This is a genomic window from Actinomycetota bacterium (assembly GCA_018333515.1).
Taxonomy (GTDB): Bacteria; Actinomycetota; Aquicultoria; order Aquicultorales; family Aquicultoraceae; genus Aquicultor.
The window spans coordinates 1-55,766 of sequence record JAGXSZ010000035.1; the positions used below are offsets into that span (position 1 = coordinate 1).

The following is a 55,766-nucleotide window of genomic DNA, read 5'->3' on the forward strand; positions in this document are numbered from 1 at the left end:
GACAACGTGGGCGTCCTCCTTCGCGGGGTGGCCCGCGACGACATCGAGCGCGGCCAGGTCTTGGCGAAGCCTAAGTCCATCACCCCGCACACGGTCTTTACCGCCAAGGTATACATCCTAACCAAAGAAGAGGGCGGACGCCACACCCCCTTCTTCCAAGGATACCGCCCGCAGTTCTACTTCCGCACGACCGACGTGACCGGAGTCGCGACCCTGCCGGAAGGAACCGAGATGGTAATGCCCGGAGACAACGTCGAACTCTCGATAGAGCTTATCACCCCCATCGCCATGGAAGACGGCTTGCGCTTCGCCATTCGCGAGGGCGGCCGCACCGTCGGCGCCGGCAAGATAACCGCTATTACGAAGTAGGTTGAGCATGTACGCCGCCGCGCGGAACTTTCACAAGTCGATATCTGTGAATGAGCAGGTACCCGCGGCCCAGACGGATTTGTTTGCGCGGCGGTATTGAAAGATTTAAAAGGTCGGAGACGGAGCACCGGGAAGGCCCCGGCTCCCAATCCGGCTCTGGGTCCCGGGATCGGTAAATATGGAGGAAGTATGGCAACACAGAAAATTCGTATCAGGCTGAAAGCTTATGATCACGAGGTTGTCGATCAGTCGGCGAAAAAAATCGTCGACACGGCTCAGAGGACCGGCGCTAGAGTAGCGGGCCCGATTCCTCTGCCGACTGAAAGAAGCTTGTACACGGTGATCAGGTCGCCGCATGTCAACAAGGACTCGCGTGAGCATTTTCAGATGAAGACTCACAAGAGGTTGATTGACATTCTCGACCCGACACCCAAGACCGTGGATTCGTTGATGAGGCTGGATCTTCCGGCCGGTGTCGATATCGAGATTAAGCTCTAGAGCGGTTAGTAGTTAGTTGTTATCGATAGCGAAGGCTTATGTTAACCACTAAGATACTAAAAGCCGTGAGTAATGGATGTTGTATGAGCGGATAAATATTGGTGCGAGGTAGAAGATGAAGGCATTACTTGGAAAAAAACTGGGGATGACGCAGGTGTTTATCGAAGGTGACCGGTTGGTTCCGGTGACGGTAGTAGAATTGGGCCCGTGCGTTGTCACTCAGGTTAAGACAGAACAAAGCGATGGATATTCCGCGATTCAGATAGGATTTGAGGATATTCCGGAACGCAAGGCTAACAAGCCGCAAAAAGGGCACTTTGCCAAGCACAAATTGTCTCTAAAGCGCTACCTGGCGGAGGTCAGGGTCGACGACTCGACAGGATACAAGCCCGGCGCGATGTTGACAGCGGAGATATTCGAGGCCGGCGAGCGCGCCGATGTCGTCGGGGTCTCCAAAGGTAAAGGGTTTCAAGGCGTCATCAAGCGACACGGGTTTAGCGGAGGGCCCGCAAGCCACGGTTCGCACTTCCATAGGTCTGGGGGCTCCATAGGCGCCGCCGCCACACCTTCGCGTGTCACAAAGGGAACGAAGATGGCGGGGCAGATGGGAAACAAGAGGATTACCAGCATGAACCTGGAGATTGTCAGGGTCGACCCGGAGCAGAACATAGTCCTGCTCAAGGGAGCCATTCCGGGCGCGAAAGGCAGCCTGGTCATGCTGAAGGAATCCGGGAAGTCGAAAAAGGAGTAACGGTGAAGATACCAGTCCGTGATAAAGAAGGTAAAACGATAGAGGAACTCGATGCTAGTCCCGAGGTCTTTGAGGTAAAGCTCAACGAGGCTGTTGTCCACCAGGTCATCAGAGGACAGTTGGCGGGGGCTCGTAGTGGAACCGCTAACACTAAGACGAGGGCTGAGGTTCGCGGCGGCGGCCGCAAACCATGGCGACAGAAAGGAACCGGCAGGGCGCGTATCGGAAGCATACGGGCGCCTCATTGGGTAGGCGGCGGAACGGTCTTCGGGCCAAAGCCCCGCGACTATTCGTTTAATGTTCCGAAGAAGATGCGCCGCCTGGCTCTGAAATCGATTCTCTCGATGAAGGCCCGGGACGGCAAGCTCGTCATCGTCGATGATTTTGGCTTGACCGGACCGAAGACCAAGGACGCGATCGAGATTTTAAAGAACCTTGAGATTAATGCGAAGACGACGGTCGTGGTCGGGCTTGACCAGGATAACGAAGTCATGTCAATCCGCAACATCGAGGGCATGCGTGTCATCTACAGTTCGGAGATTAACGCCTACGACCTTCTCGACAACGAGTTTATCGTGATGACGAGGGTCGCATTCAACGCGGTAGAGGAGGGTCTGGCTAGATGAAAGATCCACGAGATGTAATAATTCGCCCGGTAGTCTCCGAGAAGAGCTACGCTCAAATCGAGAAGAACAAGTACACGTTCGAAGTAGCGAAGACGGCGTGTAAAGAGGAGATCAGGCAGGCGATGGAAGAGATATTCAAGGTCCATGTGACCGCGGTCAACACCGTAACGGTGCGGGGTCGCGTACGGCGCCAAGGCAGGACATTCGGCATGACGCGCGCGTGGAAGAAAGCGGTAGTCACCCTGCGCGAGGGTGACGGCATCGAGATTTTCGAAGCACGTTAGCTTCAAACTTCTAAGAAATATGCTATCGGCAAGCGATAAGTGCCGGTGAGAAATGAGGAGAAAAAAGCGATGGGAATCAAGAAATATAAGCCTACCTCGGCGGGGAGACGGTTTCAGACGGTCTCCGATTTCGAGGAGATAACTAAGAGTAAGCCGGAAAAGAGCTTAGTGGTAAAGAACACGAAGAGTTCCGGTCGGAATAACAACGGTCGCATAACGACGCGCCACAAAGGCGGCGGCCATAAGAGGCGTTATCGGATTATCGACTTTAAGCGCAACAAGTTCGGCATACCGGCCAAAGTCGCCGCAATCGAGTACGACCCGAACCGCTCGGCCCGGATAGCCTTGCTATTCTACGCCGACGGCGAGAAGCGCTATATCCTCGCCCCGCTCAAGATAAAGGTCGGCGACGCGATAATGGCGGGTCCTGACGCGGATATCAAAATAGGGAATGCCTTGCCGCTGCGGAAGATACCGCTCGGCACCATCGTCCATAATATCGAACTCAAAGCGGGCAAGGGCGGCCAACTCGCGCGTTCGGCGGGCTCATCGGCCCAGCTGATGGCGAAGGAAGGCGACTATGCCCACTTGAGACTGCCGTCGAGTGAGGTAAGGATGGTCCACCTCGACTGCTATGCATCTATCGGCCAGGTAGGCAATGCCGAGCACGAACTTATTAGCATAGGAAAGGCCGGCCGTAATCGCTGGCTCGGAAAGCGCCCGACAGTTCGAGGGACAGCGATGAACCCGGTCGATCACCCGCATGGCGGCGGCGAGGGTAAGGCGACCTCGGGTCGCCATCCCGTAACTCCGTGGGGTAAGCCTACGCTGGGATATCGGACGAGAAGGAATACTCAGTCCGACAAGTATATCATCAAGGGCCGCAAGAGATAGATCGCTAACTCCGGTGATTCGGCGGATAGCCGGGTGCCGGTAGCTAATTATGGTTGTATGATTGGAGGCTGAACAGTGGGAAGGTCACTTAAGAAGGGACCATATGTCGAGGCAAGGCTCTTCGGCAGGATTCAGGAGATGAACAAGAGGAACGAGAAGCGGGTCGTAAAGACCTGGTCGCGCGCTTCGACCATCTTTCCTGAAATGGTCGGCCACACCATAGCGGTTCATGACGGGCGTCGTCACGTGCCTGTCTATGTAACGGAGAGCATGGTCGGCCATAAGCTTGGAGAGTTTGCGCCGACGAGGACTTTTAGAGGCCATGCCGGCCAGGAGAGGTCGACGAGGTTAAGGTAGGTAAGAGACGTTTGTTCATAGTTCATAGTTTACAGTTCATACTCCGCAATCCGGGGCTAATGAGCTAAGGATGAGGAGCTATGAATCGAGAACTATGAGCTATGAACTTGTGTGGAGGTAATAATGGCGAAAGCGGCAGAAAACCAGGGTAATTCAACGAGAGCCGTCGCTAAATTCGTGAGGGTCTCACCCCTAAAGGCGCAGCAGGTAATCAGCCTTATCAGGGGCAAAGATGTGGAGCAAGCATCCGCGATGTTGAGGTTCTCGCCGAAGGGTGCGGCACGTCTGATAAACAAGGTTTTGGATTCGGCTGTGGCGAACGCGGAGAAAAATTTGCGCATAAGCCGGACGAGGCTATATGTCTCGGAAGCATATGCAAATCAGGGTCCCACCCTAAAGAGAATCAGGCCCAGAGCGATGGGCCGGGCATTTAGGGTCAGGAAAAGAAGCAGTCACATCACGGTAGTCGTGACGGAAAAGGAGGGTTAAATGGGGCAAAAAGTCCATCCTCGCGGGCTCAGAATAGGCATCACGGAGAATTGGCGCTCACGCTGGTTCGCAACGAAGGATTTCAACAAGTACCTCAGCGAGGACTTGAATATTAGAAAGATGTTGGACAAAAAGCTGGCACGCGCGGCGCTTTCAAAGATTGAGATAGAGCGCGCCGGAGACCGCGTAAAGGTCGACATCCATACGGCCAGGCCGGGTATTGTCATCGGCAAGCGCGGCGCGGAAGTCGATGTCCTCAGGGCCGACCTCGAGAAGTTGACCGGCAAGCAGATCCAAATCAACATCGAAGAGGTAAGAAGGCCGGAGCTGGACGCGATACTTATCAGCCAGAGCGTGGCCGAGCAGCTCCAAGCCCGTGTAGGTTTCAGGCGCGCCATGAAAAAGGCGGTCACCCAGGCGATGAAGAGTGGCGCCCAGGGCGTTAAAATCCAGTGCGCCGGGCGGCTAGGCGGTTCCGAGATGGCCCGTACCGAGTGGTACCGCGAAGGCCGGGTGCCGCTGCACACACTGCGCGCGAACATAGATTACGGAGTTTCCGAAGCCAAGACGACATTCGGTCGCATAGGCATCAAGGTGTGGGTATACAAGGGCGATCTTTTGCCGGGACAGTACGCTTCACAGGCGGAGAAGGAAGCGCCGGTCTCTCCGAGGCAGGAAAGGCCGCGCAGACCGAGAAAGCAAAGTCCAGCTAGGTAATCTGTTAAAGAGGGATAGTATTATGCTGTTACCAAAGAGGGTTAAACATAGGAAAGTTCACAGGGGTAGGATGAAAGGTCGCGCCAAAGGCGGCGACAAGATAAATTTCGGCGATTTCGGATTACAGGCACTCGAGCCGGGCTGGGTCACAAATCGCCAGATAGAGGCGGCTCGTATCGCTATGACCCGCTATATCAAGAGGGGCGGTAAGGTCTGGATCAATATCTTTCCGGACAAGCCCGTGACGGAGAAGCCGGCCGAGACCCGCATGGGTAGCGGTAAGGGCTCGCCCGAGCACTGGGTCGCGGTTATCAAACCGGGCCGGGTAATGTTCGAGCTGGCGGGTGTCGCCGAGCCGGTCGCGAAAGAGGCAATCAGGCTGGCGATTCACAAATTGCCGATCAAATGCAAGTTTATCGTAAGAGAAGAGTTAGGTGGTGAATAGAGTGAAGGCTGAGAAGTACAGAGATTTGACCGATGACGAGTTGGTTCAAAAGCTGAAAGACGCGAAGGAGGAGCTTTTCAACCTGCGCTTCCAGTTGGCCACCGGGCAGCTAGATAATCCGATGAAAATCAAAGATGCCAAGAGAGACATCGCGCGTATCCAAACAGTCCGTATGGAGCGCGAGATAGAGGCTAAGATAGCGGCGAGTTAAGCCGTAGCTGTCGGCTTTGAGCGGTCGGCTTGCGGGCACATTGGACCGGCGATACGGTCGAACGACAAAGGAAGAGTTGCCTGGCGGCCGCAGGCTGAAAGTCCGGTAGATAAAGACAGATGTCTTATATGGAGGTTTTGATGGAGGAAAGAGGAAGGCGGAAGGTTAGAATCGGCAAGGTCGTGAGCGATTCTATGGACAAGACCGCGACGGTAGCGGTCGAGGCGACGGTGAGGCATCCGCTGTACAAAAAGACTATTAAACAAACGACCAAGTTTAAAGCGCACGACGAAGCGAATGAAGCAAAAGTCGGCGATACGGTTGAGATAATGGAGACGCGGCCGTTGAGCAAGACCAAGAGATGGCGGGTAGTCAATATTTTAGAGCGAGCGAAGTAGTTGTAAACTTGAGCCGCAGCCCTTGACCCGGACGCAGATACTGCGGAGATAAAGGTGGGCGGCGATTTGGAAGGAAGGAAATCCAAAGATGATCCAACAGGAGTCGAGATTAAAAGTTGCCGACAACACCGGAGCGAGGGAAATCCTCTGCATCAGGGTTCTAGGTGGATCACGGCGTCGCTATGCGTCGGTCGGCGACATCATCATCGGCGCGGTAAAGGTTGCTATCCCCGGCGGTACGGTCAAGAAGGGTGAAGTAATCAGGGCGGTCGTCGTACGGACAAAGAAGCCGATAGGCCGCAAAGACGGCAGTTATGTCAGATTCGACGATAACGCCGCGGTCATCATAAACGAAACGGGAAATCCCAAAGGAACCCGAATATTCGGACCGGTTGCAAGGGAGCTAAGGGACAGCAATTTTATGAAGATCGTCTCATTGGCGCCGGAAGTATTGTAAAAGGAGAGGAAGAAATGCCTAAGCTGCCTATAAGAAAAGGCGATAAAGTTCAAGTTATAACCGGCAAAGACAAGGGCAAAAAAGGCAAAGTTCTCTTCGCTTTGCCCGACGAAAACAGGCTCGTTGTCGAGGGCATCGCGATGATAAAACGCCACACGCGGCCGACGCAAAAGGTGCCGCAAGGCGGGATACAAGAGAGAGAAGCGCCTATTCACGTATCGAACGTGCAGATTATTTGCCCGAGTTGCGCTCAAGCGACCAGGGCTGGGGTGAGAGTCGCGGATTCCGGTAAAAAGGTGAGAACCTGCCGGAAGTGCGAAGGGGACATAGATAAGGCATAACTAGTGATTGGCGACTAGTTTCTCGTGCCTGGTTAGGGCCGGTCGGAATCGGCTTGAACCGTACGAGACAACAGGCTAGGAACCAGGAACCAGTGACTAGAGGAGAGGTATAGATGGCAGAGCCAAAAAGCAAGAAGACAAAAGAAGAAAAGACAAAGGAAGAAAAACCGAAAGCGGCGAAGGCGAAAGCCGGCTCCGAGGTAGCGGCGGGCCCGAAGCCTATCCCGCGGATGAAAACATTCTATAAGAACGAGATACTCGCCGGCCTTCAGGAAGAGTTGGGCCTTAAGAACCCGATGGAGGTTCCGAAACTGGAGAAGATCGTTATCAATATGGGTGTCGGCGAGGCTACGCAAAACGCGAAAGCGATGGACGGCGCGATTGCGGACCTAACGATTATCGGCGGGCAAAAGCCCATAATCAGGAAGGCTAAGAAATCGATTGCCGGGTTTAAGCTCCGCGAGAACATGCCGGTCGGCGTAAAGGTAACACTCAGAGGCGACCGCATGTACGAGATGTTCGATAGGCTGCTTTCGACAGCGCTGCCGAGGATAAGGGATTTCCGCGGTCTTTCGCCAAAGTCGTTCGACGGCAGGGGGAACTACTCGTTCGGCGTAACCGAGCAGCTCATATTTGCGGAGATAGATTACGACCAGATAGATAAAATTCGTGGTATGGATATCACGATTGTGACTACGGCGACAACGGATGCGGAGGGACGAGCGCTCTTGAAGCGTTTCGGATTCCCGTTCCGAGAGAAATAGAGAAACGTAAGGACGGAGGTCTTTCATTGGCTAAGAAATCGATGATAGCGAAACAGCAGCGGAGGCAGAAATACAAAGTACGTGAGTACCATCGCTGTTCGAGATGTGGTAGACCGCGCGGATATTTCCGCAAGTTCGGGCTCTGCCGTATTTGTCTGAGAGAATTGGCCCATCAGGGTGAGATTCCAGGCGTGACAAAAGCAAGTTGGTAGGATAACCGACCACAGTGGTCGGTAGAGAGTATGGTTGAAAGGTTGCAGTCGGCGAAAGCTACAAGGCAACAGTAACCCGATAGGTAGCTGCCGGTTGGATAAGGAGGAAGCAATATGACAATGACGGACCCTATTGCTGATATGCTGACACGCGTACGAAACGCAAACAGGGCCTATCATGAAGCCGTTGAGATTCCAGCTTCTAAGATGAAGAAAGAGATAGCCCGAATTCTCAAAGATGAGGGCTATGTAAAAGATTATGAAGTTGTTAAGAACGACGGTTTCGATTTCATCAAAGTTAAGATGAGCTATGGGCCGGAACGTGAGCGCGTAATAACAGGCATTAAGCGCATTAGTAAGCCGGGTCTCAGGGTTTACTCTAAAAAAGAAGAAGTTCCGAGGGTGTTGGGCGGTCTGGGAATCGCGATTATTTCGACATCGAGAGGGATTATGACCGGGCGCGAGGCGAAAAAAGCGGGCCTGGGCGGAGAAGTCATCTGCTACGTCTGGTAATAGCGGTGGTTGTGCTACTGTCCCGCGTCCCACGTCGCCGGTCGAGGCGTGGGTAAAAAACATAGTCCTTGAGGGACTGGGGACTTGCGACTAGCGACATGGGACTATTTTGTTGGAGGTTAAAAGTGTCAAGGATTGGTAAAATGCCGATAGCCGTGCCGGCTGGGGTCGAGGTAAAGATAGAGCCGACAGAGGTCAAGGCCAAAGGGCCAAAGGGCGAGTTGTCAGAGAAGATCGCTCCCGGTATCAAGGTCGGTTTGGAAGATGGCGTGATAACTGTTACAAGGCTGTCCGATAGCAAGCTGCACCGGGCGCTTCACGGATTGACCAGGACTCTCGTCTCGAATATGGTCGTCGGGGTAAGCGAGGGCTTCTCCAAGACGCTTGAGATAGTCGGTGTCGGATATCGGGCCACAAAAAAAGACGATGATGTAGAGCTTGCCATTGGATATTCGCACCCGGTCTTGATCAAAGCCGTCGATGGAATCGAATTCGAAGTGCCGGTTCCGACCAGGATTATCGTGAAGGGCCCAAACAAGCAGGTCGTGGGCGAGATTGCGGCCAATATTCGAAGCGTCCGTAAACCGGAGCCATATAAAGGCAAAGGAATCAAATACGAAGGCGAGTATATCAGGAGAAAAGTCGGTAAGACCGCTAAGTAGGTAGCGATGTGTCGGCCGCCGGCCGCATAAAACGCCCGGCCCTTTGCGCGCCGGGTTCGCGGAAAAGGCGGCGGCACTGTAAGATAAAAATTCGTGGAGGCAGATAATGGGCAAGACAGCAGAAAAGCTAATTGCGAGGTTGAGAAGACACCAAAGGGTGCGCAAGAACGTATTCGGCATGGAAGACAGGCCTCGTTTGGCGGTTTTCCGCAGCACCAACCATATATACACCCAGATTATCAACGATACGGAGGGTGTAACGTTGGTCGCGGCGTCAACGGCCGATAAGGAGTTGAAGTCGTTGAAGACCGGCGGCAATATAGAGGCCGCGAAGAAGGTCGGCGAACTCATCGCCAAGAGGGCGCTCGAAAAGAAGATCGAGACCGTCGTCTTCGACAGGGGCGGGTTTCTCTATCACGGCCGCGTCAAAGCGTTGGCGGATGCCGCCCGTGAAGCGGGCCTGAAATTTTAAGAGGACTAGTTGGGCTATCTAGCAGTAAACGATTTACAAATGCGACGATAGTGTGATTTCTGATAGGTAAGGGGGAAATGCGTGAAGAAGAAGATTAATCCGGAAGAGCTTGAACTCGAGGAAAAGGTAGTAAATATCAACAGGGTCTCGAAGGTCGTCAAGGGCGGTCGCAGGTTTAGTCTGAGCGCGCTCGTAGTCGTAGGCGACCGCAACGGCCATGTCGGCATAGGTTTCGGCAAAGGCCGCGAAGTGCCGGTCGCAATCACTAAAGGCGTCCAGGATGCCAAAAAGAACCTCTTTCGCGTCCCGTTGCACGGCTCGACAATACCGCATGAGGTTGTCGGTGTCTTTGGGGCCGGGCGAGTCCTTCTCAAACCGGCTTCCGAGGGTACCGGTGTTATCGCGGGCGGCCCGGTAAGAGCCGTTCTCGAACTAGCGGGCATAGACGACATCTTGACCAAATCATTGGGTACGCAAAACCCGATTAACATGTTGCGCGCCACGGTAACGGGCTTGAAGTCTCTGAAGACCCCGAAAGAGGTCGCCGCATTGCGTGGAAAAACTCTCGATGAAATACTCGGAAAATAACGGAAGTAATTGGCGACACGAGGCCGATTGGGAGGAAGTACGTTGGCTAAACTAAAGGTAACTCAGGTCAGAAGCGCGATTGGCCGTAACGTTATGCAAAAAAAGACGATTCGCGCATTGGGCCTAAAGAGGCTCAGGCACACCGTTGAGCACGAGGACAGGCCGGAAATCAGGGGCATGATCAACAAAGTCAGGCATCTCTTGGAAGTAGAAGAGGTCGGCTAATAGCCCTGCGCGAGAATTAGGTTACGCTGCGACCGGTTGACGGCATGGTTTTTGAAGGAGCTTCAAAAACGACAATTAGGCCTGGTAATAGAGTTTTAGTGCAATTATAATTACGTAATGGTGGTTAGCATAAAACCCGGCCGTAGCGTGCCGAGTTAAGTTTTGTGTCAAATTTTTAGGAGGATTACAGCGATGCGGTTACACGAGCTGTCACCCGCTCCGGGTGCTGTGAAGAAGAAAAAAAGGGTTGGACGGGGTCCGGGTTCCGGGCACGGCAAGACCGCTACTCGCGGAACAAAAGGACAGAAGTCCCGTTCCGGCGGCGGCAAAGGCGCAGCCTTTGAAGGTGGTCAAACACCGATATATAGACGATTACCGAAATTACCCGGATTTAAGAACCGTTTTAAGAAGGTATATTCACTCGTCAATATCGAACAATTGAATATATTCGAAAGCGGCGCAATCGTCGATGCGGCGAGTATGCAGCAGGCGGGATTAGTCAAAAAGGCGGATATGCCGGTCAAGGTACTGGGGCGCGGGGAGATCACAAAAGCGCTGACAGTCAAAGCCAATCAATTTAGCGGCACAGCGATTACCAAAATTGAAAGAGCCGGCGGAAAGGCAGAGAGTCTCAAATGATAGAAGCCGTAGCAAACGCTTTTAAAGTACCGGATTTAAAAAGACGCATCTATTTTACTCTGGCGATGATGGCCGTCTATCGTTTCGGCGCGCACATTCCGGTTCCCGGTGTCGATGTGGGCGCACTGAAGGACCTTTTTGCGCAGACGCCTCTCCTCGGGTTCTTGGATTTATTCGCGGGCGGCGCCCTATCGAATTTCGCCATCTTCGCGCTAGGCATCATGCCGTATATCACGGCCTCCATTATCATGCAGCTATTGACCATCGTCATTCCGACGCTTGGCCAATGGGCGAAAGAGGGCGAGGTAGGGCAGCGTAAGATAACCCAGTATACGCGTTATCTTACGCTCGTTCTGGCAACGGTCAACTCCATAGGCTTAACGGTCTTCTTCGAGCGGGCGCTGAGGGATTTCGGCGCGCCGCCGTTTAGCTTCGGCGATAAAGCGCTGATAGTCATAACGTTGGTTGCGGGAACCGCTCTCGTCATGTGGCTCGGCGAGCTTATCACCCAGCGCGGCATCGGAAACGGCATGTCTATATTGATCTTCGCCAGCATCATCGCCCGACTGCCGGAAGGCATAGTCGCGACGAGCCAGACCGGAGGCGCCTTAATGGTAATCGGGCTAGTCGTCATCTTGCTCGGCATCGTCGTCGGAATCATATTTGTCGAGCGCGCCCAGCGGAGAATACCGGTTCAATATGCCAAGCGAGTCGTGGGGAGAAAGGTATACGGCGGGTCGAGCACTTATATACCGCTCAAGGTCAATTCCGCCGGTGTTATTCCTATCATCTTCGCCTCGTCGGTATTGTTGTTCCCGGCGACATTTACACAGTTCTTCCCAGGCGGCTTTGCGCGCACGGTGGACCGGCTGCTCGACCCGAACGGCGGGGTTTATCTGACCGCCTACGCGGTGTTGGTAATATTCTTCACCTATTTCTATACGGCTATCATTTTCAATCCGATAGACATCTCGGACAATATGAAGAAGTACGGCGGCTTCATACCGGGCGTTCGCCCCGGAAAGCCGACCGCCACATACCTCGACCGCGTGTTGACCAGAATCACGCTTCCCGGAGCGTTTTTCCTGGCGATGGTCGCGGTCGTGCCGACAATCATCGGCGGGTTATTTAACATACCGTTCTTCACCGGCCAGAATTTCGGCGGCACCTCGCTTTTGATTATGGTCGGTGTCGCGTTGGAGACGATGCGCCAGATAGAGTCGCAGCTTTTAATGCGGCACTATGACGGCTTCTTGAAGAAATAGCCGCCGCCGGCGGAGAGCGGCTAAAGGATAGCGGCTAGCTATAAAGAGAAAGGAGCAAATGTGAACGTAATATTATTGGGACCTCCCGGAGCGGGAAAAGGAACGCAGGCCGAGGGAATCGTCAAGGAGTATGGTTTGGTCCATATCTCGACCGGCGACATGCTCAGGGCCGCTGTAAAAAACGGCACCGAGATGGGTCTTAAGGCGCAGGAATATATGACTAAAGGCGCGCTAGTACCCGATGAGGTCGTCGTTGGAATAGTCCGGGATCGTATCGTGGAGCCCGATTGCGAGAAAGGCTTCTTACTCGACGGATTCCCGCGGACGGTCGGACAAGCCGACGAACTCGACAAAGCGCTTAAAACGATGGGTAAAAACATCGACGCGGTTGTAAATATAGTCGTTGGGGACGAGGAGCTACTCGGCAGGTTGACCGGCAGGCGTATATGCAAGGCTTGCCAGCGTCCATACCATATGATGTTCAAACCCCCGGCGACCGAGGGCGTATGCGAGTGCGGCGGCGAACTCTATCAGCGCGCGGACGATAACGACGAGACGGTCAAGAATCGCCTCGATGTGTATCACAACCAGACCTCACCGCTTATCGAGTATTATTCAAAACAAGGTATCATCATCGACATCGACGGAGCAAAGTCGGTGAACGAGGTATTCGACCAGATAAACACCGCCCTTAAGGCGAAGGTATGATCATAAAGAAAAGTGCGGATGAAATCGCTACGATGCGGCGTGCCGGCCGTATAGTCGCGAAGACCCTGGAGTTCATTGAAAAAAAGATAGAACCCGGAGTGCTGACGGAACAACTCGACGCGGCGGCGGAAGAGTTCATCCGCGAAAGCGGCGCGAGACCCGCTTTCAAGGGTTACAAGGGATTTCCCGCCTCTATCTGCGCCTCGCTCAATGAAGTCGTAGTCCATGGGATCCCCGGCAAGAGAAGGTTACAGGAAGGGGATATAATCAGCATCGACGTGGGCACGGAAGTCGATGGTTATTATGCCGATGCCGCCGCGACATTTCCGGTCGGCGAGATATCGGTCGAGGCGCGGAGACTGATAGACGTCACGAAGCGCTCGCTCGAAGACGCAATCGCGAAGTGCGTCGAGGGCAACTATCTCTATGATGTCTCGCATGCCATTCAGACGAGGGTCGAGGCGGCAGGGTATTCGGTCGTCCGGGAATTCGTCGGGCACGGGATTGGGCGCGAGATGCACGAAGAGCCGCAAATTCCGAACTTCGGCTCACCGGGCAAGGGTCCGAGATTGCAGGCGGGAATGGTCTTTGCAATCGAGCCGATGGTCAATATCGGCGGTTACAAGGTCGAGATATTGCGGGACGAATGGACGGTCGTCACCGCCGACCGCACGCTCTCGGCGCACTTTGAGCATACGGTGGCGATTACGCGAGAAGAACCGGTCTTATTGACGGTACTGTAGACGGAGTAATTATCTTTTGATATAATGTATTTTTGTGGTTAGACACCAAAGATAAACGATATCTTTCGTCTTATCTTCGTGAGGATATATAGCTATAGCGGCGGCGGCTAATGACTCGCTGCCCCAAGCTAGCGATGTGAGGGCGGGAGCCCGGAGGGTAAACTAACCGGGCGGTCCTGTGAGTTGTAGCAATAGGCCCAGTGGGGGTAAGTAAGCGGTGCCAAGAAAAGAAGACGCGATAGAAGTCGAAGGCAAGGTAATCGAGCCTTTACCAAATGCGATGTTTCGGGTCGAACTCGATAACGGCCATAAAGTGCTCGCGCATATCTCAGGTAAGATGCGAATGCATTATATCCGTATTCTGCCGGGGGACCGGGTGGTAGTCGAGCTGTCGCCCTACGATTTGACCAGGGGGCGTATAGTCTATAGGTTCAAGTAGTCGGTAGAACTCGTGTCGTTTGGAGGAAGAAATGAAAGTAAGACCATCTGTAAAACGCATATGTGAGAAGTGCAAGATAATAAAGAGGCACGGCAGGGTTTTGGTGATTTGTGAGAACCCGCGCCACAAGCAGCGCCAGGGGTAATTAGCTGCCGGGCAAGAGGGCGCCGTTTTCATGGCGGCGCCGGACGCATTTCGATATTTTAGAGTTTGAGCTGTTTGGAGGAGGTTTAAGGATTTGGCACGTATAGCAGGCGTTGATCTGCCAAGAGAGAAGAGAGTCGAGATAGGCTTAACATATATTTATGGTATCGGTCTTTCGAAAGCTCGTGAGATTTTGGCGGGTTCAGCCATTAGCGTCGATACGAGGGTGCGCAATCTGACCGAAGAAGAGGTTATCAGGCTTCGTGAGTACATCGACAAGAACCTCAAGGTCGAGGGTGACCTGCGTCGCGAAGTGTCTCAGAACATCAAACGTCTTATGGAGATAGGATGTTATCGCGGCTTGAGACACCGCCGGGGTCTACCCGTTCGCGGGCAACGGACACATACCAATGCGCGCACTCGAAAAGGTCCGCGCAGAGCCGTCGGCGCAAAGCGTAAGAAATAGATAGTGTAATAAAAGTGAGGGATTCGGATATCGATGGTATTCGTTCCAAAATCGAATTTGTGATTCACACGTAAGGAGGTTAGAGCTTCTTGGCTAAGAAAAAGACGGTCACAAGAGTAAAGCGCAGAGAGCGCAAGAACATCGTACATGGCGCTGCCCATATACAGAGCACGTTTAACAACACGATTGTCACAATCACCGACCAACAGGGCAATACTATAGCTTGGCAGAGCGCGGGCGCCTCGGGTTTCAAGGGGTCTCGTAAGAGTACGCCGTTTGCCGCTCAGGTGGCGGCGGAAGCTGTCGCTAAAAAAGCGCAAGAGCACGGAATGAAGAGGGTGGATGTTTATGTGAAGGGTCCGGGCGCCGGTCGTGAGACCGCAATCAGGACCTTACAGGCGAACGGCTTGGAAGTCGCCGGAATCACCGACGTGACGCCGGTGCCGCATAACGGCTGCCGCCCTAGAAAAAGGAGAAGAGTGTAGGCTATGGCAAGATATACCGGTCCTGTCTGTAAATTATGCAGAAGAGAGATGCAAAAGCTCTTCTTAAAGGGCGATAAGTGTTTGACCGACAAGTGCGCGATCGAGAGACGCCCATATCCGCCGGGCGAGCACGGTCGCGGCAGGCGTAAAGATTCAGAGTACTATCTGCAGTTGCGCGAGAAGCAAAAGACAAAGCGGATATATGGCGTTTTGGAGAAGCAATTCCGCAACTACTATGAACTCGCCGCTAAGACCAAGGGCATCACCGGCGAGAACTTGCTCCAAATCCTTGAGAGCCGTCTCGACAACGTTGTCTATCGCATGGGATTTGCGTTTTCGCGCGCGGTATCACGTCAGGACGTGCGCCATGGTCACATCACAGTCAACGGCCGCAAAGTAGATATCCCTTCGTTCCGCGTAAAACCGGGCGACGTGATAGCCGTGGCCGGGAATATCGCGCGCATGAAAGACGCGGCGGAGTCGGTCAACAAGGCGGCGGTACCGCCGTGGCTCGACGTGGATTATAAGAACCTGACCGCAAAAGTAACCGGGTTGGCGACACGCCAAGATATCGATATTCCGGTTCAAGAGAAGATGATCGTCGAGCTTTACTCGAAGTAATCTTAAACCTACGGGATGCCGGTCTACGGCTATAGGTAGGATCGCATGGTCTTGGGGTAAGAGACTTTTGACGGGACGCTGGTTAAGCAAATCGAAGAGCGCGGCAGCTCATTGCTACGAGTGGATTGCCGGCAGCGAAAAGCAGAATGCTAATAATAAAGTGACGGTTGCTAAGGAGGAATATATTAATGTTAGATATCCGTAAGCCGAGTATCTCCGCGGAAGAGGCGCGAGAAAATGCCGCTCGCTTTAGTGTCGAGCCGCTGGAAAGAGGCTTCGGTTATACCTTAGGCAATTCGCTAAGAAGAGTTTTATTGTCATCTCTACCGGGTGCCGCGATAACATCGGTGAAAATCGAGGGTGTGGCACATGAGTTCGGCACTATCAAAGGGGTAAGGGAAGATGTCTCCGATATCATCCTCAATCTCAAAGAGACGGTGTTAAGGCTCCACGGCGATGGGCCGGCGACCCTGCGGATTAATGCGAAAGGTCCGAAGGAAGTAACCGCCGCGGACATAGAATATCCGGCTGATGTCGAGGTCATAAATCCCGACCTGTATATCGCCACTCTTAACGATGACGGCAAATTAGAGGTAGAGATGGTTGTCGAGCACGGGCGCGGTTACGTATCGGCCGAGCGGAACAAGAGGGCGTCGGACGCGATTGGCGTATTGCCGGTAGACTCGATATTCAGCCCGACCAAAAAGGTGACCTACTCTGTCGAGAACACGCGCGTCGGGCAGCGGACCGATTTCGACAAACTCATCCTCGAAGTCGAGACGAACGGCAGCATATCGCCTTTTGAGGCAGTCAGTGTCGCCGCTAGAATCGTCAACGACCACATGAACCTTTTCATGGAGCAGGCCATCGAGTTCTCGTCCGCGCCGATTTTTGTGACCGATGTCAACGAGCGAGACAGGACGCTCGACTCGCCCATCGAGGACCTCGAGCTGTCGGTGCGTTCATACAATTGCTTAAAGCGGGAGGGCGTCAACACGGTGCAGGGACTCGTCGAGCTGAATGAAGCCGATCTCGTTAAGATAAGAAATTTTGGCGCGAAATCGATCGAAGAAGTCAAAGAAAAGCTGAAAGACCTGGGTCTTGCGCTAAAGTCTAGCTAGTAGGAGATAGGAATGAGACACGCGAAAAAGGGAAGAAAAATCGGAACCAGTGCTCGCCACAGAGAGGCGATATTATCCGGTTTGGTGCGACAAATCATAATCCACGAGCGGATTCAGACGACCGAAGCGAAGGCGAAAGAGGTACGGCCGGCGGTTGAGAAGATGATCACGCTGGGCAAGCGCGGTGACTTGCATGCAAGAAGGCAGGCACTGGCGAAGCTCGGCGACAAAGACACGGTCCACAAACTCTTCGCGGAGGTCGGCCCGCGCTTCGCCGAGCGAAACGGCGGCTATACGCGGATTCTAAAACTCGGCCCGCGCCAGGGCGACGCCGCTCCCATGGCCCTTATCGAATTGGTCTAACAGGGCGCGGATATATGATTTTGGACGTATAGGTTAATTCTAAATATGCTAAGGTAAAGGCAAGAGCGATAATGCTTTTGCCTTTGTTGTTTTGGGAGCGATTCCCGAGGTTAGGTAATGGTCGAGTTCAAAAACGTCTCGTTCGACTACGGCGATGATGAAAACAAAATAAACGCGCTAAAAGATATCAGCCTAACCATCGAAGACGGCGAGTTCGTCGCGATTCTCGGCCATAACGGCTCGGGCAAATCGACCTTGGCGCGCCTGATAAACGGGCTCCTTGCGCCGTCGCGCGGCGAGGTGCTCGTCGACGGCATCTCGACCGTCGACAGGAGCGCCGTCTGGCGTATCCGCCGGCGGGTCGGCATGGTCTTCCAGAACCCGGACAACCAGATTATCGCGTCGCGGGTCGAGGAAGACGTCGCTTTCGGGCCGGAGAACCTGGGGTGCGAACCGGCTGAGATAAGGGCGCGCGTCGATGAGGCGCTCGCGGCCGTCGGCATGCGCGACTTCGCCCACTTCGACCCGCATCTCCTTTCCGGGGGAGAGAAGCAGCGCGTCGCCATCGCCGGAGCGCTGGCGATGAGACCTAAGTATCTCGTCTTCGACGAGGCGACTTCGATGCTCGACCCCAGGGGACGCGAAGAGATAGTGGGGACCACGCGGCGGCTCAATAGCGACTACGGGATAACCGTCATCTTCATAACACATATCCCCGAGGAAGCGGCGCTCGCCGGCAGGGTCGTCGTTTTATCCGGGGGCACTATAGCGATGGACGGAGCGCCGCAAGCGGTCTTCGCCGACGTCGATGCCTTAGCCTCCCTCGGCGTCGGTGTGCCGAAAGCGCGCCTGCTCGCGCGCGGGCTGGAGCAGGCCGGAATCGACATCCCCGACAGTATCCTCACTGTAGACGATTTGGTGGCCGCGTTGTGTTGATAGAGATGGCAAAGGTCACCTTTGAATACCTGCCCGGGACACCGCTGGCCCATACCGCGCTCACCGATATCAGCCTGACGATTGCCGAGGGTGATTTTGTCGCTCTGGTGGGGCCGACCGGCTCGGGAAAATCGACGCTCATCCAGCACCTCAACGGCCTGCTGACCCCCACATCCGGCTCTCTGTCGTTTCGGGGCAGACGCGTCGGTAGCGATGTGAGTCCCCTGGAGCTGCGCCGCGAAATCGGGCTTATCTTTCAGTTTCCCGAGAGCCAGCTCTTCGAGCATACGGTCGCCGATGATATCGGCTTCGGCCCGCGCCGGCAGGGTTTGGCCGGCCCCGAGGTCGCGTCGCGTGTCGAGAATGCGCTAATCCAAGTCGGGCTCGATTACGCGCATTATGCGCAAAGGTCGCCGTTTAGCTTGAGCGGAGGCGAGCAGCGCCTCGTCGCTATCGCGGGAGTGCTCGCGATGCGCCCGCGTTTTCTCGTCCTCGACGAGCCGACCAGCGGCCTCGACGCCTGCGGCAAGGAGGCCGTCTTCGATTGCCTCGACCGTCTCAACAACGAAGGCGTCGCGATTCTCATGGTAACGCACAGCATGGATGAGGTGGCCGAATCCGCCCGCCGCATCATCGTCTTGAACGAAGGCAAGATAGTCCTCGACGATAAACCGGAGAGAATCTTTGCCCGTGCGAGCTTCTTGAGAGAGATCGGTTTAGATATCCCCAAAGCCGCGGAACTCGTCCTTAGGTTGCGCGAAAAAGGCTTCGATATCGAAGCCGACAGTGTCTCGATGCGCTCGGTCGTCGCAAGCGTCGCCGCCGCCGTCAAAGAGAGGTGTGCGAATTGAGGTTCGGCCTGACCATCGGTGAATACTACCCGGTCGACTCGCCGGTCCACGCGCTCGACCCCAGGGTTAAGATATTGTTGGTGCTCGTATTTACGATAGCGGTATTTGCGGTTGTCAATTTTTCGGGTCTCGCCGCCGCCGCCGCTCTCATCGTGGGGGTGGCCTTGGTGAGCAAGGTGCCGATTCGGCTCGCCGTCAAAGGGGTGCGCCCGCTTCTATATCTGCTCGCGTTCACCTTCATCATACATCTGTTCACCGGGGCTAAACCCTGGATAGAGTTGGGCCCGCTCCATATCAGCTTGCCCGGCGCGCGCTCGGGTGCGCTCGTCGGCATCAGGCTGGTAATCCTGGTCGTGGGCGCCGCGTTTCTCACCCTGACCTCGACCCCTATCGAGCTGACCGACGCCATCGAGTCGCTGCTCGCGCCGCTGAAAAAAGTTCGCGTCCCCGCGCATGAGATAGCGATGATGATGACGATTGCGCTTCGCTTCATTCCGACGCTCGCCGCCGAGACCGATAAAATCGTCAAAGCCCAGGCATCCCGAGGCGCGCGCTTCGAATCATCCAACCCGGTCACCAGGGCGAGAAGTTTCATCCCGGTCTTGGTCCCGCTCTTCTTAAGCGTCTTTCGCCGCGCCGACGAACTCGCCGAAGCCATGGAGGCGCGCGCCTATCGCGGCGGTGAAGGTCGCACGAGGATGCGCCGGCTTGAGATGAAGGGGCGAGATGTGCTGACCCTGATATCTGTGACAGCCGTTTTTGTGGGCCTGGCCTGGTTCGGACGGCTTCCGCTGGTGTAGTTGAGACTTGCTATTCTGAGTCGGTCTCCTCCCCGATAGTAGTGGCCCCGGCAGGCATGATATTATTATGACCAAGCGAATCCAAGCGAATCACGTCATAGTCAAACCGATATCAGGGGTCACAATTGCGAAACATCAGGCTCACACTCGAATACGACGGGGGCGGCTTTAGCGGCTGGCAGAAACAAGCCAAGCAAGAAGTACGAACGATCCAGGGCGAACTCGAGCGCGCGATTCAGACCCTTCTCGGTGGGGCGGTCGAGACGAACACCGCCGGGCGCACCGATACCGGTGTCCACGCCTTCGGCCAGGTGGTCAACTTCACCACCGAATCCGATATGTCCATCCGCCGCATCCCATATTCGCTCAACGCCATTCTCCCGGACGACATCGTCATCAAGGACGCGGCTGAAGTCTCCGCTGATTTCGACGCGCGCCGCGACCCCAAATGGCGCGAGTACCACTACTATGTTCTCAACCGGCCCTACCGCTCAGTCTTCTTCGACCGGTTCGTCTGCTATGAGCCGCGCCAACTCGATGTCGCCGCTATGGACGAAGCGGTCGCGCAGCTCAAAGGTCGCCATGATTTTACGAGCTTCTGCAATACCTTGAGCGCGTCCAAGCTCGACAATCCCGTCCGCACCATCCTCGATATCTCGTGCGCGCGCTCCGACAATATCGTCTGGGCGGGGGAGCCGCTCGATGGGCTGGTCATGCTGCGCGTGCGCGCCCACGCGTTCTTGCACAACATGGTGCGAATCATCGCCGGCACCGCCATCGACGCCGGCCTCGGCAATATCTCGCCGCAAGATATTCCCGCGATACTCGAAGCCAAAGAGCGCGCCAGGGCGGGGCAAACCGCCCCCGCGAAAGGTCTCACGTTGGTGAGAGTGGAATACTAAACCCGGGCGACATGGATATCCTGGTTCCCAAGCGCCTTTACAGCTGATGAGGGCGCAACTTAGGGAATACACCTAAACCCCTGCTCTTTAAAGTGGCGGTCAAAGGTAAACGCTACATTGATTCCGAGCTTGCGCATAACAGAAAAGCTTACGCAATCGACAAGACTTAGCCTTTTTCGCCTTGTAGCTAAAACAGCCGCTACCCCGGATAAATGGCTTAATTCATCCACCCACTCTATGGTAAGGATGGGGAACACGTCATTTTGGAAAGTTATTACCGCTTCAATTCCCAGACGATGTTGAACTAAAGCAAAGGTTTCAATTAAAACGTAATTGCTGCATACAAGGGCTTCTTTTCGACCAACAAGATATTTCCAAGCTTCTTTGGACTTTTCGTGGTTTAAATCGTCGGCGCCGAGGATAGCTAGAAATGCCGAGGTATCGATAAAGGTGCTCATGAGTCAAGCGCCTCGGCAAGGTATTCATCATGCTCGGTCGATAAGTCGGGTTTGCCCGATCTGAACTTTCCGGCTGCGGAAATTGCTCGTTGTCTCAATTCTTCGCCCGAGACCTCTGCTTCTGATCGAATTACGATGTCGACACCCCGGCGAACCAGCTCGGCAACGGAGACATGTTTCTTGCCCGCAAGCTTTTTTAGAGCCTCTATTTGTTCTTTCGTTAATTGAACTTGTGTTCTAACCATCGCATATCCTTTCTCATGACAGCACATTATGCATCATGATATCATATATTCAGTTTGGCTTACCAGCTAATCAGCCTTGCTTCTACTTGACGTGCAAAATTGATGCCGCCTCTTCACCTTGACATCCCTCCTCGTCAGGTGGTACGTTCTTTCTAGCACTCTGTGTCTTAGAGTGCTAGGAGTGATTGAAATGCTCGATGCAAGAAAGAAAGCCATCCTCTACGTCGCCGTACAGGAGTACATTCTCACGGCCGAGCCCGTAAGCTCGCAAAAGCTTGTGGAGAAGTACCAGCTCGGGGTCAGCTCCGCCACGGTCCGAAACGAGCTGGCTACGCTCGAGGCTCTCGGGTACCTCCACCAGCCGCATACGTCCGCCGGGCGCATCCCGACCGACATGGGCTACCGGTACTATGTCGACGGCATAACCGATAAGCCGGGTCTGACCCACCAAGAGGAAAACTCTATCGTTAAGCTCTTCTCGTCCATCAATATGGAGATGGAAGAGCTTATGAAAGAGACGACCCATATACTATCCAACGTGACCAGCTATATAGCGGTCACGCTCGCCCCGTCGTTTAAGAAGAGCACGCTCAAGCACATCGATCTCGTCTCGCTTTCGCCGCGGCATGTGCTGCTGGTTCTCATAACCGACAAGGGCCAGGTTTTGAAACGAACGGTGAGCATGGAGCCTTTTGCCGGGGAGATGGGCGAGATAGAGCGTTTCTTAAATGAGAAGCTCCAGGGACTAGACAGTACCGGCATCTCCGCGCTGAAGGATACTTTGACCCTGCCCGACCGGGACGCGTTCCGTACCGCGTCGACCGTGATAAACGCGATACTCGATATCATCGAGAGCGATGAGCGCGAACGCGTCTTTTTGAGCGGGACGGCCGGCATCTACGGGCAACCCGAGTTTGAAGAACTGTCGAAGGTCCACTCGCTGCTCAACGCCATCGAGCAGGGGTATCGTTTGATGCAGTGGCTGGAAGACTCGGTCAGGACGCGCAAGGTGCTCGTTAGAATCGGCTCCGAGAATACCGACGACGATATGCGGGGCTGCAGTATTATCACGAGCGGCTACCAGCTCGACAACGAGACCCAGGGCACGCTCGGCATCATCGGCCCGACCCGGATGAATTACTCGCGGGCCATATCGGTCGTCGAGTTGATATCCGATAAACTCAGCAAGGCTCTCGTCGAGCTGAGGTCGTAAGGGGCGCGCGGCGAAATCCCTCCCGGCTGAAATATCCGCCCGAAAGGGCAAAAGTTCGAGATAGAACGCGCATTTTGCGCTATAATAAGAAGTTGCGAATAGCTTCGATATAGATAACGACGTTAAATTATTAGATTATGACGAGTGATGAGGTAGGTATGTCCCAAAAAGATTTTTACGAGATGTTAGGTGTGTCGCGCAACGCGACGCAGGACGAGATAAAGAAAGCCTATCGCAGGCTGGCCAGGAAGTATCATCCCGACGTAAACAAGGACGAGCCCAATACCGAGGCGATGTTTAAAGAGGTCAATGAAGCCTACGAGGTTTTGAGCGACCCCGATAAGCGTCGTAATTACGATATGTACGGCTCCGCCAAAGGCGGCCCGGCGTTCGGCAACGCCGGTGATTTTAGCGGTTTCGGCGATTTCGAATCGGCTTTCGGCGATGTTTTTGGGATGTTCTTCGGGGATTGGCAGCGCAATACGGGCGGGGCCAAGACCGGCGCCCAGCGCGGGTCTGATTTAAGTCTCGAGATGACCGTCGATTTCGAGGAAGCGGTATTCGGCGCCGACAAAGAGGTCGAAATAGCGCGGCTCGTATCGTGCGATACTTGCGGCGGCAGCGGCGTCAAGGCGGGGACCTCTCCCGAGACGTGCGCGAGCTGCAACGGTTTAGGCGAAATCCGCAGCGAACAGAGGACCGTTTTCGGCACGTTTGTCCGCTCGGCCCCGTGCGCTAAGTGTAAAGGCGCCGGCAAGATAATCACCAACCCCTGCGGCGATTGTAACGGCCAGGGTAGAAAACCGGTCCATGAGAAGTTAAAGGTCGAGGTTCCGGCGGGCATCGACAACGGTATGACGATGAAACTCTCGGGCAAAGGCGAGGCGGGCGTGCGCGGCGGCCGCGCCGGCGACCTCTATGTAATGATAAACGTTAGGCCGCACTCGATATTCGAGCGCCAGGGTAACAACCTCTTCTGCCATTACCCGATTACCTTCCCGCAGGCCGCTCTCGGAACCGATGTTCAAATCCCGACCCTGGAAGGTTTTGAAACACTCAAAATACCGGCGGGCACCCAGACGGGGAGCACCTTTAAGCTCAAGGGCAAGGGTGTGCCGTCCCTAAGGAATCATGTTCGCGGCGATATAATAATCCAGGCCGTCATCGAGACGCCGCACAAGCTCACCGACCGCCAGAAAGAGCTTCTCCACGAGCTTGCCCGCGAACTCGGCCACGATGTCCAGGAGTCGTCGGGCGGCATTCTCGGGCGCATAAAAGACGCGTTCGGCGCAAAGTAGGCGCGCGCGGATGGATTGGCTCAAAGTCGACATAAAGACGACCCCGGAGGCCGTAGAGGCCCTCAATGAGATCCTGCTCGCCCTAAGCCCCTCCGGTTTTGTAATCGGCGACGAGGAAGAAGACGTAACCGCGACCGTCTTTCTCGCGGGCTCCATATCACCGGAGAGCGCACGGGCCGTGCTCGGGCACGCGCTGGATAACGCGCGCGCAGCGGGTTTAAACGTAAGGCCGGCGACTATCGACTTCTCCTTCATCAACGATGAGGATTGGGTCGATAATTACCGGAAATTCTTTCACGTCATCCGAATCGGCAAACTCGCCATCAAGCCCTCGTGGGAGGAGGTCGACCTCAATCCGGGTGAGGTGGCGGTCGAACTCGACCCGGGTCTCGCGTTCGGAACCGGCGCCCATCCGACGACCGCCGGGTGCCTCCGCTTTATCCAGGAGACCATAGCAGGCGGCGAGGTCGTCTTCGACCTAGGAACCGGCTCCGGTATTCTCGCGATTGCCGCCGCCGCGCTCGGCGCGTCCCGCGTCATAGCCATCGACGACGACGCCGAAGCTATCGAGGTGGCCGGGGACAACGCGCGCAAAAACGGCGTAGGCTCGCGCATACGTTTTATCATCTCCGACTTCTCCGATATCGAGCCGACGGAAGTCGATATCCTGGTCGCTAACCTCACCGCGCCGCTTATTATACGGTTGTCGCCGGAGTTCGCGCAAAGGCTGGTCGGCCTCAAAACGGTGATATCCTCGGGTATTACACGCTCGCAGTTGGCCGATGTGGTAGCCGCGCTCGATGACAACGGCTACCGGGTCGAAAAGACCTTCGAGGAAGGCGACTGGGTGAGCGTGGTGAGCCGGCGTGTCTAAGGCGCGTTTCTTTATTACTGAAAAAGCGGGCGAGAGCGTCACTATTACCGGGCCCGACGTAAAACACATCAAGGATGTTTTGCGCCTCGGCGCGGGCGCTGTGATAGAGGTCGTCGATAGCACGCCCTCGCTCTGCGAGGTCGAGGTAGAGCATGTCTCGCGCGACGCGGTCACCGGCAGAGTTCTCGCCCGGCATGAGCCGGTAATGACTGCGCCGCAAGTATATCTCTTTCAAGGGCTGCCGAAAGCGGGAAAAATCGATGTCGTCGTGAGGCAGGCGACCGAGCTAGGCGTGGCGGGCGTGACCCCCGTACTCACCGAGCGCGTAGTCGTTGAATTCGAGTCCGGCAAGGCCGAGAAAAAGAGTATCCGCCGGCAAAAGATAGCCGAAGAGGCCGCCAAACAGTCCCATCGCCTATTAGTGCCAAAGGTCGGCGCACCGCTCGACTGGGAGAGCGCCCTGCGGGAGCTGGCCGGTTTCGACCAGGTCGTGGTCTTCTGGGAAGGGGAGCGCGACAGGCTCTTGTCCGAGGTGCTGAAACCGGAAGCCGCGCGCATCGCGCTCGTCGTCGGCCCGGAGGGGGGCCTATCCGAGCGCGAGATAGTCGACCTGAAAGCGCTCGGCGCCGGCGTCGCGTCGATGGGCGAATATACTTTGCGTACCGAGACCGCGGGGCCCATCGCGGTCGCGTTGACCCTGTATGAGTACGCCCGCACCCGCCGGGATAGGCGAAAACCATGAACGCTCAAAACAAAATCGCGTTTGCAATCCACACGCTGGGATGCAAGGTAAACCAGTATGAAAGCGAGCGGATTGCCGCCGAACTCGGTGCTTTCGGTTGGGAGATGGTCGCTTTTTCGAGCCGCGCGGATGTCTATATCATCAACAGCTGTACCGTCACGGCGGTCGCCGGGCACAAGTCTCGCCAATTAATAAGGCGTGCCGCGCGCAATAATCCCGGCGCGCGCGTCGTCGTGACCGGCTGCTACGCCGATTCCGACCGCGCCGTGATAGAGGCGATCGAGGGCGTAAGCCTTGTCCTTGGAAACGATGACAAAGACCGCCTGCCGCTACTGGTTGCGCGAGAACTCGGCGTCGTCGAGCCGAGTACGCGCGCCACCGGCGAGTCCGCGCCAAGCCCTGTGCCGCACACGCGCGCCCTGGTCAAGATACAAGACGGCTGCGACCAATATTGCAGTTATTGCGTCGTGCCGCACGTGCGCGGCGAACTCTGGAGCAGGCCCGAAGCCGAGATAATCGACGAGGTCGCGCGGCTGGCGCGCGAGGGGGCCCCCGAGATAGTTTTGACCGGCATTCACCTGGGGCTCTATGGGGCGGGCCGCGACACCGGCCTCGCGCAGTTGCTCGCCGCGCTCGTTGAAATCGACGGATTGGGTAGGATTCGCCTAAGCTCGATAGAGCTTCGTGAGGTGACACCCGAGTTGGTCGAGCCAATCGCGACCTCCCCGAAGCTCTGCAAGCACCTCCATATCCCGCTCCAGCACGGCAGCGACGCCGTGCTCGCCGCGATGAACCGGCAATATAGCGCGGAAGAGTTCGCGGAGCGCGCCTATTACCTGACGTCGTCCATCGACGACATCGCGCTCACGACCGACGTTATCGTCGGGTTTCCCGGCGAGACCGACGCCGATTTCGAGCGGACCATGGATATCGTCGGCAGTATCGGTTTCAGCCGGCTCCATGTCTTTAAGTTTTCTCCCAGGAAAGGGACGGCGGCGGCAGGTCTCGGCGGCCGGATACCGAAAGATGTAAAAGAGAAGCGCTCGGCGGCGCTCATCGCGCTCGGCGAGGATTTGGCGGCGCGGTTTGCCTCCCGCTATATAGGGAAAGAACTGATTGTTTCCATAGAGCGCCGGCAAGGTGCGTATCTCTCCGGGATGAGCGACAACTACATCCGTGTGATGTGCGCCGGGCCCGATGAGCTTATGGGAAAACTCGCGCGAGTGCGCGTCGAGCGGCGAGAAGACGCGACTCTTTATGGAAGAGTCGTGGGGCCAAGGTAATAAGTATACCGATAACCGACGACCGACTAAGACAGACCACCTATCGACCGTGAACGATTGAGGAGGTCCATATGGATCAAGATTGCTTGTTCTGCAAGATAATCGCGGGCAAGATTCCGGCGACTGTTGTCTATGAGGACGATGATGTAGTGGCGTTTAAGGATATAAGCCCCCAGGCGCCCGTCCATATCCTGGTCGTGCCAAGGGTTCATATCGAGCGGCTTTCCGACGCGACCGAGGCCGACGTCAACCTGCTCGGCAAAGTAGTTCTCGCCGGAAACCGGGTGGCCTCGCTGGCCGGCGTGGCCGAGAGCGGCTATCGTCTCATCGCAAACACCGGGCCCGATGGCGGCCAGGAGGTATTCCACATCCACTTTCATGTCTTAGGCGGCAAGGCGCTCGGACGAATGGTGCCGTCGAGATAGTTAAGAAAGACAGCCCCGCGGACGATGAAGTCATAATGGGTCGATGAAGTCGTTGCGGAACCTGGGATATGGTATAATTTTCTCACCTAAAGGAGTGAAAGAGCCGAAATTGGCGGATATCGTGGAAATCAAAGTCGTGGTGCCGGGCGACATATCGATGGTCGATTTGTTGGGCCACCATGATCAATTATTAAAAATAATCGAGGGCAAGTTTCAAAGCACCATCCTGGTCAGAGGCAACGAAATAATGATCAAGGGCGACGCTGTGGAAGTAGACGACGTAGCGACTATCTTTAAGGAAATGTTGAACATCGTGTCGCATGGTCAACAATTGACCCCGCAAAAAGTGGAGCACACCATCGACATCACCGTCGACGGCAACCGCATTACACCTTCGAGCATCTATTCCGACGTCATTGTAACGCATCGCAGAAAAGTAATCGGACCGAAGACCGCGGGGCAAAAGGAGTATATCGACGCGATCCGCAACCACACAGCGACCTTTGCGATAGGCCCAGCGGGGACCGGCAAGACCTATCTGGCGATGGCGATGGCGGTGCGCGCGCTCAAGGACAAGACGGTGGGAAGGATTATTTTGACCCGCCCGGCCGTTGAGGCAGGGGAGAAGCTCGGATTTCTCCCCGGCGACTTACAGCAAAAAGTCGACCCGTATCTGCGCCCGCTCTTCGACGCGCTCTACGACATGATCGACGCCGAGCACTTCCGGCACTTACTCGACCAGGGCACGATTGAGATAGCGCCGCTCGCTTACATGAGGGGCCGCACGCTCAACGACTCCTTTATAATATTGGACGAAGCCCAAAATACCTCGCAAGAGCAGATGAAGATGTTTTTGACGAGGCTCGGGTTCGGCTCCCGCATGGTAGTCACCGGTGACAGTACCCAGATAGACCTGCCCAGCGGGCAGCACTCCGGCTTGCTCATCATCGAGAACATATTGAGAGGGCTTGACGATATCGCGTTCGTCCATTTGACCTCGCGCGATGTAGTTCGCCACAAGCTCGTCCAGAAGATAGTCGAAGCCTACAAGCGCCATGATGAGGAGAGAGGTTCGAAGAGACAGCTATGACTCCGAACTTTGGCCTCGATAAAATCAAAGACATGCCTGTAATAGTGGACTGGAAGGGCAAGAGCCTGCGCCGGTCGCTTCTAGCTTTGCTCCTATTTACCGTGATTTTGGCGATTCTAGTCGTCGATTTTATTCCGGATAGGCTGACCGGTCTGCAGGTTGGTAAGCCAAGCCCCGAAACGGTTAAGGCGACGCGCGACATCGAGTTCGTCGATTTCGAGAGGACCGCGGTCTTGCGAAACGAGGCGTCGTCGCATGTCGAAAAGGTCTACAATCGTGATTGGAGCGTCGAGCCGCAGGTAATCGACTCGGTTCATAAATTTTTCGGTCTTGTAAGGCAGGTGCGCTCAAACGAAGTGCTGACCGCCGACGCTAAGCTGGATTTGCTCGTCAAAGAGGTCGACGCAAGCTTTGACAAGAGCGTGCTCAAGGCGGTGCTCCGGATGCCCGACACAGAGCTTAATTCGACCGAAGCGCTCGTGGTAAGCAATATCAATCGTGTCTACAGCTACAAGATAACCTCCGAAAACATCGGCGAGAGAAGGATAGACTTTGCCGAGATGGCGCGGAGCCTGACCAGGGACCCCGGCAAGAACGCGCTCATCGCCGAGATCGGCGCGTATTACTTCAAACCGAACTACTTCTACGACGCGCAGGGAACCGAGAAGCTTAAGAGAGAAGCGGCGTCCGGTATCTCTTCGGTTCTCGTTAACAAACAAAAAGGAGAGACCATCATCCGCGAGGGCGAGATAGTCTCAAGTTTGCAGGTCAAGATATTGAAAGAACTAGGCCTGCTGAAGAGGGGTATCGACCTGGCCCGTATCGGCGGCCTGGCGCTCTTCGCGGTAGTCTCGTTTATCGCGTTCGGCCTCTATCTACTTAACTACCAGCCAAAGATACACCGAAGCAACCGGCTGATAGGAGTGCTCGCGCTTATCTTCATTGCGACGATTCTAATAGCGAAATTCGTCGGTCCTTACTATGCATATTTCCTTATTCCTATCGGCGCGGCGGCGATGCTGACCGCGCTTCTCTTTAATATCGAGACGGCCATCATCATGGTCTTGAGTCTGAGCCTTTATTCCGGTCTTATCGGCGGGCAGAACTACCAATATACGCTATACGGCGTCCTGACCGGGCTTTTCGCGATATATGCCATCTATAATATCCGGCATCGCACGGATTTGGCTATAGCCGGGGCGTGGGTTACGCTCGCCTCGACCATCCTAGCTATAACCACAACGCTTTTGAGCGGGGCCGGGCTGGTCGAGATAATGAAAAACCTCGGCTGGGGATTGCTCGGCGGTATTTCAATGGCGGTGTTGACCATCGGGACTCTGCCGTTCTTGGAGAAGGTCTTTGGAATCACGACCGACATCAAGCTCGTCGAGCTTTCCTACGCCAACCAGCCGCTCTTGCGCGAACTCATGATGAAGGCGCCGGGAACGTATAACCACAGCATCATGGCGGGGAACCTCGCCGAAAACGCCGCCGAGGAAATCGGCGCGAACCCGCTCCTGGCAAGAGTCGGCGCATACTACCACGATATCGGAAAGATAAAACGGCCGCTCTTCTTTGTCGAGAACCAGATAGGGTGCGAAAACCCACACGACCACACCAATCCGAGCCTCAGTTGCCTGATAATCACCTCCCACGTCAAGGAAGGTATCGACCTGGGGAAGAAATATCACCTGCCGCCGGAGATACTCGATATAATAAACGAGCATCACGGGACGAGCATCGTGGCGTATTTCTATCACAAAGCAAAAGAGAGTGTCGTCAAAGAGACCATCAATGAAGAGAATTACCGGTATTCGGGGCAGCGCCCGAAATCGAAAGAGGCGGCGCTCGTCATGCTGGCCGACTCGGTCGAGGCCGCTGCGCGCACTATCGCTAAGCCGACGCCCGGACGTATCGAGCAGCTCATCAAGAGGATAGTCCAGAGCAAGCTCGACGATGGACAGCTAAACGAGAGCAATCTGACTCTTAACGATATCGAAAAGATAATCAGAAGCTTCACCCAGTTGTTGACAAGCCTATATCATACGAGGGTCGAGTACCCGACGGTACCCGTACCGCAAGCTAGGAGCCTCGCGGCGCATGGTGATTCGAATAAGTAATGAGCGGGAATTAGCGGTGGACGAAGAGTCATTGGTCGAGCTTGCCGGTTATGTTCTAGCCGCGGAGCGTGTCGAAGAGGACGCGGAACTGAGCATAGCGCTAGTCGGTGAAGAGACCATGCTCGACTTGAACGCGAATTATCGCGGCAAGGATTACCCCACCGACGTCTTATCCTTCGAAGCGGGCGGCGACATGCCGACCGCCGAGAACCTCCCGCGACTACTGGGCGATGTCGTCATCTGCCCGTCCGTCGCCGAGAAGCAAGCGCTCGAATTCGACCAGACCCTAAACCAAGAACTCTCGCTCCTCTTAGTCCACGGCATTCTCCATCTCCTCGGTTACGACCACGACGATGATGAGGACGCCGAGTGCATGGAGGCTCGCGAGCGCCTGATACTCACCTCTTTCTCAGACGGAGTAAGCCCCGATGAACTAGCGAAGGGGGGTTTTGAGCGTTAAATACGCCGGTAGCAGCTCTTTAGAGAGCCGTCCGCGTGACGGGATTTCGACGTTCATACGCGCCCGATGAAAAGCAAGTCGTTGCTGAAAAGCTTCAATTACGCAATCGATGGCCTGATCTATGTATTGCGCACCCAGCGCAATATGCGCATCCATTTTGCGGCCGCGGCCGCGGCGCTCACACTCGGCCTCTTCTTAAAGATAGAGTCCTGGGCTTTTGTCGCTTTGATCTTTGCGGTATCGCTGGTAGTCGTCGCCGAACTCGTAAACACGGCTATCGAATCGACCATCGACCTCGTCACGACAACCTTCGACCCGGTGGCGCAGATAGCAAAGGATGTAGCAGCCGGCGCCGTCCTTCTGGCGAGCATCAACGCCGTCCTGGTGGCATACTTCATATTCTTTTCGCGGGTCAACCCGCTGGCGCTGGGCTTGCTTGAGCGGATTCGCCAATCGCCGGCGCACCTCACCGTCATTTCGCTCTTAATCGTGGCGATATTGGTCGTTTCGGCCAAAGCATGGGTGGGCGGGGGAAGTTTTTTGCGGGGCGGGTGGCCGAGCGGACACAGCGCCCTGGCGGCCGCGCTCTTTACCGCGATAGCCTTTATAAGCCAATCGCCGCTCGTCGCCACGCTCGGTTTGGGCCTGGCGCTGCTCGTCTTTCACAGCAGGTTCGATGCGGGCGTCCACACTATGCTCGAGATAGTCTCCGGCGCGACACTCGGCATTCTCGTGACCGTTCTTATCTTTCAGGTATTCTATACTTGGTAAACGAACCGGGTCAGGCGTGTTGATTTGTCGATAATTTATAACTTTTGCGCGAAGCGTCCGATATAATGTAGGTAGGAATACAGCTAGGGAGGGATTGTCGCTTGCCGGATTGGTTATACGCGATACTTATCATAATTCTAGTCGGTTTGTCGGCCGGCTTAACGGCGGTCGAGAGCGCGATATCGTCTATGAGCCGGATTCGGCTTAGATATCTTGTCGAGCTGGAGGCCCCGGGCGCCGACGCGCTCGAGTCGCTGATGTCGCACCCCAGCCGTCTGATGACCGCAATAATATTATTGGATAACAGCGCCAACATCGCCGCGGTCTCTATCGCGACGTTGCTGGTGAGCAGATATCTGGATGGTTTTGTCGTGGTCGTCTCGACCGTTTCGATGCTCTTTGTGATTCTGGTCTTCGGCGAGATAATACCGAAGACCTTTGGAGCCCGGCGCACGGAGTATCTCTCGTTGCGCGCGGCAATCGCCCTAAACGTGCTCTCGAAAGCGCTCGGCCCTATTGCCCGGATGTTCACGTCTGTGGCGAATATCTTCATCCGCATCTTCGGCGGTCGGCCAATCAAAGAGCTTCCCGTAGCAAGCGAGGAGGAGATAACAGGCACGGTCGGCGCCGGCGAGGAGGAAGGCGCCATCGAAGAGGAAGAGCTGATTCACAGCATCTTCGAGTTTGGAGACACGATAGTGCGCGAGGTAATGGTGCCTCGGATGGATATGGTGACCGTCGGCGCGGACGCGCCCATCGAGGAGGTCCTCTCGCTGGTCATCAAAGAAGGGCACTCCAGAATACCGGTCTACGAGGAGACGGTCGACAACATAATAGGGATAATCTACGCCAAAGACCTCCTTGTGCTGATGCACAAAGGCAAGATAGACGTCCCTATCAAGCGGCAGATGCGCCCGGCCTACTATGTCCCCGAGCTGAAAAAGGTCGACGACCTCATGCGTGAGCTGCAGAAGAAACGTTTGCATATGGCCATCGTCGTCGATGAGCACGGCGGCACCGCGGGCCTTGTCACCATCGAAGACCTGCTCGAAGAGATTGTCGGCGAGATATTCGACGAGTACGACCTCGAAGAGACGCTCATCGAGTTTGTCGATAATCACTTGGTGCGGATGGATGCCCGCGTTCATATCGACGAGGCGAACGAACTGCTGGGCGCGACTTTCTCGCGCGCCGATATCGACACTATCGGCGGGTTTGTCTACTCGCTTATCGGGCGCACCCCGAACGCGGGAGAAGAGGTACGTTTCGAGGGGTTCGTATTCAAGGTCGAGAAGGTTATCGGTCGCAGGATATCGAAGATTTTAATAAGCCGCGAAGAACCGGAAGAAGAAACGGAGAACCCGGAAGTCGGATAAAAACGTCGGTCGGGTATCTTGGGTTTGGAGGTTGGCGACATGGACGAAGTAGAGCTGATACGAGCGGCGTCCGAGGCCCGGCAAGAGGCCTACGCGCCGTACTCGGGCTTTAGAGTAGGCGCGGCCGTTATCTGCGATGACGGGCGTATTTTCACCGGGGCCAATGTCGAGAACGCCGTCTACGGCCTCTCTATCTGCGCCGAGCGCGTCGCGATCGCTAAAGCGGTCTCCGAGGGCTGCCGACGGTTCGAGGCCCTCGCGGTCATCGCCGACGGCCCGACGCCTTGCCCGCTTTGCGGTACTTGCAGGCAGTTTCTCGCCGAGTTCGGCGCCGAATCGCTGGTCATCATGGCAAACACGAAGGGCGAGACAAAGAAAGCGCTCATTAAAGAGTTGCTACCCTATGCCTTTACCAACGAGCGGTTGTTTGGAGAAAAAGGATAAGTCCCGGCATCACAGGGTGTGACGACGATGGATTATGAATTGGCGCGCTTGACGGAATTCGATACCGATCTGATACGGGAGCTGACCATGATGGAGGCGGAAGCCTTTGGTGACGGCGGCTTGAATCATTGGACCTTTCCGGTCTTTATCAAACACGGCGCGGTATACGTATTAAAAAAGGATGGCGCAATCTGCGGGATTGCGGATATCATAAGGGATTGGCGCGACCCGGGACTCGTTTTCATCGTCGGTTTTCTTGTGAGAAAAGAACTTAGAGGAAGGCGCCTAGGGTCGAGGTTTTTGGGTGGGCTGCTCACGGCGCTCGAGCACGACGGCGCTAGAGTAGTGCGGCTCACCGTTGGAGACAAGAACAGTCGGGCATTGGAACTCTACAAGAGAGCGGGTTTTAAAAACATCGCGGAGTTACCGGACGAGTATGGCCCCGGAACAGACCGGATTCTCCTCGAGCTTGGATTGGAAGGGTGATCATGGACGAAAGCGACAAACGCAAGGAGAGCTTTAAATCGGGATTTGCGGCGATTGTGGGACGACCCAACGCCGGGAAGTCGACGCTATTGAATTATCTGGCAAAGGAGAAGGTCGCGATAATCTCCGATAAACCTCAAACCACGCGTCATACTATCCGTGCGATTTTAAATCTCGAGAATGCGCAGGTAGTCTTGGTGGATACGCCCGGCTTGCACAAGCCGAAGGATTCGCTCGGCGAGCACATGAACAAGAGCGTTCGCAACGCATTGAGCGACGTCGACGCCGTGATATTTATGGTCGATGCCTCGCAGGTAATCGGCTCCGGCGACCTCTATATCGCAAATGAACTCGCGTTGCTAAACACGCCTAAAATAATGGTCTTAAGTAAGATAGATAAGTTGGCGCCGGGCGATATCGAGGTTCAGCTGGAAATCGCCGGGCAGCTCGGAAAGTTCGACGAGATAATCCCGCTATCCGCCGCGAAGGGCCAAAACGTCGAGACCCTCGTCGAAAAGATGGTCGAGCTGTTGCCGGAGGGACCGCAATACTATCCGCCGGATATGACGACCGACCAGCCTGAACGGGTAGTGGTCGCGGAGTTTGTCCGGGAGAAAGCGCTCCTTTTGACCAGGGAAGAGGTTCCTCACAGCATAGCGGTCGAGGTGCAAGAGATGAAACCGCGCAAAGACGGCGAGATAGTCGATATTTTTGCGACCATCTTCGTCGAGCGGGAATCGCAGAAGGGAATCCTTATCGGCAAGGGCGGGCGTGTCCTCAAAGAGATAGGTTCCAAAGCGAGAGTGGATATCGAACATCTCTTGGGCAGTCACATATTTCTCGACTTGAGGGTTGGCGTTAAGAAAGACTGGCGCAAAGAAGAGCGCTATATAAAACAATTCGGTTATACGGAATAGGGTCGGCGGATGCGGGAGCGCAATAAAATACTTCAGGCAGCAGCGGAGAGCCTACTAAAAAAAGAAGAACTCGAAAAAGCGATAGGCCTCTTCGAGAAGGTACATCCCGCCGACGCCGCGGAGATCATCGGGGATCTTTCCGATGAGTTTCAAAAGATGATCTTCGAGACGTGGGACATCCCGAGAGCGGCCGATACCTTCCAGGAGATGGACGAGCAAGAGCAGATGGACATCGTCGAGTTGCTCAGCACGCCGCTCATCTCCGACATCCTCGAAGAGATGGACGCCGACGACGTCGCCGACCTGCTCGGCGCTATCGACAAGAAAGACGCCGAGCGAATTCTCGCCGCCATGGACAGGGAGGACGCGCAAGAGGCGCTCCGTTTGATGGAGCACGGCGAGGACACGGCCGGCGGTATTATGACCCCGGAATTCGTCGCGCTCAGGAAGGATATGACGGCCCAGGAGTCGATCGACCTGCTGCGCGCACAAGCCCCCGGCGCCGAGACGATTTACTACGTCTTTATAGTCAACCGCGACGACCAATTGGTCGGCGTCATCTCGCTTCGGGACCTTATCATCAGTCAGCCGGACCGGCTCGTCGAAGAACTGATGAACCCCGGCGTCATATACGTGGACGTCGATACCGATCAGGAAGAAGTCGCGCGCATCATGTCGCGGTACGACCTTCTGGCCCTGCCGGTCGTCGACCGCGAGCACCGTCTTCTCGGTGTCGTCACCATCGATGACGTCGTCGACGTCATCGAAGAAGAGGCCAGCGAAGACATATATCGCCTCGGTGGTGTCATACGCGAAGAAAGGCTCGACAGTCCGGCGCTGGAATCGATTAAGAACCGTCTTCCCTGGATGGCATTTAATCTCGGGACTGCTTTCTTGGCGGCAGGGGTTGTCTCCTTGTTCCAGAGTTCAATCTCCAAGGTCGTGATTCTCGCCGCGTTCATGCCGATAGTCGCGGGCATGGGCGGCAACATGGGCACTCAGACCCTGACCGTCACGACAAGAGGAATCGCTTTGGGTCAGCTCGAGTTTAGAGAAGGCGTGCGTGTTGTCGCCCGTCAAGTCGGCATAGGCATCACAATCGGCGCGCTCACCGGTCTCCTTGCCGGTCTGGTCGCTTATCTCGCGAGGGGTAATCCTTACTTGGGCTTAGTCTTGTTCTTGGCGATGACGGTCAATATGGGCGTCGCGGGTTTGGCCGGGGCGGGCATCCCGATTGTTTTGAGGCTTCTCCGCCAAGACCCGGCCTTGGGCTCAGGGGTTATAGTCACCACCTTCACCGATATCTTCGGTTTTCTGGCTTTCTTGGGCCTCGCGACTATGATGCTGAGATTCCTGATTTAGACTATCCGCAACGGCGCCTAGAGACTAATATGTAACCAAACCCGGTTAGGCCGCTTACAACTGGGGAATGTTGCTCAAGAACATTTGGTTGCGGATGCCGGTGGCGGTATAATTGATTGACCTTTTCAGCGGCTGTCTAGATGACTGGGGGGAACAATTGTGAAACAAGAAGAGCTGGCGAAAAGCATCGACCACACCAACCTTAACCCGGATGCCACAGTCAAGGATATCGAGCGCTTGTGTGTCGAGGCGCACAAATACAATTTCGCGTCGGTCTGCGTCAATCCCTGCAACGTAAATATCGCGCACCGTCTTTTGCATGATTCAGCTGTAAAGGTATGTACGGTCGCGGGGTTTCCGCTAGGGGCTACGACGAGTGGCGCCAAAGCCCATGAGGCGCGCGAGGTTATCGAACTCGGCGCGGACGAAATCGACATGGTAATGAATATCGGCGCCTTAAAGTCGGGCCTCTACGACGAGGTCTATACCGATATGCGGGCGGTGGTCGAGGCGGCTCGTATCGGCGAGGTGAGAGCCGGCCGCGACATCATAATCAAAGTCATCATCGAGTGCGGGCTCCTCACCGACGAGCAAAAAATCCGCGCTTCGAAAATAGTTCAGGAGGCCGGGGGAGACTTCGTTAAGACCAGCACCGGCTTTGCCGGTAGCGGGGCGACAATCGAAGACGTCGAACTCATCCGGTCGAACGTCCCTTTCGATATGGGCATAAAAGCATCGGCGGGCATCAAGACGGCAGACCAAGCCGTCGCGCTTTTGAACGCGGGCGCCGGCCGCATCGGCACCAGCAGCGGCGTTAAGATAATGGAGGAGGCTCTCGGGGAGCGGGCTTTTAACTCTAAGGGAAGCAATGATTTAATTAGATAATGCTTTAATGAGTTACATTATTGAGGTAAATGCGCTACAATACAGGATGTGCGGGCGTGTGCGGACCGTCTCGTTTCGGGTTAAACCGGCAACCCGGCATCTTGCGCTGCGTTATGTTTGGAGCGTTAGGGGTGTAAGGACGTTTCTCCACTTGTCTCTTTAAAATCGTTGTGTTTGCTTTACAATATTTTTAACGTCATTTTAAACTGATACGGCCAATGAACTTGAAATATCTGTGCTATCGGGGGACGAATGTCTTTATATAAAACGCGCGGCATCGTTTTAAGAACCCATAAACTAGGCGAGGCCGACCGCATCGTTACGATTCTTACAGCAAACCACGGCAAGGTTAGGGCCGTCGCCAAGGGCGTGCGCAAGACCAAGAGCAAGTTCGGCAGCCGGCTCGAGCCGTTCACCAATGTCGACTTGGTTCTTTATAAAGGTCGAAATCTCGACATTGTCACACAGGCCGAAATCATCGACTCACTATCGGAGATTCGCGACAACTTCGATCGTATCACCTACGGTTCGGCCATGCTCGACCTCGCCAATAAAGTCTCGGTCGAAGGGGAGCGCGATGTCTCGCTCTATAACCTATTACTAAGAAGCCTCGATGTTATCTCTAAGACCAGAAAGAATTTCCGGCTGCTCCTCATCGCGTTCGATATCAAACTAATGGCTATCTCGGGGTACATGCCTAAACTAGAGCGCTGCGTGATCTGCGAGAAGAAAACGGGCGTGAAGATGCGTTTCAGTTTTGAATGGGGCGGCGTCATGTGCGAGGAGTGCTCTATCGCCGACAGAAACAGTGCCGCAGTCGGCTCGGCGACGATTGAGACGTTTATAAGATTGATGAGGTTGCCGCTGAGCGACGTCGTCGCCCTCGATGTTATCGCGCGCTTAGAAGACGACCTCTATCTCATGGTTAGGGATTACGTCGACTACTATATCGAGTCGAAGCTCAAGAGCAGGGACTGCTTGGGTCGTTTTACGTACAACTAGTTTTCGGGGATGAGGTGTGAGCAGCGGGCATGAGACGGCGGAGCACACTTGTCGAGGAGTAAAAAGTATAGCGCTTGCATAGTGTTGTTGTTACAATAGGTGGGGGATGTGTCCGGGTGGGGGATGTGCCCGAAAATACTAGTCTTTGTAGGTTATGCGCGTGAGGGATGCTCTGTCCGGCACGCGTATGAGTTTAACTTTTTCAAACACAGATACATTTGCAGTCATTAATCGGACTCTAGTCGTCGACCAATCGTTACCTGATAATTTAATAGCTCGTGCAGCTTACCACAGCGCAAAACCCGCGTGTGAGCCATCAAATATGAGGTAACAGACAAGGAGAGGTTGGGTTAGTGAATTTCCAGAAATTAATGTTGACGCTCCAGTCGTTCTGGGCCGAATACGGCTGCTTGATAGTCCAGCCTTACGATATCGAAGTAGGCGCCGGAACCTTTCATCCGGCGACCTTTTTGCGCTCGCTCGGGCCTGAGCCGTGGAACGTAGCCTACGCGCAGCCCTCGCGGAGGCCGACCGACGGGCGCTACGGGGATAACCCCAACCGGCTCCAGCACTATTACCAATATCAAGTCATCTTAAAACCTTCTCCCGATGATGTGCAGGATGTATACCTTAGGAGTCTCGAGCGCCTCGGCTTCGACCTCTCCAAGCACGATATCCGCTTTGTGGAGGATGATTGGGAGTCGCCGACGCTCGGCGCCTGGGGGCTTGGCTGGGAGGTCTGGCTCGATGGAATGGAAGTCACGCAATTCACCTACTTCCAGCAGGTGGGCGGCGTCGATGTGAAGCCCGTCTGCGCGGAGATAACTTACGGGCTAGAACGTCTCGCCATGTATATCCAAGAAAAAGAAAGCGTCTACGACCTCGAATGGGTCGACGGCATCTCCTACGGTGAAGTCCATCACGAAAACGAGGTCCAGGGCTCTAAATACAACTTTGACGTCGCCAACGTGGCGATGCTCTTTACGCTCTTCGATACCTATGAGGCGGAGGCGAAACATATCCTCGATAACGACCTGGTCTTTCCGGCTTACGAGTATGTGCTGAAGTGCTCGCATGCGTTCAACTTGCTCGACGCGCGCGGCGCGCTCAGTGTTACCGAGCGAACCAGGTTTATAGGAAGGGTTCGCGACCTGGCTCGTCTGGTCGCCCACGCATATTATGAGCAAAGAGAAGCACGGGGCTTTCCGCTCTTGAAAGAGGCGGTGGCGCCGGGTGAGTAAGCACGACCTCCTTCTGGAAATCGGCACCGAAGAGATACCTGCGGCATCTGTCGTTATCGGAAAAGACCAGCTCAAAGAGAAGGCCGAGGCGCTACTCAAACGGCACCGGCTAAATTTCGATGTCATCAATGCCTTTGGCTCGCCGCGCAGGCTCGCCATCATGGCCGTCGGCCTCGACGAAAAACAGGAGACGGTCACTATCGAGGCAAAGGGTCCCGCGAAGAAGGCGGCCTTTACCGACGACGGCCAACCCACCAAAGCCGCCATGGGTTTTGCAAAATCACAAGGGGTCGATGTCGAGTCGCTGACCGTAAAATCGGTCGAGGGCAGGGAGTATGTCTTCGCCGTCAAAGAGGAGGAAGGCCAAGACGCGGTCGAGATATTGCGCGAAATTCTGCCCGAGCTTATCAAGTCGCTATCGTTTCCTAAAGCGATGCGCTGGGGAGATGGCGACATGAAATTTGTCCGGCCTATTCGCTGGATACTGGCGCTCTTCGGCGCGCGGGCCATCGAGTTCGATGTGGCGGGTATCGCGGCCGGCAAACTAAGCATGGGGCATCGTCGGCGTGCCGAGAACCCGGTAAGAGTCGAGGCGCCTTGCGATTACTTCGAGATGCTCTTCAATAACTTTGTCATAGTCGACCAGGATAAGCGCGCGCTCCTCATCCGCGAGGAGATAGAGAGCGCCGTGCGGACTATCGGCGGGCGATCCGTTATTCACCAGCATACATTCGACGAGGTCGTCGAGCTTGTCGAGTTTCCCCACGCTGTCGTGGGAAGCTTTGCGGGCGATTTCGTCAGTCTCCCGCGCGACGTTTTAGTCACGGCGATGGAGTCGCACCAACGGTATTTTCCGGTTGAGGATGCGGATGGAAAATTGCTCCCTAACTTCATAGTGGTACACAACGGTGACCCCAAGTTCACCGACATAATACAAAAGGGCCATGAGCGCGTCATCCGGGCACGCCTCTCCGACGCCAAGTATTTCTTCGAGTCGGATAGCGCCAACCCGCTCGACAGTTATGTCGAGAAGTTAAACGGCGTCGTTTTTCAGGTCAAGCTCGGTACGGTCTATCAGAAGACGCAGCGTGTGGTGCGCCTCGCCGAGGCTATAGCCAAATCGTTGGCCCTGGCCCCGGACGAGATGGGCTATGCGGTGCGCGCGGCGTACCTATGCAAAGCCGACCTCGTAACCGAGATGGTCGGCGAGTTTCCGACGCTCCAGGGGGCGATGGGGCGCGATTACGCCCAAGTTTCCGGCGAGCCGCCGGCGGTGGCGACAGCCATCTTCGAGCACTACCTCCCGCGGTCGGCGGGTGACAGCCTGCCGGAGACGGTCAGCGGGCAGGTAGTAAGTATTTCAGACAAGCTCGACGCGGTCGCCGGCATTTTAGCCGCCGGCCTTATCCCGACCGGCTCCGAAGACCCCTATGCGCTTCGCAGGCAAGCACACGGCATCGTGTCGATAATTCTCGAGAACGACTTGGATATATCGATGGACTCGCTGGTCGAACTCGCGCTCAAACTCTACGCGGACCAGGGTATCGACTTCGATGTCGAGGCGACGAGCGATATCGTCGACGAGTTTTTCCGCGCAAGGGTACGCGCTTATCTGCAAGGCCGCGAGTTTTCGCACGATATAGTCGAGGCGGTCACGAGCGGTTCCATCGACGACATCGTCGATATCATGAGGCGCGCCCAGGCACTCCAAAGCATATATAAATCGGATGACCTCGAAGATGTGCTCGTTGCCTTCATAAGGTGTAAAAACCTGGGCAGGGCCGAACTCGGTACGGTCGTAGATGAGAGCCTTCTGGTGGAAGAAGCTGAGAAAGCGCTCTACGCGAGCGCTGTAAAGATAGATAGAGATGTCGGGCAAGCCGGCCGTGACTATGCCGCCGTAATCGGCCTTCTTGCGGGTTTGCGCCCCGCCGTCGACCGGTTTTTCGATGATGTGCTGGTCATGACCGAAGACGAGAGCGTGAAGGACAACCGGATAAGGCTCTTGAATCTTTGCTACAATGCTTATCGCAGGCTTGCGGATTTCGCATATATCAGCTCCCGATAGGCGCTAAGGCGGCCACCACCCGCACGGGTGATTCCGCCCCGATGCGGCCTGCTATCCGATAAGCACGTGATGGTGCGTTTTACTGGACTATTGTCCGGTTTAAAAATAGAAGATGATTATTTTGGGGGGAATATAATGTCAGGTAGCAAAAAGTATGTCTACGATTTTAACGAAGGCACGGCTGAGATGAAGTACATTCTCGGTGGGAAGGGCGCGAACCTCGCCGAGATGACACGGATTGGCCTGCCGGTTCCGCCGGGCTTCACAATAAGCACCGGAGCATGTAACGAATACTACCGGACCGGAGCATTTCCCGATGGGCTTCCGCAAGAGATCGATATGCACCGTGAAGCACTTGAGCGGAAGATGGGTAAGAAGCTTGGAGACCCGGATGACCCGTTGTTGGTCTCTGTCCGCTCCGGAGCCGCGTTTTCTATGCCCGGCATGATGGATACGGTTCTAAACCTGGGCCTGAACGATGAGGCTATCAAAGGATTGACCAAGCAGACCGGCGACGAGCGCTTCGCTTATGACTCTTACCGTCGTTTCATCCAGATGTTCGGCAAGGTGGTCCTGCGCATCGAGGGCGGGCTCTTCGAGGATGCGATAAATGAACTAAAAGAAAAGAAGGGCGCGAAACTCGATACCGATCTGACCGCGAACGATCTAAAAGCACTCGTCCGAATGTTCAAGGATATCGTCCGCGAACATACGGGCCGCGAATTCCCGACAGACCCAAAAGAGCAATTGATCTTGTCAGTCGAGGCTGTCTTTAAGAGCTGGGGCAATAAGAGAGCCGTTGATTACCGCAAGCTATATAAAATACCGGATGACCTCGGGACCGCGGTCAACATCCAGACGATGGTCTTTGGAAACAAAGGTGATGACTCGGCGACCGGCGTCACTTTTACGCGTGACCCCGCGACCGGCGAGGACGTGCCATACGGCGACTACCTGATCAATGCGCAGGGCGAGGATGTCGTAGCGGGGATAAGGGTCACCGAGCCGCTCCTCAACCTTAAGGCGGAAATGCCGGCGCTCGCCGATGAGCTGCTGAAGAATATGGACATACTCGAGAAGCACTATCGGGATATCTGCGATATAGAGTTCACAATCGAGCAGGGTAAACTCTGGATGCTCCAGACCAGAATCGGTAAGAGAACCGCAGCGGCGGCCTTGAGAATAGCCGCTGAGATGGTCGAAGAGGGCCTTATCACCAAGAGAGAGGCCGTCCAAAGAATCGACCCCGAGCAACTGGACCAGCTGTTGCACCCGCAGTTCGACCCGAAAGCCAAAATCGAGGTTCTAACGAAAGGGCTTAACGCTTCACCGGGCGCCGCGGTCGGCAAGGTCGTCTTCGACGCCGACACCGCGGAGGAGATGGGCCAAAACGGCGAGAAAGTCATCCTCACACGCTGGGAGACGACCCCGGACGACCTTCACGGCATGGTCGCCGCGCAGGGTATTCTCACCAGCCACGGCGGCAAGACCAGCCACGCGGCGGTCGTCGCCCGAGGCATGGGCAAACCATGCGTGTGCGGTGCGGACGCGATTAAGATAGACTCCAAGAACAAAGTATTCACCGTCAACGGTGTTCAGGTAAGAGAGGGTGACATAATATCTATCGACGGCACTACCGGAAGCGTGGTGGTCGGCGCGGTGGGATTAGTGCCTCCGAAACCGACCAAGGAATTCGAGCTCATATTGGGTTGGGCGGACGAGATTAGGACGCTCGGGGTTCGCACTAACGCGGACACGCCGGAGGATAGTGAAAAAGGGCGCCAATTCGGCGCCGAAGGAATCGGCCTGGCCCGCACCGAGCACATGTTTCTCGGGGACCGTTTGCCCATCGTCCAGCGGATGATTTTAGCCAAGAACGAAGATGAGGAAAAAGACGCGCTCGCCAAATTATTAAAAGTGCAGAGAGATGACTTTCTCGGCATCTTCAAGGCAATGGACGGCTTGCCGGTGACCATAAGATTGCTCGACCCGCCGCTCCACGAGTTTTTGCCGCGACAAATCGACCTGAAGGTCGAAATCACCAAGATGGAGATGAGCGGCGCGACAGACGCCGAACTCGCCCCCAAGAACGAGCTTCTCGACGCGGTCGAGCGGATGGCCGAGATGAACCCGATGCTGGGCTTGCGCGGCTGTCGTCTGGGTATCACGCACCCCGAGATATACAAGATGCAGGTACGCGCGATTATGGAGGCCGCTTGCCGGCTGAAAAAAGAGGGCGGCGACCCGAGGGTCGAGATAATGATACCGCTCGTGGCGCACGTCAACGAACTCGACATCTTGCGCAAAGAGAGCGAAGAGGTAATCGCGGAAGTCATCGCCGGCAGCGGTGTCGATGTCGAATACAAGATAGGTACGATGATTGAGATACCGCGCGCCGCTGTTACGGCCGACGAGGTCGCGACTGTCGCGGACTTCTTCTCATTTGGTACGAACGACTTGACGCAGATGGCCTTTGGTTTTAGCCGCGACGATATCGAAGCGAAGTTTCTCCCGCGCTATCTGGAGAGAAAGATATTGCCGAGCAACCCGTTTGAAACAATCGATGACGGTGTCGCCGCGCTGGTCGAGATGGGGTGCCGTAAGGGTCGCGCCACCAAACCCGAGCTTAAGCTCGGCGTCTGTGGCGAGCACGGCGGCGACCCCGAATCGGTCAAGAAGTTCCACGCGATGGGCCTGTCGTATGTGAGCTGTTCTCCATACAGGGTTCCGCTCGCACGCCTCGCGGCCGCCCAGGCGGTTCTGGGCGACAGCTCTTCGAGTTCTAAGTAGTTTACCGTCGGCCTTAAGCCGACAGGTCTATAAAAACAACAAAGGACGAACAAAGGACGAGAGTTATCTCGTCCTTTGTTCTGTGTATAAGTTATTGCCGGCATATGCCGATAGTCTTTTAGAATCGCACTATTATAGGCAGCGGAGAATATGATCAAGAATTCGCGAGACCACCAAACACCCATACCCGTGCGCAAACCGCGGATGACTACGGAACAGATTAGAACGATTATTAAAACGACGAAAGATTTTAAAAATCGTAATCTGAGCAGGTTCAACATGCGCAATTTTAAGCTGCAAGGTTGCAATTTCCACGGCGCCGACCTTTCCGGCGCGAACCTCAGCGGGATGAACTTGAGCGAAATAAATTTTCGCGAGGCCAACCTTTCAGGCGCGGATTTAAGTAAAAGCGAATTTCGTAAAGCTGATTTCAGAAAGGCTAACTTTAGCGAAGCCGAGATGTCGGGCGCGGTCTTAATCAACGCCGACCTGCGTCACGCCAACCTTTGCGGGGCCAACCTGCGGCGGGCTAATCTGAGCGACGCCGACCTGCGTCACGCATCTCTCACCGAATCAGACGTAGTAACCGATGAGGGCAAACAGAAAGTGACCGATTTGAGCTGGGCCAACCTCGAAGATGCCTATATAAGCGGGGCCGACCTGCATAAAGCCGACTTAAGCAACGCGAAATTGAGCGGTGCTCGCCTGTACCGTTCCGTACTTACGGGAGCGAACTTAAGCCAAGCGGATTTACTCGGCGCAAATCTTACCCAAGCCGACTTAGCCCAGGCAAATCTTTCGTTCGCTGACTTATCGCATGCGAAGCTAAACGGGGCGAACCTGCGCTACGCGAACCTGACCGGCGCCAACCTGCGACACACCAAGATGAGCGATACCAAGGTGACGCAGACCGATGTGTGTAATGCTAATTTCGAGGGCACGGTCCTGACCAACGTCAAGATAAGCTACGCAATCAATCTCGACCAGGCGAAAAACCTACATACCGCGCTCGGGCTCTAGGGGACGTTGCTACGGCTGTTACGGATACCCACTCTCTATGCGCGCGGCATTCCCAAACAGGACGGTAGATGATAACGCGTGTCCCACTCTCTATGCGCGCGCGGGCGGCATTACGCTAAAAAATAAAGACCTGACCCCTTTCCCCTGTCTTATAGTCGAATTTAAGGGTCATAAATGCTAGAATCAAAAAAAGTTCCGCGCCTGCAGGAAAAAACTGGTATGTGTCGAATACCGATGTAGAAGTAAACCCTCCCGAAAATTTTGGAAACCAACTTTGAGGTGATTTTATGGAAGATATCCTTGTTGTCGGCATCAACGGAAGCCCGAATGAAGATGGTAACACGGCTTTTCTGATAAGGGAAGTTTTGCGCTCTGCCGCGAAAGCGGGCGCCAAAACCGAGCTGCTCCATTCGATGGAGGTCTTGGAGGACCAGGATAAACCGTATTGCGACGCCTGCAGTTCGCCGTGTGATGAGAGTTGCTATGTCGGCACCAGGCTCGAGTCGGCCCTGGATGCGATGGCTGGGGCCGATGCTATCGTCGTCGGCAGCCCGGTCTATTTCGGCACGGTATCGGCTCAATTAAAGGCGATTTTCGACAAGAGCCGGGCGCTCCGCGCTAAAAAGGCTTTAGTCGCGAAAGTAGGCGCCGGCGTTTCGGTGGGAGCTTCGCGTTTCGGCGGGCAAGAAACGACGATTCGCGCCATACATGATATTATGATGGTCCACGGTATGACGATAGTATCGGACTCTTCCGCCACCGAGACCATCGGCCACCACGGAGTCTGCGCTCAAAGGCCTGCCGAGAGTGACGCCGATGCTCTAAAAAGCGCAAGAGTTACCGGCAAACGATTAGTCGAAGAAATCAAGATAAATAGACGGTGATAATGTGGAACAACAATTTATAGTCCCCCGGGAGATATTCGAAGAACGCGAAGTCCAGACCCTGTCGAAGTTGGCGATGCGAAGCATCGACAGCCAAGGGCGGGCGAAGCCGCTGCAACCGTGTCCGCTGCGCACATGCTACCAGCGTGACCGGGACCGCATCATCCACTCTAAAGCGTTCAGGCGCCTCGTCAACAAGACGCAGGTCTTTCTGAGCCCGGAGGGCGACCACTATCGCAACCGGCTTACGCACACCATCGAGGTCAGCCAGATATCGAGAATCATAGCCCGGGCGCTGGCGCTCAACGAAGACCTGGCCGAGGCGATAGCGCTCGGCCATGACCTGGGCCACACCCCCTTCGGCCATGTCGGCGAAGAAGCGATAAACGAGATTTTTCAAGAGTTGAAGGCCGGAGGCGCGGATAATCTCCCCGACGGGTTCAACCATAACGAGCAGAGCCTGCGCGTAATCGATATCCTCGAGTACGGCGGCAAAGGGCTCAACCTGACATGGGAGGTGCGCGACGGCATTCTGCACCACACGGGCGAGAAAGACCCGCGGACGCTAGAAGGTCGGATAGTCAAGATTTCCGACAGGATAGCCTATATCAACCACGACATCGACGACGCCGTTCGCGCCGGCATTCTTAAGACAGACGACATCGATAAAGAGTCAATCGAGTTGTTCGGCAGGTATTCGGGCGTGCGCATAAACGCTATGGTCTGCAATCTCGTCGAATATAGCCGGGACAAGAATACCATTTCGATGAGCCCGGACCTCATGAAGGCCATGCATGAACTGCGCGAGTTCTTGTTCGCACGCGTCTACCGAGGCTCGGCGGCGAAGTCGGAGAATGAAAAGGCCAAGAACGTCTTGAAGAGCCTCTACTTCCTGTTCCTCGACAAACCGGAGTTGCTGCCCGAGGAGTTCAGAACCGAGGAGTCGGGTACGCGCGTCGTTCGCATCTGTGACTACATAGCGGGCATGACCGACCGTTACGCTATCAAGATGTATGAAGAGCACTTCGTTCCAAAAGTATGGATGGTTTAACAGCAAGCCGGAGAGACGGATTTAGTGACCGAATTTAAAGGCAGGATCAAAGAGAACGATATAGACGCCGTCCGAGAGCGGAATAACCTGGTCGATGTGGTCTCGGAGTACGTGACGCTCAAGAAAAAAGGCAAGCTTTTTTGGGGCCTATGTCCATACCACCAAGAGAAGACCCCCTCATTCAAAGTCGACGCCGCGTCGCAGCTTTTTCATTGCTTCGGCTGCGGCGAGGGCGGCAATGTCTTCAACTTCGTCATGAAAGTCGAACACTTGGAGTTTCCCGAGGCGGTCGAGTTCTTGGCCGCGCGCGTGGGCTACCAGCTGGAGTACGAAGCGGGCAAGAGCCGGGAGCTATCCAAAAGAGAGCGTCTTTATGAGGCGAACAGCCAGGCCATGCTCTTCTACCAGCACATACTTCTCAAAACAGCCGAAGGGGAGCCTGGGCGCGCGTATTTAAAGAAAAGGGGACTGGGCGCCGATATAGTCAAAGGGTACGGTATCGGACTCGCGCCGCAAGGGTGGAACTCACTCGGGAATTACCTCGCCAAGCGTAAGTTCTCAAAAGAGGAGCTGGTCGAGGCGGGACTTATCATAAAAAGCGCCAAGGGCCACTATGACCGGTTCCGTTCCAGGATCATCTTTCCGATTGCCGATATGAGGGGGCGCACTATCGCTTTTGGTGGCAGGGTGCTCGATGGCGGACAGCCGAAATATATGAACTCCCCGGAGACGCCGACATATCATAAGAGTTCAACCTTGTACGGGCTCCATTTGGCCAAGAACGATATAACGAGAGAGGGCTCGGTGGTCGTTGTCGAAGGTTACACAGACGTTCTTGCTCTGGCCCAGGCGGGCGTACCAAACGTTGTCGCAACGCTCGGTACGGCGTTCACCGGCGAGCACGTCGAACTTCTCAAACGATTCGCCAATCGGGCGATCTTAGTCTTTGACGCGGATGCCGCGGGTACGAAAGCAGCGGAGAGTGCCGGCGCATATATGTCCGAATTTCGTCCGCCGAAGATGAAGGCTCTCCGCGACTTCGAGGGACGGAGTGCCGAGTCGGGGATAGATGTGAGGGTGGTCGTGCTTCCAGACAACCTCGATCCCGCGGACTACATCGCAAACCAAAGTATCGACTCTTTTCGAGAGTTGCTCGACGACGCGGAGCCGTTCTATGATTTTTACTTGACGCGCGAGCTGGAAAAATATACTATCAGTGAGACTCAGGAAAAAGAAAAAGCCGCACTAGCAGGTCTAAGGTTCATCGCAACGCTCGATCCCATAACGCACGAAGAATATATAGGAAAAATCGCCCAAAGACTTGGGCTCGATGCGCGGGTTCTTGCTGTCAGATTTAGGTCGTTGCTCGGTAAGAGCGCCCCTAGGCGCGGCGCGGCGCTCAAAACGTCGCTCGACCCGCAAGAGAAGACGGAACGGACTTTTCTTCATCTCGTCATGAAATATCCTCGGCTGCGGGGCAGCCTGTCGGCCGACATGGAGGGTGACTACTTTGTTTCCCCGGCTCACGCTAAGCTTCTCGCAGTTTTAAAGGGAATAGGTGCGGGTAAATTCGACACAAAGACACTGGATGATCTTGACAATAGCTTAAAAGCCAAGGCCACAGAGGTGTATTTGACGGAGGCCGAATACGAAGAGGAAAATTTAGCAAAATATTTTGAGGATATTTCGCTATCTCTCAAGGATTTTTATTATAAGCGTCAAATTAGTAAACTAAAACGGGAACTCGAGTCCCCGAAGGCGCAGCGGGATCAGACGCGTTACGATGCTTTGTTCGGAGAACTAATCGAGCTTGAGGCAAAGCGAAGAGATTTGCGCTAGCATGTGATTTGATTGGAGGAAACACTGGGTGAATACCCGCATTAACGAGTTCGAAATTCCAGAGGTAAAAATGCTGATCGCGAAGGGGCAAGGGAAAGGCGTGCTCAGCTCCGATGAGATTAACGACGCGCTCCAAGCCGTCGATCTTACGAGTGAGCAAATCGATAATATATATTCCTACCTGTTCAATGTCGGGGTCGAGATTGTGGATACGGGCGATGACGGTGCCGCCGATGAGGACGTCGATTTGGGAGTCGACGAGCTTGACGTCGACGAGAAAATCGTTGCTGAAGATGAGGCGGACGTCGACGACGAGGAGGGCGCCAAGGCGAAATTCAGCCGTGAACTCGATCTGTCGGTGAAATCGCCGATAAACGACCCTGTGCGCATGTATCTTAAAGAAATAGGCAAAGTGCCGCTCCTTACCGGCGACGAAGAAGTAAGATTGGCCAAAAATATCGAAGCCGGCGAAGAAGCCGCCGGGCGTCTCGAGCGCGATGAGGACAATCTAACGAAAGAAGAGATTCGCAAGATACGCCGGATAGAGCGCGAAGGGATGACGGCGAAGAAAAAGCTGGTCGAGGCGAATCTGCGTCTCGTGGTAAGCATCGCGAAAAGATATGTCGGGCGGGGCATGCTCTTTCTCGACCTGATTCAGGAAGGCAATCTCGGCTTGATTCGTGCTGTTGAGAAATTCGATTATCGCAAAGGCTATAAATTCAGCACCTACGCGACATGGTGGATTCGCCAAGCCATCACCAGGGCGATTGCCGACCAAGCTCGGACGATACGTATTCCGGTGCACATGGTGGAGACGATAAACAAGCTCATCCGCATTCAGCGCCAGCTTTTACAGGAGCTTGGTCGCGAGCCGTTGCCCGAGGAGATAGGCGAAGAGATGGGCTTGACCCCCGAGCGAGTGCGCGAGATTCTCAAAATATCACAGGAGCCGGTCTCTCTTGAGACACCTATCGGCGAAGAAGAAGACAGCCAGCTTGGCGATTTCATAGAAGACCAGGAAGCCGAGGTGCCATCGGATGCGGCGTCATTCTCACTTCTGCAGGAACAGCTCCAGGAAGTTCTCGACACGTTAAGCGAGCGCGAGCGCAAGGTCATCGAGTTACGCTTCGGCCTTATCGACGGGCATCCCAGAACATTAGAAGAAGTCGGTCGCGTCTTTGGCGTCACCAGGGAGCGCATCCGGCAAATCGAGTCGAAGACGCTGAGCAAACTGCGCCACCCGAATCGCAGCGCGAAGCTCCGGGACTATCTGGAATAGTTGCCGGAACCGCACAAGCGCTGCGCTCAGGGCTTTAGCCCTGACAATGCTCTCTGTGCCTCGACAGAAAAACAATAAGCTGATGACGCGCCGGTTCTTGAGCCGGCGCTTTGTTGCATGTGGGCCCTAACCCATGCCATCTCTATTGTCGAGCGTGTAGAAGAGGTCTTGACCGCCTTCGAATTTCGTCGGGAAGACCTTGATGGCTTTTCGGCGCGGCAGCGGACACTTCTTCTCGCATATGCCGCAGCCGATGCATTTATCTTTGACAACGATAGGCAGAACCGCCATCTTTCCGTAGTTCGTGGGCCGCTCTTCGATGATTATCGCTTTATCCGGCAGCGGGCAAAGCTCCACACAAATCCCGCAGCCGTGACCGGCTATCCAGGGGATACACTTGCCCCGGTCGATTTCGGCCACGCCCAAGACAAACTTCTGCTTAGCCTTGAGTTTTAAGTGCTCGATGGCGCCTGTCGGACAGGCTTTGCCGCAAGCGTTACACGACCAGTCGCAGACACTCAAATTAAAATCGAGGTACGGTGTCCAGACGGCCTCAACGCCATACTGGAGGAGCGCCGGCTGAAGGACATTAGTCGGGCAGGCCTTGAGGCATGCACCGCAGCGCACGCATTTATCGAGAAACGCCGGCTCCTTGAGCGCGCCGGGCGGCCTGATAAGAGTCAACTCGTCCGGCTCGGGCCATTTATTCAACGGCACCGTGTAGGCGGCGACCATCGTCGCGCCGACTGTTGCGATGGCCGTTCTCCTAGAGGGCATCGGGTTAGATAACTCCGGCTTCAAATCGACCGATATGGCTTCTTGCGGGCAGTTGTTCCTGCACTTGAGGCAGAGCACGCAGCTCGCAGCGTTGGTTTTTAAGCCATCGTCGGATATTGCTTCCATGTTGCAGTTATTGGCGCATTTCAGGCAATTCGTGCATGATTCTACCGCGACTTTTCGCCTATAGAGCGGCGCCCGTCCGATAATTCCGAGCAGGCCTCCGAGCGGGCAGACGTAGCGGCACCAGAACCTATTGCCGAGCGCGTTAAGGCTTACGACGAACGCGAAGAGGGCGATCATCCACTGCGCGGAAAGAAACGCCCGTTGGTCGTCGTAGATTAGTATTCCGGAGAGCTTCCAAACCGTCTTATCGACGAGCGGAGCTATGTTTCTGTTGGTATAAAGAGAGTCCGCAATCGTCGAAAGGACATAATCGATTCCGGGGAAGACGGCTACCGTAGTCGTTCGTGTAAGCATGGCGAGGGGGTCGAGAAGCATTAGGATATTGATACCGAAGATACTCATGATCAGGATGATTGTCAATGTTATGACCGGAAGCGTCTTCAGCCGCGCAAAAGACCCCCGCTTTATCTTCAGAACCCTTGAGAGCGGGGCGAAGAGGTCGAGAAGAGCGCCCATCGGACAGGCATATCCACAGAAGACCCTCCCCAACATAAGGGTTACGGCTACCGTTATTAGAGCGAAGAGCATCTCATGTCTGAAAGGCACGCCGGACAGGAGAGAGACGAGTGCTATAAGCGGGTCGGCGACGAGAAAAAGCTCAGTCGGAAACGGCAGGCTAATCTGCTTTGAGGTGATAGCGAGGAGCACCAGGAAGAGTGAGAAGAAAAACGCTTGAATTACCCTTCGATAATTGGACAATCTTACACCCATGTATTACCCTACGTCCTCCTCTATAAAGCGACTCTTATTATATCTGATTTTTCTAAATCGTGCGAGTATCAATAATCGGGCGAGGTTGGGTTTTCGCGGCGCAAGGGATTTGGCCGCAAATCCGCATATCGCATGCGCTGTCGGCGCAGACAATTATCTTGAAAGTTAATGGGATATCTTTTATAATTCAAAAGGTGTGCGAGTTGAACTCGCAAATTGCATAGCGCGAAGGACAACATTCCTCGGTAGCTCAATGGTAGAGCATTCGGCTGTTAACCGAAGGGCTGTAGGTTCGAATCCTACCCGGGGAGCCAAATGTTTTTTCATGTGTCAACCAACCCATAAATTATGCCTTTAAACAGGCATGTATTAATATCTGCCTACAGTTATGGGGTACGGTAACAGCTTGGACGAGGAAACAAAAACCCTTGACCCCGCTTTATGTTCTAATATATTAGACATAAGTCCAATATATTAGAATCCTTTGCTGCCTGAAATAGGGTTTTGAAAATAGTATTGACCAATATCTATAATTCAATATAATGAACATATGCATCAAAATAATGAATTTAAGGTTATTATGCTAAAAGATATTCTTTTAAACACCGCCGCCAATAAAGTCCTTGGCTTCCTAACGTTACACCAAGACGCTTCTTTTTATGATAAAGAAGTTTCCGAGAAAACGGGTGTCAGCCGTGGTATGACCAACATGGTTCTTCGCCAGTTTTTTGATGCCGGTCTGCTTGAGAGAGAGAAGCGGGGCCGGATGTGGTTTTACACTCTATCTACTAATCCACTTTTTAAGTATTACAGGGTCTATGAAAATCTTGTGAATTTAGAGAACCTTGTTAAGGCTCTAAAACCAATCTCCCAAAGAGTAATTCTGTTCGGAAGTACCGCCAAAGGAGAAGATACCGCCGAGAGTGATATTGACCTCTTTATCCTTACAACCCATAAAGACGGAGTGTTAAAAGCAATTCGTGAATATGATATTGAACGAGAAATCAAGCCGGTGCTGCAGACTCCGTCAGAATATGCGGTATCCAGAAAAAAAGACAAAGCTTTCTATGGCGAAGTGGCAAAAGGAATAGTTTTATTTAATAAGGAACCAGATGAACAAAGACTTTGAGAAATGCTTAAAAAAGAAAAGCATCGTTAAACAGCCACACGCCGAAGCTCTAATTGGCGATGAACTTAATGCGGCAATTAGGGATTTAAAAAGAGCCAAAAGAACCTATGACGAGTTTCTGGATGATTTAGATTACAAATGGGCAACAATTCAAGCCTATTATTCCATGTTTCATGCGGCAAGAGCTTTGCTGTTTAAAAAAGGCTACCGCGAGAAAAGCCACTACTGCTTAAAAATAGCTATCCAGGCACTTTATGCTGATGAAAAAATAATCGACCAGAGTTTCGTGGATGATTTTGATACAACCATACTCCTTCGAGAAACAGCAGATTATAAATCCGATTTCTCAAAAGAAGGAGCCGAATCTGCACTCGAAAATGCTGAGGAGTTTTTAAGAATTACTGAAGAACTCTTAAAATAAAGCTTTAAAGTCTTAGTTAAGCAATCAAACGGATAGTCTTACGATGCATATAAGCACAATTGCTCCAAAAGCCTGCGGTATAAATGTCAAGCGCATGTTTTTAGTAAAAATCCTCAAGAAGTGAATGCTCAACTAAGCCCATACAACAAAACATCTGCAAGGGCTATGTGCAAGCATATAACCATCAATTACTATCTAAAGACACCTACCTTAGGCTCGTAGAGCCTCTTAGATTGCAGCAGTGAAAAAACGAGCCGCACGAGTTTTCGTGCGGTCAGTGCGGTCGCTCGGCGATGGTGGTGCGTCTTAGCCTCAGCATACTTTCTCTCATAGTAGGCGCGGTACTCGTCGTTGTGTACGCGAAGCGAGTTGGCCGCCTCATAGAGATAGTAGCGAAGGTACGGGTTGCCGGTTTTGCTCATGTGCGTCTCTTCGGCTTCAAATTGGCCGCTTCTTCGCACATGCCAAGTGAGACCGGCATACTTTGCCAGTGCCGCCTGGTCCTTAAACCGCGTGACATCGCCCACCTCGGCAATAATGCCGGCACACAGTACTGGACCTAAGCCCTTGACGGTGCCCAGGGTATGAGGAATATGAGCGATCTCTTTTGCAATGGCGAGATCGGTGATTTTTACCTGGGCTTGTAGCGCCTGTATGTTTCTCAATGTTGTCGCCAGGATGAAGTTGATCGGCTCAAGGATCTTTTTATCTAGCCGGTAAGCATCCCTGGCAGCCTGCTTAACACTTTCTGCTACCTCTACTGGGTCTGTAATTGTATTGTTACTGCTTTTCTGCACAAAAGCGGCGAGTTCATCGATATCCGTCTCTGCGATCTCATCAACCGAGTAGAACTCAGTAAGAATCGCTGTGCTCGTGGCGCCAAAGGTATTAGTGATGATGCCTCTTGGCTTAAAGGTGTTAAATTTGAGCGACAGATACGAGAGGAAATAGTTCTTCTCATCGGTGATCTGCTTGATGAGCCGATACCGAAATCTGGTTAGTCTTTGCAGTGGCTGATACCTCTCATCGTGGTAGCACTCTGCCGGGAGCCTCCCAAAGCGAAGCCTATCAGCGATAACCCACGCATCGATTCGATCCGTCTTTGGCAAAAACGGGTACGACTTCTTAAAACCTTTAACGATTTTTGGATTGATGCTGTAGACCTTGGGATACAGGTGGGAAAGTTCAGCTTCCGTCGAAAGGTACACTGACAAGTGCCACCAGTAGGTAGCTGTTGCCTCCATGCCGACAAGTAAGCTATCTATACTGTGTTGAGCTGCGAGTGCAAGGCATTTGTCTTTCAGGCCGGTAGCACCGGTGAGATCATTTGAAAATGAAAACGTTGAAAGCTCATCGCCAGTGCTATTCATGAGACAAGCCCAGTTCTCTTTTTGGGCCACATCGATGCCAACGTAGAGCGGATTCATAGCATACACCTCCTTCATTGGGTATAAAGAGCTTAGGGTGCCCGAGCTTTTCGGTGCCAACAGACTCGCCGATAAGAATTTTCCAAGAGGTGGCGTATTCCTTTTACCTGCTGCGACCATAAAAGGGCTACCATCTTGGGTAAAACATCCTGCGGTTAGAAGTATGCAACCGGAAAGCTTCAGGCGGACACGCTTTTGTAGAAGTCCAAACGGCAACAAGTTCGAAAAAGTCCTGTCCCTTAGCGCTTAAGATATATACTTCCCGCACGGGCACCCTAACTATTAATTTACTGGTTGATTATTCACTCTTAAAGAATGGTCCCTTGAGGTATTTATACGAGTTCGAATCCAACCCCCTGGTTTGTGTTAAAAACTCATAACTCAGTCTCATCGTCTAACATAATAGATAGTTGTCTATAATATTAGATTGCAGATTTCTCAAAACCTTTCTACAAATAATGATAATACCAAAGCCCCTCTGTTGCTCAAGGGGTAAGCAATCGTATACCGGTTTTGCGTTAAAAACTCTTGCAATATGTTCCGATTAGTATAAAGTATGTTATGAAAGTGTCTATAAATGGGTCCCTACATGTTATGAAAAAGACAATATTATCGAAAAAAGACTTGGAAATACTGGAAGAGATAATCTCACGGTACGGCTACGTCGTGAGCTTTGATGGTCTGCGGGCGTTACTCAAAGACGTCTCTTATGATGCGCTTAAAAAAAGGATTGGAC

At 54.3% G+C, this 55,766-nt stretch carries 68 protein-coding genes and 1 tRNA gene (1 of these 69 running past the window's edge); 65 read left to right on the forward strand and 4 right to left on the reverse strand.

Going from position 1 to position 55,766, the window contains the following annotated elements; genetic code table 11:
* From KGZ93_09740 to truA, 36 genes are all read left to right on the forward strand, one after another.
* The coding region (locus KGZ93_09740; protein ID MBS3909881.1) for an elongation factor Tu at positions 1-369 on the forward strand (369 nt) is incomplete at its 5' end.
* Between the two features lie 189 nt (positions 370-558).
* On the forward strand, positions 559-867 hold the full coding sequence (gene rpsJ / locus KGZ93_09745) for a 30S ribosomal protein S10 (protein MBS3909882.1): 309 nt from the start codon (positions 559-561) through the stop codon (positions 865-867).
* Positions 868-982: 115 nt separating this feature from the next.
* Positions 983-1,618: a 50S ribosomal protein L3 gene (gene rplC, locus KGZ93_09750; GenBank protein MBS3909883.1), complete on the forward strand. Its 636-nt coding sequence runs from the start codon at positions 983-985 to the stop codon at positions 1,616-1,618.
* 2 nt (positions 1,619-1,620) lie between these two features.
* Entirely contained in the window at positions 1,621-2,244 is a 624-nt protein-coding gene (rplD, locus tag KGZ93_09755; GenBank protein ID MBS3909884.1) for a 50S ribosomal protein L4, read from the forward strand.
* Positions 2,241-2,528, forward strand: coding sequence for a 50S ribosomal protein L23 (rplW, locus tag KGZ93_09760; GenBank protein MBS3909885.1), 288 nt, complete (start codon positions 2,241-2,243; stop codon positions 2,526-2,528). Before rplD ends, rplW begins: the two co-directional genes overlap by 4 nt.
* A 69-nt stretch (positions 2,529-2,597) precedes the next feature.
* Positions 2,598-3,422 (forward strand): 50S ribosomal protein L2, encoded by an 825-nt coding sequence (gene rplB, locus KGZ93_09765; GenBank protein MBS3909886.1) that lies wholly within the window; start codon positions 2,598-2,600, stop codon positions 3,420-3,422.
* A 75-nt stretch (positions 3,423-3,497) separates the two neighbouring features.
* Complete coding sequence (gene rpsS, locus KGZ93_09770; GenBank protein ID MBS3909887.1) at positions 3,498-3,779, forward strand: 30S ribosomal protein S19; 282 nt, start codon at positions 3,498-3,500, stop codon at positions 3,777-3,779.
* 123 nt (positions 3,780-3,902) lie between these two features.
* Complete coding sequence (gene rplV, locus KGZ93_09775; protein ID MBS3909888.1) at positions 3,903-4,268, forward strand: 50S ribosomal protein L22; 366 nt, start codon at positions 3,903-3,905, stop codon at positions 4,266-4,268.
* A complete protein-coding gene (gene rpsC, locus KGZ93_09780) occupies positions 4,269-4,985 on the forward strand; it encodes a 30S ribosomal protein S3 (protein ID MBS3909889.1) in 717 nt (238 codons plus the stop codon).
* Between the two features lie 22 nt (positions 4,986-5,007).
* Positions 5,008-5,430 (forward strand): 50S ribosomal protein L16, encoded by a 423-nt coding sequence (gene rplP / locus KGZ93_09785; GenBank protein MBS3909890.1) that lies wholly within the window; start codon positions 5,008-5,010, stop codon positions 5,428-5,430.
* 1 nt (position 5,431) lies between these two features.
* Entirely contained in the window at positions 5,432-5,641 is a 210-nt protein-coding gene (gene rpmC, locus KGZ93_09790; protein MBS3909891.1) for a 50S ribosomal protein L29, read from the forward strand.
* Between the two features lie 140 nt (positions 5,642-5,781).
* Positions 5,782-6,039, forward strand: coding sequence for a 30S ribosomal protein S17 (gene rpsQ, locus KGZ93_09795; protein ID MBS3909892.1), 258 nt, complete (start codon positions 5,782-5,784; stop codon positions 6,037-6,039).
* 88 nt (positions 6,040-6,127) lie between these two features.
* Positions 6,128-6,496, forward strand: coding sequence for a 50S ribosomal protein L14 (rplN, locus tag KGZ93_09800; protein MBS3909893.1), 369 nt, complete (start codon positions 6,128-6,130; stop codon positions 6,494-6,496).
* A 14-nt stretch (positions 6,497-6,510) separates the two neighbouring features.
* Positions 6,511-6,837, forward strand: a complete 327-nt coding sequence (rplX, locus tag KGZ93_09805) for a 50S ribosomal protein L24 (GenBank protein MBS3909894.1) — start codon at positions 6,511-6,513, stop codon at positions 6,835-6,837.
* Between the two features lie 230 nt (positions 6,838-7,067).
* Positions 7,068-7,601, forward strand: a complete 534-nt coding sequence (gene rplE / locus KGZ93_09810; GenBank protein ID MBS3909895.1) for a 50S ribosomal protein L5 — start codon at positions 7,068-7,070, stop codon at positions 7,599-7,601.
* 26 nt (positions 7,602-7,627) lie between these two features.
* On the forward strand, positions 7,628-7,813 hold the full coding sequence (locus KGZ93_09815; GenBank protein MBS3909896.1) for a type Z 30S ribosomal protein S14: 186 nt from the start codon (positions 7,628-7,630) through the stop codon (positions 7,811-7,813).
* A 114-nt stretch (positions 7,814-7,927) separates the two neighbouring features.
* Positions 7,928-8,326, forward strand: a complete 399-nt coding sequence (rpsH, locus tag KGZ93_09820; protein ID MBS3909897.1) for a 30S ribosomal protein S8 — start codon at positions 7,928-7,930, stop codon at positions 8,324-8,326.
* A 125-nt stretch (positions 8,327-8,451) separates the two neighbouring features.
* Entirely contained in the window at positions 8,452-8,988 is a 537-nt protein-coding gene (rplF, locus tag KGZ93_09825) for a 50S ribosomal protein L6 (protein MBS3909898.1), read from the forward strand.
* A 106-nt stretch (positions 8,989-9,094) separates the two neighbouring features.
* Positions 9,095-9,460: a 50S ribosomal protein L18 gene (rplR, locus tag KGZ93_09830; protein MBS3909899.1), complete on the forward strand. Its 366-nt coding sequence runs from the start codon at positions 9,095-9,097 to the stop codon at positions 9,458-9,460.
* An 81-nt stretch (positions 9,461-9,541) separates the two neighbouring features.
* Positions 9,542-10,048: a 30S ribosomal protein S5 gene (gene rpsE / locus KGZ93_09835; protein MBS3909900.1), complete on the forward strand. Its 507-nt coding sequence runs from the start codon at positions 9,542-9,544 to the stop codon at positions 10,046-10,048.
* 42 nt (positions 10,049-10,090) lie between these two features.
* Entirely contained in the window at positions 10,091-10,273 is a 183-nt protein-coding gene (gene rpmD / locus KGZ93_09840; protein MBS3909901.1) for a 50S ribosomal protein L30, read from the forward strand.
* A 192-nt stretch (positions 10,274-10,465) separates the two neighbouring features.
* The gene (gene rplO / locus KGZ93_09845) at positions 10,466-10,912 is read left to right on the forward strand and encodes a 50S ribosomal protein L15 (protein ID MBS3909902.1); all 447 of its coding nucleotides are present in this window, start codon (positions 10,466-10,468) and stop codon (positions 10,910-10,912) included.
* A complete protein-coding gene (gene secY, locus KGZ93_09850) occupies positions 10,909-12,177 on the forward strand; it encodes a preprotein translocase subunit SecY (protein MBS3909903.1) in 1,269 nt (422 codons plus the stop codon). Before rplO ends, secY begins: the two co-directional genes overlap by 4 nt.
* A 60-nt stretch (positions 12,178-12,237) precedes the next feature.
* Complete coding sequence (locus KGZ93_09855) at positions 12,238-12,885, forward strand: adenylate kinase (protein ID MBS3909904.1); 648 nt, start codon at positions 12,238-12,240, stop codon at positions 12,883-12,885.
* Positions 12,882-13,628: a type I methionyl aminopeptidase gene (gene map, locus KGZ93_09860; protein MBS3909905.1), complete on the forward strand. Its 747-nt coding sequence runs from the start codon at positions 12,882-12,884 to the stop codon at positions 13,626-13,628. The genes KGZ93_09855 and map overlap by 4 nt, the downstream gene beginning before the upstream one ends.
* Positions 13,629-13,845: 217 nt before the next feature.
* Positions 13,846-14,067 (forward strand): translation initiation factor IF-1, encoded by a 222-nt coding sequence (infA, locus tag KGZ93_09865; GenBank protein ID MBS3909906.1) that lies wholly within the window; start codon positions 13,846-13,848, stop codon positions 14,065-14,067.
* A 31-nt stretch (positions 14,068-14,098) separates the two neighbouring features.
* Positions 14,099-14,212: a 50S ribosomal protein L36 gene (rpmJ, locus tag KGZ93_09870; GenBank protein ID MBS3909907.1), complete on the forward strand. Its 114-nt coding sequence runs from the start codon at positions 14,099-14,101 to the stop codon at positions 14,210-14,212.
* Between the two features lie 93 nt (positions 14,213-14,305).
* Positions 14,306-14,677, forward strand: a complete 372-nt coding sequence (gene rpsM, locus KGZ93_09875) for a 30S ribosomal protein S13 (GenBank protein ID MBS3909908.1) — start codon at positions 14,306-14,308, stop codon at positions 14,675-14,677.
* Between the two features lie 89 nt (positions 14,678-14,766).
* Positions 14,767-15,162 (forward strand): 30S ribosomal protein S11, encoded by a 396-nt coding sequence (rpsK, locus tag KGZ93_09880; GenBank protein ID MBS3909909.1) that lies wholly within the window; start codon positions 14,767-14,769, stop codon positions 15,160-15,162.
* A gap of 3 nt (positions 15,163-15,165) precedes the next feature.
* Positions 15,166-15,783 (forward strand): 30S ribosomal protein S4, encoded by a 618-nt coding sequence (gene rpsD, locus KGZ93_09885; protein ID MBS3909910.1) that lies wholly within the window; start codon positions 15,166-15,168, stop codon positions 15,781-15,783.
* Positions 15,784-15,971: 188 nt separating this feature from the next.
* The gene (locus KGZ93_09890; GenBank protein MBS3909911.1) at positions 15,972-16,904 is read left to right on the forward strand and encodes a DNA-directed RNA polymerase subunit alpha; all 933 of its coding nucleotides are present in this window, start codon (positions 15,972-15,974) and stop codon (positions 16,902-16,904) included.
* A gap of 12 nt (positions 16,905-16,916) precedes the next feature.
* Positions 16,917-17,267, forward strand: coding sequence for a 50S ribosomal protein L17 (gene rplQ / locus KGZ93_09895; GenBank protein MBS3909912.1), 351 nt, complete (start codon positions 16,917-16,919; stop codon positions 17,265-17,267).
* A 117-nt stretch (positions 17,268-17,384) separates the two neighbouring features.
* Positions 17,385-18,203 (forward strand): energy-coupling factor transporter ATPase, encoded by an 819-nt coding sequence (locus KGZ93_09900; protein MBS3909913.1) that lies wholly within the window; start codon positions 17,385-17,387, stop codon positions 18,201-18,203.
* The gene (locus tag KGZ93_09905) at positions 18,197-19,054 is read left to right on the forward strand and encodes an energy-coupling factor transporter ATPase (GenBank protein MBS3909914.1); all 858 of its coding nucleotides are present in this window, start codon (positions 18,197-18,199) and stop codon (positions 19,052-19,054) included. Before KGZ93_09900 ends, KGZ93_09905 begins: the two co-directional genes overlap by 7 nt.
* Positions 19,051-19,854, forward strand: a complete 804-nt coding sequence (locus KGZ93_09910) for an energy-coupling factor transporter transmembrane protein EcfT (GenBank protein ID MBS3909915.1) — start codon at positions 19,051-19,053, stop codon at positions 19,852-19,854. Before KGZ93_09905 ends, KGZ93_09910 begins: the two co-directional genes overlap by 4 nt.
* Positions 19,855-19,979: 125 nt before the next feature.
* Positions 19,980-20,756, forward strand: coding sequence for a tRNA pseudouridine(38-40) synthase TruA (gene truA, locus KGZ93_09915; protein ID MBS3909916.1), 777 nt, complete (start codon positions 19,980-19,982; stop codon positions 20,754-20,756).
* 59 nt (positions 20,757-20,815) lie between these two features.
* On the opposite strand, the gene KGZ93_09920 is transcribed toward truA, so the two are convergent.
* Positions 20,816-21,214: a type II toxin-antitoxin system VapC family toxin gene (locus KGZ93_09920; protein ID MBS3909917.1), complete on the reverse strand. Its 399-nt coding sequence runs from the start codon at positions 21,212-21,214 to the stop codon at positions 20,816-20,818.
* Positions 21,211-21,459 (reverse strand): ribbon-helix-helix protein, CopG family, encoded by a 249-nt coding sequence (locus KGZ93_09925; protein ID MBS3909918.1) that lies wholly within the window; start codon positions 21,457-21,459, stop codon positions 21,211-21,213. The genes KGZ93_09920 and KGZ93_09925 overlap by 4 nt, the downstream gene beginning before the upstream one ends.
* 190 nt (positions 21,460-21,649) lie before the next feature.
* On the opposite strand from KGZ93_09925, the gene hrcA reads away from it, so the two are divergent.
* The 25 genes from hrcA to rpoD all read left to right on the forward strand — a co-directional run bounded on the left by hrcA (position 21,650) and on the right by rpoD (position 50,379).
* A complete protein-coding gene (gene hrcA, locus KGZ93_09930; protein ID MBS3909919.1) occupies positions 21,650-22,672 on the forward strand; it encodes a heat-inducible transcription repressor HrcA in 1,023 nt (340 codons plus the stop codon).
* Positions 22,673-22,830: 158 nt separating this feature from the next.
* A complete protein-coding gene (gene dnaJ, locus KGZ93_09935) occupies positions 22,831-23,970 on the forward strand; it encodes a molecular chaperone DnaJ (protein ID MBS3909920.1) in 1,140 nt (379 codons plus the stop codon).
* A gap of 10 nt (positions 23,971-23,980) precedes the next feature.
* On the forward strand, positions 23,981-24,844 hold the full coding sequence (locus tag KGZ93_09940; GenBank protein MBS3909921.1) for a 50S ribosomal protein L11 methyltransferase: 864 nt from the start codon (positions 23,981-23,983) through the stop codon (positions 24,842-24,844).
* Entirely contained in the window at positions 24,837-25,586 is a 750-nt protein-coding gene (locus KGZ93_09945) for a 16S rRNA (uracil(1498)-N(3))-methyltransferase (protein MBS3909922.1), read from the forward strand. The genes KGZ93_09940 and KGZ93_09945 overlap by 8 nt, the downstream gene beginning before the upstream one ends.
* Positions 25,583-26,869, forward strand: a complete 1,287-nt coding sequence (gene mtaB, locus KGZ93_09950) for a tRNA (N(6)-L-threonylcarbamoyladenosine(37)-C(2))-methylthiotransferase MtaB (GenBank protein MBS3909923.1) — start codon at positions 25,583-25,585, stop codon at positions 26,867-26,869. The genes KGZ93_09945 and mtaB overlap by 4 nt, the downstream gene beginning before the upstream one ends.
* 71 nt (positions 26,870-26,940) lie before the next feature.
* Entirely contained in the window at positions 26,941-27,294 is a 354-nt protein-coding gene (locus KGZ93_09955) for a histidine triad nucleotide-binding protein (GenBank protein MBS3909924.1), read from the forward strand.
* Positions 27,295-27,337: 43 nt separating this feature from the next.
* Positions 27,338-28,384 carry a PhoH family protein gene (locus KGZ93_09960; protein MBS3909925.1) on the forward strand — a complete coding sequence of 349 codons (1,047 nt, stop codon included), beginning with the start codon at positions 27,338-27,340 and terminating at the stop codon, positions 28,382-28,384.
* The gene (locus tag KGZ93_09965) at positions 28,381-30,504 is read left to right on the forward strand and encodes an HDIG domain-containing protein (protein ID MBS3909926.1); all 2,124 of its coding nucleotides are present in this window, start codon (positions 28,381-28,383) and stop codon (positions 30,502-30,504) included. The genes KGZ93_09960 and KGZ93_09965 overlap by 4 nt, the downstream gene beginning before the upstream one ends.
* Entirely contained in the window at positions 30,485-30,964 is a 480-nt protein-coding gene (gene ybeY / locus KGZ93_09970) for an rRNA maturation RNase YbeY (GenBank protein MBS3909927.1), read from the forward strand. Before KGZ93_09965 ends, ybeY begins: the two co-directional genes overlap by 20 nt.
* Positions 30,965-31,030: 66 nt before the next feature.
* The gene (locus KGZ93_09975; protein MBS3909928.1) at positions 31,031-31,735 is read left to right on the forward strand and encodes a diacylglycerol kinase; all 705 of its coding nucleotides are present in this window, start codon (positions 31,031-31,033) and stop codon (positions 31,733-31,735) included.
* Positions 31,736-31,836: 101 nt separating this feature from the next.
* Complete coding sequence (locus KGZ93_09980; protein MBS3909929.1) at positions 31,837-33,111, forward strand: HlyC/CorC family transporter; 1,275 nt, start codon at positions 31,837-31,839, stop codon at positions 33,109-33,111.
* A gap of 39 nt (positions 33,112-33,150) precedes the next feature.
* Complete coding sequence (locus KGZ93_09985) at positions 33,151-33,555, forward strand: cytidine deaminase (GenBank protein ID MBS3909930.1); 405 nt, start codon at positions 33,151-33,153, stop codon at positions 33,553-33,555.
* Positions 33,556-33,582: 27 nt separating this feature from the next.
* Positions 33,583-34,041: a GNAT family N-acetyltransferase gene (locus KGZ93_09990; protein ID MBS3909931.1), complete on the forward strand. Its 459-nt coding sequence runs from the start codon at positions 33,583-33,585 to the stop codon at positions 34,039-34,041.
* Positions 34,042-34,043: 2 nt separating this feature from the next.
* Positions 34,044-34,958 (forward strand): GTPase Era, encoded by a 915-nt coding sequence (gene era, locus KGZ93_09995; GenBank protein ID MBS3909932.1) that lies wholly within the window; start codon positions 34,044-34,046, stop codon positions 34,956-34,958.
* Between the two features lie 9 nt (positions 34,959-34,967).
* Positions 34,968-36,320: a magnesium transporter gene (gene mgtE / locus KGZ93_10000; GenBank protein ID MBS3909933.1), complete on the forward strand. Its 1,353-nt coding sequence runs from the start codon at positions 34,968-34,970 to the stop codon at positions 36,318-36,320.
* A 159-nt stretch (positions 36,321-36,479) separates the two neighbouring features.
* Positions 36,480-37,205 (forward strand): deoxyribose-phosphate aldolase, encoded by a 726-nt coding sequence (gene deoC / locus KGZ93_10005; protein MBS3909934.1) that lies wholly within the window; start codon positions 36,480-36,482, stop codon positions 37,203-37,205.
* Positions 37,206-37,457: 252 nt separating this feature from the next.
* Positions 37,458-38,207 carry a DNA repair protein RecO gene (recO, locus tag KGZ93_10010; protein MBS3909935.1) on the forward strand — a complete coding sequence of 250 codons (750 nt, stop codon included), beginning with the start codon at positions 37,458-37,460 and terminating at the stop codon, positions 38,205-38,207.
* Between the two features lie 353 nt (positions 38,208-38,560).
* Entirely contained in the window at positions 38,561-39,448 is an 888-nt protein-coding gene (glyQ, locus tag KGZ93_10015; GenBank protein ID MBS3909936.1) for a glycine--tRNA ligase subunit alpha, read from the forward strand.
* Complete coding sequence (gene glyS, locus KGZ93_10020) at positions 39,441-41,516, forward strand: glycine--tRNA ligase subunit beta (GenBank protein ID MBS3909937.1); 2,076 nt, start codon at positions 39,441-39,443, stop codon at positions 41,514-41,516. Before glyQ ends, glyS begins: the two co-directional genes overlap by 8 nt.
* A gap of 135 nt (positions 41,517-41,651) precedes the next feature.
* On the forward strand, positions 41,652-44,306 hold the full coding sequence (gene ppdK / locus KGZ93_10025; GenBank protein ID MBS3909938.1) for a pyruvate, phosphate dikinase: 2,655 nt from the start codon (positions 41,652-41,654) through the stop codon (positions 44,304-44,306).
* Between the two features lie 150 nt (positions 44,307-44,456).
* The gene (locus tag KGZ93_10030; GenBank protein MBS3909939.1) at positions 44,457-45,326 is read left to right on the forward strand and encodes a pentapeptide repeat-containing protein; all 870 of its coding nucleotides are present in this window, start codon (positions 44,457-44,459) and stop codon (positions 45,324-45,326) included.
* Positions 45,327-45,622: 296 nt separating this feature from the next.
* On the forward strand, positions 45,623-46,210 hold the full coding sequence (locus KGZ93_10035; GenBank protein ID MBS3909940.1) for an NAD(P)H-dependent oxidoreductase: 588 nt from the start codon (positions 45,623-45,625) through the stop codon (positions 46,208-46,210).
* Between the two features lie 19 nt (positions 46,211-46,229).
* Positions 46,230-47,261, forward strand: a complete 1,032-nt coding sequence (locus KGZ93_10040) for a deoxyguanosinetriphosphate triphosphohydrolase (protein MBS3909941.1) — start codon at positions 46,230-46,232, stop codon at positions 47,259-47,261.
* Between the two features lie 24 nt (positions 47,262-47,285).
* Positions 47,286-49,100, forward strand: coding sequence for a DNA primase (gene dnaG / locus KGZ93_10045; GenBank protein ID MBS3909942.1), 1,815 nt, complete (start codon positions 47,286-47,288; stop codon positions 49,098-49,100).
* 70 nt (positions 49,101-49,170) lie between these two features.
* Positions 49,171-50,379 (forward strand): RNA polymerase sigma factor RpoD, encoded by a 1,209-nt coding sequence (gene rpoD, locus KGZ93_10050; protein MBS3909943.1) that lies wholly within the window; start codon positions 49,171-49,173, stop codon positions 50,377-50,379.
* 126 nt (positions 50,380-50,505) lie between these two features.
* Here the strand turns inward: rpoD and KGZ93_10055 are convergent, their stop codons facing one another.
* Positions 50,506-52,053, reverse strand: a complete 1,548-nt coding sequence (locus KGZ93_10055) for a 4Fe-4S binding protein (GenBank protein ID MBS3909944.1) — start codon at positions 52,051-52,053, stop codon at positions 50,506-50,508.
* 239 nt (positions 52,054-52,292) lie between these two features.
* Here KGZ93_10055 and KGZ93_10060 point away from each other — a divergent pair.
* From KGZ93_10060 to KGZ93_10070, 3 genes are all read left to right on the forward strand, one after another.
* Positions 52,293-52,367 (forward strand) — tRNA-Asn (locus KGZ93_10060).
* A 266-nt stretch (positions 52,368-52,633) separates the two neighbouring features.
* Positions 52,634-53,182: a nucleotidyltransferase domain-containing protein gene (locus tag KGZ93_10065; GenBank protein ID MBS3909945.1), complete on the forward strand. Its 549-nt coding sequence runs from the start codon at positions 52,634-52,636 to the stop codon at positions 53,180-53,182.
* Positions 53,166-53,603, forward strand: a complete 438-nt coding sequence (locus tag KGZ93_10070; GenBank protein ID MBS3909946.1) for a HEPN domain-containing protein — start codon at positions 53,166-53,168, stop codon at positions 53,601-53,603. Before KGZ93_10065 ends, KGZ93_10070 begins: the two co-directional genes overlap by 17 nt.
* A gap of 191 nt (positions 53,604-53,794) precedes the next feature.
* Here KGZ93_10070 and KGZ93_10075 read toward each other — a convergent pair whose 3' ends face one another.
* On the reverse strand, positions 53,795-55,030 hold the full coding sequence (locus KGZ93_10075) for an IS110 family transposase (GenBank protein MBS3909947.1): 1,236 nt from the start codon (positions 55,028-55,030) through the stop codon (positions 53,795-53,797).
* Positions 55,031-55,624: 594 nt separating this feature from the next.
* Here KGZ93_10075 and KGZ93_10080 point away from each other — a divergent pair.
* Positions 55,625-55,766 carry the beginning of a type IV toxin-antitoxin system AbiEi family antitoxin domain-containing protein gene (locus KGZ93_10080; protein MBS3909948.1) on the forward strand. The gene runs 626 nt beyond the window's last position, so 142 of the gene's 768 nt are visible here — the first part of the coding sequence; it begins with the start codon at positions 55,625-55,627; its stop codon lies beyond the right edge, outside the window.

Excerpts from the sequence above, each read along its gene's own strand:
- rpsD (MBS3909910.1), top strand. The coding sequence starts at position 15,166 with ATGGCAAGATATACCGGTCCTGTCTGTAAATTATGCAGAAGAGAGATG.
- rplB (MBS3909886.1), top strand. The coding sequence starts at position 2,598 with ATGGGAATCAAGAAATATAAGCCTACCTCGGCGGGGAGACGGTTTCAG.
- secY (MBS3909903.1), top strand. The coding sequence starts at position 10,909 with ATGATAGAAGCCGTAGCAAACGCTTTTAAAGTACCGGATTTAAAAAGA.
- KGZ93_09960 (MBS3909925.1), top strand. The coding sequence starts at position 27,338 with ATGAAGTCGTTGCGGAACCTGGGATATGGTATAATTTTCTCACCTAAA.
- ybeY (MBS3909927.1), top strand. The coding sequence starts at position 30,485 with ATGGTGATTCGAATAAGTAATGAGCGGGAATTAGCGGTGGACGAAGAG.
- KGZ93_09920 (MBS3909917.1), bottom strand. The coding sequence starts at position 21,214 with ATGAGCACCTTTATCGATACCTCGGCATTTCTAGCTATCCTCGGCGCC.
- KGZ93_09900 (MBS3909913.1), top strand. The coding sequence starts at position 17,385 with ATGGTCGAGTTCAAAAACGTCTCGTTCGACTACGGCGATGATGAAAAC.
- rplR (MBS3909899.1), top strand. The coding sequence starts at position 9,095 with ATGGGCAAGACAGCAGAAAAGCTAATTGCGAGGTTGAGAAGACACCAA.
- KGZ93_10055 (MBS3909944.1), bottom strand. The coding sequence starts at position 52,053 with ATGGGTGTAAGATTGTCCAATTATCGAAGGGTAATTCAAGCGTTTTTC.
- rpsH (MBS3909897.1), top strand. The coding sequence starts at position 7,928 with ATGACAATGACGGACCCTATTGCTGATATGCTGACACGCGTACGAAAC.
- mtaB (MBS3909923.1), top strand. The coding sequence starts at position 25,583 with ATGAACGCTCAAAACAAAATCGCGTTTGCAATCCACACGCTGGGATGC.
- KGZ93_09925 (MBS3909918.1), bottom strand. The coding sequence starts at position 21,459 with ATGGTTAGAACACAAGTTCAATTAACGAAAGAACAAATAGAGGCTCTA.
- rplP (MBS3909890.1), top strand. The coding sequence starts at position 5,008 with ATGCTGTTACCAAAGAGGGTTAAACATAGGAAAGTTCACAGGGGTAGG.
- KGZ93_09940 (MBS3909921.1), top strand. The coding sequence starts at position 23,981 with ATGGATTGGCTCAAAGTCGACATAAAGACGACCCCGGAGGCCGTAGAG.
- rplE (MBS3909895.1), top strand. The coding sequence starts at position 7,068 with ATGAAAACATTCTATAAGAACGAGATACTCGCCGGCCTTCAGGAAGAG.
- KGZ93_09975 (MBS3909928.1), top strand. The coding sequence starts at position 31,031 with ATGAAAAGCAAGTCGTTGCTGAAAAGCTTCAATTACGCAATCGATGGC.
- KGZ93_10065 (MBS3909945.1), top strand. The coding sequence starts at position 52,634 with ATGCTAAAAGATATTCTTTTAAACACCGCCGCCAATAAAGTCCTTGGC.
- KGZ93_09985 (MBS3909930.1), top strand. The coding sequence starts at position 33,151 with ATGGACGAAGTAGAGCTGATACGAGCGGCGTCCGAGGCCCGGCAAGAG.
- KGZ93_09990 (MBS3909931.1), top strand. The coding sequence starts at position 33,583 with ATGGATTATGAATTGGCGCGCTTGACGGAATTCGATACCGATCTGATA.
- rpsQ (MBS3909892.1), top strand. The coding sequence starts at position 5,782 with ATGGAGGAAAGAGGAAGGCGGAAGGTTAGAATCGGCAAGGTCGTGAGC.
- map (MBS3909905.1), top strand. The coding sequence starts at position 12,882 with ATGATCATAAAGAAAAGTGCGGATGAAATCGCTACGATGCGGCGTGCC.
- rplV (MBS3909888.1), top strand. The coding sequence starts at position 3,903 with ATGGCGAAAGCGGCAGAAAACCAGGGTAATTCAACGAGAGCCGTCGCT.
- KGZ93_09890 (MBS3909911.1), top strand. The coding sequence starts at position 15,972 with ATGTTAGATATCCGTAAGCCGAGTATCTCCGCGGAAGAGGCGCGAGAA.
- hrcA (MBS3909919.1), top strand. The coding sequence starts at position 21,650 with ATGCTCGATGCAAGAAAGAAAGCCATCCTCTACGTCGCCGTACAGGAG.
- rplN (MBS3909893.1), top strand. The coding sequence starts at position 6,128 with ATGATCCAACAGGAGTCGAGATTAAAAGTTGCCGACAACACCGGAGCG.
- rplQ (MBS3909912.1), top strand. The coding sequence starts at position 16,917 with ATGAGACACGCGAAAAAGGGAAGAAAAATCGGAACCAGTGCTCGCCAC.
- KGZ93_09955 (MBS3909924.1), top strand. The coding sequence starts at position 26,941 with ATGGATCAAGATTGCTTGTTCTGCAAGATAATCGCGGGCAAGATTCCG.
- KGZ93_10030 (MBS3909939.1), top strand. The coding sequence starts at position 44,457 with ATGATCAAGAATTCGCGAGACCACCAAACACCCATACCCGTGCGCAAA.
- mgtE (MBS3909933.1), top strand. The coding sequence starts at position 34,968 with ATGCGGGAGCGCAATAAAATACTTCAGGCAGCAGCGGAGAGCCTACTA.
- KGZ93_09965 (MBS3909926.1), top strand. The coding sequence starts at position 28,381 with ATGACTCCGAACTTTGGCCTCGATAAAATCAAAGACATGCCTGTAATA.
- ppdK (MBS3909938.1), top strand. The coding sequence starts at position 41,652 with ATGTCAGGTAGCAAAAAGTATGTCTACGATTTTAACGAAGGCACGGCT.
- KGZ93_10075 (MBS3909947.1), bottom strand. The coding sequence starts at position 55,030 with ATGAATCCGCTCTACGTTGGCATCGATGTGGCCCAAAAAGAGAACTGG.
- rpoD (MBS3909943.1), top strand. The coding sequence starts at position 49,171 with ATGCTGATCGCGAAGGGGCAAGGGAAAGGCGTGCTCAGCTCCGATGAG.
- rplC (MBS3909883.1), top strand. The coding sequence starts at position 983 with ATGAAGGCATTACTTGGAAAAAAACTGGGGATGACGCAGGTGTTTATC.
- rpsJ (MBS3909882.1), top strand. The coding sequence starts at position 559 with ATGGCAACACAGAAAATTCGTATCAGGCTGAAAGCTTATGATCACGAG.
- rplW (MBS3909885.1), top strand. The coding sequence starts at position 2,241 with ATGAAAGATCCACGAGATGTAATAATTCGCCCGGTAGTCTCCGAGAAG.
- KGZ93_10070 (MBS3909946.1), top strand. The coding sequence starts at position 53,166 with ATGAACAAAGACTTTGAGAAATGCTTAAAAAAGAAAAGCATCGTTAAA.
- recO (MBS3909935.1), top strand. The coding sequence starts at position 37,458 with ATGTCTTTATATAAAACGCGCGGCATCGTTTTAAGAACCCATAAACTA.
- rplO (MBS3909902.1), top strand. The coding sequence starts at position 10,466 with ATGCGGTTACACGAGCTGTCACCCGCTCCGGGTGCTGTGAAGAAGAAA.
- rpmJ (MBS3909907.1), top strand. The coding sequence starts at position 14,099 with ATGAAAGTAAGACCATCTGTAAAACGCATATGTGAGAAGTGCAAGATA.
- rpsC (MBS3909889.1), top strand. The coding sequence starts at position 4,269 with ATGGGGCAAAAAGTCCATCCTCGCGGGCTCAGAATAGGCATCACGGAG.
- era (MBS3909932.1), top strand. The coding sequence starts at position 34,044 with ATGGACGAAAGCGACAAACGCAAGGAGAGCTTTAAATCGGGATTTGCG.
- rplX (MBS3909894.1), top strand. The coding sequence starts at position 6,511 with ATGCCTAAGCTGCCTATAAGAAAAGGCGATAAAGTTCAAGTTATAACC.
- dnaJ (MBS3909920.1), top strand. The coding sequence starts at position 22,831 with ATGTCCCAAAAAGATTTTTACGAGATGTTAGGTGTGTCGCGCAACGCG.